At 39.8% G+C, this 57,671-nt stretch carries 53 protein-coding genes (2 of these 53 running past the window's edge); 36 read left to right on the forward strand and 17 right to left on the reverse strand.

The features are described 5' to 3' along the window. A protein-coding gene (locus ACTHN6_RS09830) for a hypothetical protein (RefSeq protein ID WP_440435582.1) crosses the window boundary here: on the reverse strand, window positions 1-906 show its 5' portion. 351 nt of this gene lie to the left of the window's left edge; the window shows 906 of its 1,257 coding nt (coding positions 1-906); the start codon lies at window positions 904-906; its stop codon lies beyond the left edge, outside the window. 113 nt (window positions 907-1,019) lie between these two features. On the opposite strand from ACTHN6_RS09830, the gene ACTHN6_RS09835 reads away from it, so the two are divergent. Continuing rightward, the gene (locus tag ACTHN6_RS09835; protein ID WP_440435583.1) at window positions 1,020-1,961 is read left to right on the forward strand and encodes a helix-turn-helix domain-containing protein; all 942 of its coding nucleotides are present in this window, start codon (window positions 1,020-1,022) and stop codon (window positions 1,959-1,961) included. A 90-nt stretch (window positions 1,962-2,051) separates the two neighbouring features. Then, on the forward strand, window positions 2,052-2,816 hold the full coding sequence (locus ACTHN6_RS09840; protein WP_440435584.1) for an SDR family NAD(P)-dependent oxidoreductase: 765 nt from the start codon (window positions 2,052-2,054) through the stop codon (window positions 2,814-2,816). An 82-nt stretch (window positions 2,817-2,898) separates the two neighbouring features. Here ACTHN6_RS09840 and ACTHN6_RS09845 read toward each other — a convergent pair whose 3' ends face one another. Further along, the gene (locus ACTHN6_RS09845; protein WP_440435585.1) at window positions 2,899-3,687 is read right to left on the reverse strand and encodes an SDR family oxidoreductase; all 789 of its coding nucleotides are present in this window, start codon (window positions 3,685-3,687) and stop codon (window positions 2,899-2,901) included. A gap of 186 nt (window positions 3,688-3,873) precedes the next feature. Here ACTHN6_RS09845 and ACTHN6_RS09850 point away from each other — a divergent pair, with 186 nt between their 5' ends. Beyond that, window positions 3,874-4,347: a YybH family protein gene (locus ACTHN6_RS09850; RefSeq protein WP_440435586.1), complete on the forward strand. Its 474-nt coding sequence runs from the start codon at window positions 3,874-3,876 to the stop codon at window positions 4,345-4,347. 3 nt (window positions 4,348-4,350) lie between these two features. Here the strand turns inward: ACTHN6_RS09850 and ACTHN6_RS09855 are convergent, their stop codons facing one another. Then, window positions 4,351-4,674, reverse strand: coding sequence for a cupin domain-containing protein (locus tag ACTHN6_RS09855; protein WP_440435587.1), 324 nt, complete (start codon window positions 4,672-4,674; stop codon window positions 4,351-4,353). A gap of 165 nt (window positions 4,675-4,839) precedes the next feature. Between ACTHN6_RS09855 and ACTHN6_RS09860 the strand changes: the two genes are divergently transcribed. From ACTHN6_RS09860 to ACTHN6_RS09870, 3 genes are all read left to right on the forward strand, one after another. After that, on the forward strand, window positions 4,840-5,739 hold the full coding sequence (locus ACTHN6_RS09860) for a helix-turn-helix domain-containing protein (protein ID WP_440435588.1): 900 nt from the start codon (window positions 4,840-4,842) through the stop codon (window positions 5,737-5,739). 139 nt (window positions 5,740-5,878) lie between these two features. Then, window positions 5,879-6,883, forward strand: coding sequence for an aldo/keto reductase (locus ACTHN6_RS09865; protein ID WP_440435589.1), 1,005 nt, complete (start codon window positions 5,879-5,881; stop codon window positions 6,881-6,883). Window positions 6,884-7,052: 169 nt separating this feature from the next. Further along, complete coding sequence (locus ACTHN6_RS09870) at window positions 7,053-7,859, forward strand: SDR family oxidoreductase (RefSeq protein WP_440435590.1); 807 nt, start codon at window positions 7,053-7,055, stop codon at window positions 7,857-7,859. Window positions 7,860-7,905: 46 nt separating this feature from the next. Here the strand turns inward: ACTHN6_RS09870 and ACTHN6_RS09875 are convergent, their stop codons facing one another. Further along, a complete protein-coding gene (locus tag ACTHN6_RS09875; protein WP_440435591.1) occupies window positions 7,906-8,481 on the reverse strand; it encodes an adenylate kinase in 576 nt (191 codons plus the stop codon). A 183-nt stretch (window positions 8,482-8,664) separates the two neighbouring features. Here ACTHN6_RS09875 and msrB point away from each other — a divergent pair, with 183 nt between their 5' ends. Next, window positions 8,665-9,156 (forward strand): peptide-methionine (R)-S-oxide reductase MsrB, encoded by a 492-nt coding sequence (gene msrB, locus ACTHN6_RS09880; protein ID WP_440435592.1) that lies wholly within the window; start codon window positions 8,665-8,667, stop codon window positions 9,154-9,156. 3 nt (window positions 9,157-9,159) lie between these two features. Here the strand turns inward: msrB and ACTHN6_RS09885 are convergent, their stop codons facing one another. The 4 genes from ACTHN6_RS09885 to fabG all read right to left on the reverse strand — a co-directional run bounded on the left by ACTHN6_RS09885 (window position 9,160) and on the right by fabG (window position 12,568). Then, window positions 9,160-9,795, reverse strand: a complete 636-nt coding sequence (locus ACTHN6_RS09885) for a carbonic anhydrase (protein ID WP_440435593.1) — start codon at window positions 9,793-9,795, stop codon at window positions 9,160-9,162. 11 nt (window positions 9,796-9,806) lie between these two features. Further along, window positions 9,807-11,372, reverse strand: a complete 1,566-nt coding sequence (locus tag ACTHN6_RS09890; protein WP_440435594.1) for a SulP family inorganic anion transporter — start codon at window positions 11,370-11,372, stop codon at window positions 9,807-9,809. A 75-nt stretch (window positions 11,373-11,447) separates the two neighbouring features. Then, window positions 11,448-11,741, reverse strand: coding sequence for a hypothetical protein (locus tag ACTHN6_RS09895; protein WP_440435595.1), 294 nt, complete (start codon window positions 11,739-11,741; stop codon window positions 11,448-11,450). Window positions 11,742-11,818: 77 nt separating this feature from the next. After that, window positions 11,819-12,568, reverse strand: a complete 750-nt coding sequence (gene fabG, locus ACTHN6_RS09900; RefSeq protein ID WP_440435596.1) for a 3-oxoacyl-[acyl-carrier-protein] reductase — start codon at window positions 12,566-12,568, stop codon at window positions 11,819-11,821. Between the two features lie 201 nt (window positions 12,569-12,769). On the opposite strand from fabG, the gene ACTHN6_RS09905 reads away from it, so the two are divergent. The 4 genes from ACTHN6_RS09905 (at window position 12,770) to ACTHN6_RS09920 (ending at window position 19,775) form a co-directional block, all read left to right on the forward strand. Beyond that, window positions 12,770-13,627 (forward strand): helix-turn-helix domain-containing protein, encoded by an 858-nt coding sequence (locus ACTHN6_RS09905; protein WP_440435597.1) that lies wholly within the window; start codon window positions 12,770-12,772, stop codon window positions 13,625-13,627. A gap of 236 nt (window positions 13,628-13,863) precedes the next feature. Continuing rightward, window positions 13,864-15,057 (forward strand): efflux RND transporter periplasmic adaptor subunit, encoded by a 1,194-nt coding sequence (locus tag ACTHN6_RS09910; RefSeq protein ID WP_440435598.1) that lies wholly within the window; start codon window positions 13,864-13,866, stop codon window positions 15,055-15,057. Window positions 15,058-15,204: 147 nt separating this feature from the next. Beyond that, a complete protein-coding gene (locus tag ACTHN6_RS09915; RefSeq protein ID WP_440435599.1) occupies window positions 15,205-18,351 on the forward strand; it encodes an efflux RND transporter permease subunit in 3,147 nt (1,048 codons plus the stop codon). Window positions 18,352-18,365: 14 nt separating this feature from the next. Further along, a complete protein-coding gene (locus tag ACTHN6_RS09920; RefSeq protein WP_440435600.1) occupies window positions 18,366-19,775 on the forward strand; it encodes an efflux transporter outer membrane subunit in 1,410 nt (469 codons plus the stop codon). 3 nt (window positions 19,776-19,778) lie between these two features. Here the strand turns inward: ACTHN6_RS09920 and ACTHN6_RS09925 are convergent, their stop codons facing one another. Further along, a complete protein-coding gene (locus ACTHN6_RS09925) occupies window positions 19,779-21,305 on the reverse strand; it encodes a GH3 auxin-responsive promoter family protein (RefSeq protein WP_440435601.1) in 1,527 nt (508 codons plus the stop codon). Window positions 21,306-21,422: 117 nt separating this feature from the next. On the opposite strand from ACTHN6_RS09925, the gene ACTHN6_RS09930 reads away from it, so the two are divergent. The 3 genes from ACTHN6_RS09930 to ACTHN6_RS09940 all read left to right on the forward strand — a co-directional run bounded on the left by ACTHN6_RS09930 (window position 21,423) and on the right by ACTHN6_RS09940 (window position 24,561). Continuing rightward, window positions 21,423-23,819 (forward strand): alpha-L-rhamnosidase-related protein, encoded by a 2,397-nt coding sequence (locus ACTHN6_RS09930; protein WP_440435602.1) that lies wholly within the window; start codon window positions 21,423-21,425, stop codon window positions 23,817-23,819. Between the two features lie 65 nt (window positions 23,820-23,884). Then, window positions 23,885-24,142 carry a DUF6364 family protein gene (locus ACTHN6_RS09935; RefSeq protein ID WP_440435603.1) on the forward strand — a complete coding sequence of 86 codons (258 nt, stop codon included), beginning with the start codon at window positions 23,885-23,887 and terminating at the stop codon, window positions 24,140-24,142. After that, window positions 24,139-24,561: a PIN domain-containing protein gene (locus ACTHN6_RS09940; RefSeq protein ID WP_440435604.1), complete on the forward strand. Its 423-nt coding sequence runs from the start codon at window positions 24,139-24,141 to the stop codon at window positions 24,559-24,561. The genes ACTHN6_RS09935 and ACTHN6_RS09940 overlap by 4 nt, the downstream gene beginning before the upstream one ends. Window positions 24,562-24,563: 2 nt before the next feature. Here the strand turns inward: ACTHN6_RS09940 and ACTHN6_RS09945 are convergent, their stop codons facing one another. The 3 genes from ACTHN6_RS09945 to ACTHN6_RS09955 form a co-directional block, all read right to left on the reverse strand. Next, window positions 24,564-25,019, reverse strand: coding sequence for a DUF983 domain-containing protein (locus ACTHN6_RS09945; protein ID WP_440435605.1), 456 nt, complete (start codon window positions 25,017-25,019; stop codon window positions 24,564-24,566). A 29-nt stretch (window positions 25,020-25,048) separates the two neighbouring features. Next, window positions 25,049-26,338, reverse strand: coding sequence for a UDP-N-acetylmuramoyl-tripeptide--D-alanyl-D-alanine ligase (locus ACTHN6_RS09950; RefSeq protein WP_440435606.1), 1,290 nt, complete (start codon window positions 26,336-26,338; stop codon window positions 25,049-25,051). A 75-nt stretch (window positions 26,339-26,413) separates the two neighbouring features. Then, window positions 26,414-26,887 carry a nucleoside deaminase gene (locus tag ACTHN6_RS09955; protein WP_440435607.1) on the reverse strand — a complete coding sequence of 158 codons (474 nt, stop codon included), beginning with the start codon at window positions 26,885-26,887 and terminating at the stop codon, window positions 26,414-26,416. Window positions 26,888-26,966: 79 nt separating this feature from the next. Between ACTHN6_RS09955 and ACTHN6_RS09960 the strand changes: the two genes are divergently transcribed. Next, window positions 26,967-28,181 carry a DNA polymerase III subunit gene (locus ACTHN6_RS09960; protein WP_440435608.1) on the forward strand — a complete coding sequence of 405 codons (1,215 nt, stop codon included), beginning with the start codon at window positions 26,967-26,969 and terminating at the stop codon, window positions 28,179-28,181. A gap of 318 nt (window positions 28,182-28,499) precedes the next feature. Further along, entirely contained in the window at window positions 28,500-29,807 is a 1,308-nt protein-coding gene (ricT, locus tag ACTHN6_RS09965; protein WP_440435609.1) for a regulatory iron-sulfur-containing complex subunit RicT, read from the forward strand. A gap of 38 nt (window positions 29,808-29,845) precedes the next feature. On the opposite strand, the gene ACTHN6_RS09970 is transcribed toward ricT, so the two are convergent. After that, the gene (locus ACTHN6_RS09970) at window positions 29,846-30,832 is read right to left on the reverse strand and encodes a zinc dependent phospholipase C family protein (RefSeq protein ID WP_440435610.1); all 987 of its coding nucleotides are present in this window, start codon (window positions 30,830-30,832) and stop codon (window positions 29,846-29,848) included. 163 nt (window positions 30,833-30,995) lie between these two features. On the opposite strand from ACTHN6_RS09970, the gene gatB reads away from it, so the two are divergent. The 8 genes from gatB (at window position 30,996) to ACTHN6_RS10010 (ending at window position 37,881) form a co-directional block, all read left to right on the forward strand. Next, window positions 30,996-32,441, forward strand: coding sequence for an Asp-tRNA(Asn)/Glu-tRNA(Gln) amidotransferase subunit GatB (gene gatB / locus ACTHN6_RS09975; RefSeq protein WP_440435611.1), 1,446 nt, complete (start codon window positions 30,996-30,998; stop codon window positions 32,439-32,441). Window positions 32,442-32,500: 59 nt separating this feature from the next. Next, window positions 32,501-33,622, forward strand: coding sequence for a redoxin domain-containing protein (locus ACTHN6_RS09980; RefSeq protein WP_440435612.1), 1,122 nt, complete (start codon window positions 32,501-32,503; stop codon window positions 33,620-33,622). A gap of 125 nt (window positions 33,623-33,747) precedes the next feature. Then, window positions 33,748-34,395 carry a hypothetical protein gene (locus tag ACTHN6_RS09985; RefSeq protein ID WP_440435613.1) on the forward strand — a complete coding sequence of 216 codons (648 nt, stop codon included), beginning with the start codon at window positions 33,748-33,750 and terminating at the stop codon, window positions 34,393-34,395. A gap of 11 nt (window positions 34,396-34,406) precedes the next feature. Beyond that, window positions 34,407-34,706, forward strand: coding sequence for a winged helix-turn-helix domain-containing protein (locus tag ACTHN6_RS09990; RefSeq protein ID WP_440435614.1), 300 nt, complete (start codon window positions 34,407-34,409; stop codon window positions 34,704-34,706). A gap of 43 nt (window positions 34,707-34,749) precedes the next feature. Continuing rightward, window positions 34,750-36,546, forward strand: coding sequence for a cell envelope integrity protein CreD (gene creD / locus ACTHN6_RS09995; RefSeq protein WP_440435615.1), 1,797 nt, complete (start codon window positions 34,750-34,752; stop codon window positions 36,544-36,546). A gap of 101 nt (window positions 36,547-36,647) precedes the next feature. After that, window positions 36,648-36,803, forward strand: a complete 156-nt coding sequence (locus ACTHN6_RS10000; RefSeq protein WP_440435616.1) for a hypothetical protein — start codon at window positions 36,648-36,650, stop codon at window positions 36,801-36,803. A gap of 14 nt (window positions 36,804-36,817) precedes the next feature. After that, window positions 36,818-37,210 carry a diacylglycerol kinase family protein gene (locus ACTHN6_RS10005; RefSeq protein ID WP_440435617.1) on the forward strand — a complete coding sequence of 131 codons (393 nt, stop codon included), beginning with the start codon at window positions 36,818-36,820 and terminating at the stop codon, window positions 37,208-37,210. 14 nt (window positions 37,211-37,224) lie between these two features. Then, the gene (locus ACTHN6_RS10010; RefSeq protein ID WP_440435618.1) at window positions 37,225-37,881 is read left to right on the forward strand and encodes a DUF1361 domain-containing protein; all 657 of its coding nucleotides are present in this window, start codon (window positions 37,225-37,227) and stop codon (window positions 37,879-37,881) included. A 16-nt stretch (window positions 37,882-37,897) separates the two neighbouring features. Here ACTHN6_RS10010 and ACTHN6_RS10015 read toward each other — a convergent pair whose 3' ends face one another. Beyond that, window positions 37,898-41,338 (reverse strand): hypothetical protein, encoded by a 3,441-nt coding sequence (locus ACTHN6_RS10015; RefSeq protein ID WP_440435619.1) that lies wholly within the window; start codon window positions 41,336-41,338, stop codon window positions 37,898-37,900. A 57-nt stretch (window positions 41,339-41,395) separates the two neighbouring features. Here ACTHN6_RS10015 and ACTHN6_RS10020 point away from each other — a divergent pair, with 57 nt between their 5' ends. After that, on the forward strand, window positions 41,396-42,037 hold the full coding sequence (locus tag ACTHN6_RS10020) for an MBL fold metallo-hydrolase (protein WP_440435620.1): 642 nt from the start codon (window positions 41,396-41,398) through the stop codon (window positions 42,035-42,037). Here ACTHN6_RS10020 and ACTHN6_RS10025 read toward each other — a convergent pair. Next, window positions 42,015-43,601: a hypothetical protein gene (locus ACTHN6_RS10025; RefSeq protein ID WP_440435621.1), complete on the reverse strand. Its 1,587-nt coding sequence runs from the start codon at window positions 43,599-43,601 to the stop codon at window positions 42,015-42,017. The genes ACTHN6_RS10020 and ACTHN6_RS10025 overlap by 23 nt on opposite strands. A 1,178-nt stretch (window positions 43,602-44,779) precedes the next feature. Here ACTHN6_RS10025 and murA point away from each other — a divergent pair. From murA to ACTHN6_RS10080, 11 genes are all read left to right on the forward strand, one after another. Continuing rightward, window positions 44,780-46,087 carry a UDP-N-acetylglucosamine 1-carboxyvinyltransferase gene (murA, locus tag ACTHN6_RS10030; RefSeq protein ID WP_440435622.1) on the forward strand — a complete coding sequence of 436 codons (1,308 nt, stop codon included), beginning with the start codon at window positions 44,780-44,782 and terminating at the stop codon, window positions 46,085-46,087. Window positions 46,088-46,339: 252 nt separating this feature from the next. After that, window positions 46,340-46,639 carry an RNA recognition motif domain-containing protein gene (locus ACTHN6_RS10035; RefSeq protein WP_440435623.1) on the forward strand — a complete coding sequence of 100 codons (300 nt, stop codon included), beginning with the start codon at window positions 46,340-46,342 and terminating at the stop codon, window positions 46,637-46,639. A gap of 9 nt (window positions 46,640-46,648) precedes the next feature. Beyond that, window positions 46,649-47,029, forward strand: coding sequence for a hypothetical protein (locus tag ACTHN6_RS10040; RefSeq protein WP_440435624.1), 381 nt, complete (start codon window positions 46,649-46,651; stop codon window positions 47,027-47,029). A 63-nt stretch (window positions 47,030-47,092) separates the two neighbouring features. Beyond that, window positions 47,093-48,316, forward strand: a complete 1,224-nt coding sequence (locus tag ACTHN6_RS10045; protein WP_440435625.1) for a DEAD/DEAH box helicase — start codon at window positions 47,093-47,095, stop codon at window positions 48,314-48,316. Between the two features lie 53 nt (window positions 48,317-48,369). Then, entirely contained in the window at window positions 48,370-48,816 is a 447-nt protein-coding gene (locus tag ACTHN6_RS10050; protein ID WP_440435626.1) for a cold-shock protein, read from the forward strand. Between the two features lie 42 nt (window positions 48,817-48,858). After that, on the forward strand, window positions 48,859-49,110 hold the full coding sequence (locus tag ACTHN6_RS10055) for a short-chain dehydrogenase (protein WP_090658081.1): 252 nt from the start codon (window positions 48,859-48,861) through the stop codon (window positions 49,108-49,110). Between the two features lie 39 nt (window positions 49,111-49,149). Next, window positions 49,150-50,211 carry a 3-oxoacyl-ACP synthase III family protein gene (locus ACTHN6_RS10060; RefSeq protein WP_440435627.1) on the forward strand — a complete coding sequence of 354 codons (1,062 nt, stop codon included), beginning with the start codon at window positions 49,150-49,152 and terminating at the stop codon, window positions 50,209-50,211. Window positions 50,212-50,405: 194 nt separating this feature from the next. Further along, window positions 50,406-52,739 carry an ABC transporter permease gene (locus ACTHN6_RS10065; RefSeq protein WP_440435628.1) on the forward strand — a complete coding sequence of 778 codons (2,334 nt, stop codon included), beginning with the start codon at window positions 50,406-50,408 and terminating at the stop codon, window positions 52,737-52,739. A 76-nt stretch (window positions 52,740-52,815) separates the two neighbouring features. Then, the gene (locus ACTHN6_RS10070; protein WP_440435629.1) at window positions 52,816-53,640 is read left to right on the forward strand and encodes an MBL fold metallo-hydrolase; all 825 of its coding nucleotides are present in this window, start codon (window positions 52,816-52,818) and stop codon (window positions 53,638-53,640) included. A gap of 532 nt (window positions 53,641-54,172) precedes the next feature. After that, window positions 54,173-54,790, forward strand: a complete 618-nt coding sequence (locus tag ACTHN6_RS10075) for an START domain-containing protein (RefSeq protein ID WP_440435630.1) — start codon at window positions 54,173-54,175, stop codon at window positions 54,788-54,790. Between the two features lie 324 nt (window positions 54,791-55,114). Then, window positions 55,115-55,582 (forward strand): SufE family protein, encoded by a 468-nt coding sequence (locus tag ACTHN6_RS10080; RefSeq protein WP_440435631.1) that lies wholly within the window; start codon window positions 55,115-55,117, stop codon window positions 55,580-55,582. Between the two features lie 198 nt (window positions 55,583-55,780). Here the strand turns inward: ACTHN6_RS10080 and ACTHN6_RS10085 are convergent, their stop codons facing one another. Further along, entirely contained in the window at window positions 55,781-56,770 is a 990-nt protein-coding gene (locus ACTHN6_RS10085; RefSeq protein WP_440435632.1) for a glycosyltransferase family 2 protein, read from the reverse strand. 19 nt (window positions 56,771-56,789) lie between these two features. Continuing rightward, window positions 56,790-57,671, reverse strand: the final stretch of a protein-coding gene (locus ACTHN6_RS10090) for a glycosyltransferase family 2 protein (protein WP_440435633.1). It continues 1,164 nt past the right edge of the window; the window shows 882 of its 2,046 coding nt (coding positions 1,165-2,046); the start codon falls outside the window, past its right edge; the stop codon is at window positions 56,790-56,792.

Here is a 57,671-nt window from a genome sequence, read left to right on the forward strand (position 1 = left end):
CCATGAAGAATCAATATAGTTACTGTCTGCAAAAAAAGAGGAAGCTGTTATTTCAAAGGGCAACTGCAATTGCAGGTTTTGTGTTGGGCCAATGTATAAAAGCCTTGATACATCAAAACCGTTGAAACGCAATATGCCTTGCGGTGTATTGCCATTGGTTATATAAAAAGGATAGTTCGTTATAGCCCTTGCCAGTTGCGATGTATGAAAAAAACCGCCCGTTGAATCTTTTAAAAATGTTCCATCCGGCTTTCGGATGAGCACCAGCCCTGCATAATCGCGGTTGCTGCGCTGCAGGCTGAAAATAACGGTTTTGCCGGACAGGAAACCGCTGTCGAAAATATCCAGCATTGGTGGTCTCGGTTGTGGCTTGCCGGCATAAATGCGGCTTTTTAATAACTGCATTCCTAAGCTGTTATCATAAGGGAACTTTTGCTTAATTAATGCCGCCACAAGCGATTTCCCATTTACTGAATCAGCCCTTAAAACATATTCTGCGCAGCGTATAAAAATGCTAACAGATTTTGTTTGCTGCATCAGTTGTAATGCCTGCGGTTTGAATTCTGTTTTGTATAAAGAAAAAGTGGTTTCCAGTAAATTTTTTTGAAAATAAGTAGATAGCTGCGCTGCTTTGCTCCACGCAACGCCAAGTTTTTGGCGGGTAAAGTCATCTTTATACTGAAGCAATTCCATTGCCCATAAAGCATCGTTCCATTCGCCTTCATTATCATCATTCAGCGGATCCAGCAAATATTGTTTTATCGCCGTGTCAGCAAGATACCGGTATCGGGCAGCCTTTGCATCTTTTGTTGTAACCCGGCTGAATACCATATCATCCGGCATGGGAGGCTGCGCAGTTACCGCAACAGAAAATAATAATACAGCAATCAAAAAACCATATTTCATGAAAGCGAAACTACAGTACCGCCTTGCAGTAATTTTCTTAAAGTTGTTAACAGGTGTGCGGGTGAGATTATCCTTGCATGTTTTGTATATTTGAATTTTGCAATAATCGTTTTATGGTAAAAAATATAAAAAGCACATCACTTGAAGAGTTTTACAAGGAGGCTGAAAAATTTACCGGCATCCATATCAATAAGCTTTTACCGCCGGGCATTAATAAGGAAATAGGGCACTTTAATATTTTTGATATTGCAGAAACAATTGAATCGGTGAAGCGAAAAGCGGCAATGCCTTATAACCGCAGGGCTTATTATAAGATAAGCCTTATCAGGGGCAAAAGCCGGGCAGAATATGCTGATAAGATTATTGAGATAGAAAAAAATGCATTACTGTTTGCTACACCCAAAGTGCCTTATCACTGGATACCACTTGATAAAAAACTGCATGGGAATTTCTGTATTTTCACCGATGAATTTTTAATAAAAAGCAAAAGTGGTGTAGAGCTTGACGAATTGCCTATTTTCAGCCCGGGAGGGTTTCCCGTATTTCTCTTAAACGATGCAGAAGCAGATGAAATTAACCTGATATTCAACAAAATGAAAAGAGAGATTGCATCTGATTATACGTATAAATATGACCTGCTGCGCAATTATGTACTGGAGCTTATCCATTATGGTCAAAAGCTGCAGCCAGCCGTAACTGCGCAACACAGCTTTAATGCATCTGCCCGCGTAACTTCTTTATTTATTGAATTGCTGGAACGGCAATTCCCTATTGAATCACCTGATCAAAAATTAAAGCTGCGCTCTGCAAAAGATTATGCAGAAAGGCTGGCCGTTCATGTAAACCATCTCAACAAAGCATTGAAGGAAAATACAGGTAAAACCACCACTGCTTTTATAAGCAGCCGCATTATACAGGAAGCAAAGATTTTATTAAAACAAACTGACTGGAATATTTCTGAAATAGCTTATTGCCTGGGTTTTGAAGAAGTGGCCCATTTCTCCAATTTCTTTAAAAAGCAAACCTCTTTTACACCGTTAGCATTTCGTTCCTGAATATTATTTGAATTTTGCAAACCTTGGATTGAAGTGTGCAAACACTGCTTGTACAGCTTAACGTAGCTTTGCTGTATAAATTTTAAACGTATGAGCACCAGAAACAAAATAGCACTGATTACAGGCGGTAGCCGTGGCCTCGGCAAAAACATGGCTATTAAGATTGCCAAAAAAGGTATTGATGTTGTCATTACCTACCACAGCAATAAAGCAGAAGCAGATAAAGTTGTGGCAGAAATCCAGGCACTCGGCCAGAAGGCAGCAGCCTTTCAATTAGATACAAGTAATATAAAATTGTTTGATGGCTTTATTAAAGAGCTTACAGCTTACCTGAATAAAGAAACCGGAAGCCCCAATATCGACTTCCTTGTCAACAATGCGGGCACCGGCTTTTATGGCCCTTTTGCGGAAGCAACAGAAGAGCAGTTTGATGCTGCCATGAATATTCACTTCAAGGGCGTATTTTTTCTTACACAAAAAGCATTGCCTTATATTAATAACGGTGGCCGCATCATTAACATATCATCCGGCTTGGCAAGGTTTTCTCTCCCGGGGTCTTCTGTTTACGGCTCAATGAAAAGCGCTATAGAAACACTTACACGTTACCTGGCAAAAGAGTTAGGCCCGAGGAAAATTGCGGCGAATGTAGTTGCTCCCGGTGCTATTGCCACCGATTTTGGCGGCGGTCGTATACGTGATGATAAAGAAACAAATCAGCGTGTGGCCAGCGTTACAGCCTTAGGCCGCGTGGGTGAAGCGGATGATATTGGCGGCGTTGTTGCTTTTCTTTGCACGGAAGATGCAAGATGGATCAACGCTCAGCGTATTGAAGTATCCGGAGGAATGATGCTGTAAACTGGCCCGCCTTAACCGGCAGTCTGAAGGGAAAATAAAGAAAATCCCCGGGTGTTTTAAATCTTCGGGGATTAATTCATTTCTACAAACAACCTGTTTTTCCTCCATCAACCGGCAGGTTAATACCATTAATGTAAGATGCAGCCGGCGAACATAAAAATGCCACTGCAGCGCCAAATTCAGATGGTTCACCCATTCGGCCTGCAGGAATAGCGGCGGCTGTTTTCCTTATAAAGTCTTCCTTATTAATATGCTGCTCCGTGGCCTGCTTGCTTAAAACGGAATCTAATCGTTGCGTATTGGTAGAACCAGGCAAAACATTGTTGACGGTAATACCAAAACCTGCAATCTCATTGGCCAATGTTTTTGCCCAGTTGGCAACCGCTGCCCGTACAAGATTGGAAATACCCAGGCCATTTATCGGCTGCTTAACAGAGGTGGAAACGATATTAACAATGCGGCCAAAACCTGCTGCCTTCATTCCGGGCACAATAAGCTGCGCCATTATCTGGCTGCTGATAACATGTGTGCGAAAAGCTTTCTCAATTTCAGCAGCATTCGTATCAATCATAGGGCCGGGTGGCGGGCCGCCTGCATTATTCACCAGAATATGAATAGTATTAATTGTTTGAAGAAGACCGGAAACAGCTTGTTTTACTTCTTCTGTATTGGAAAGATCAAGCGCAAGAAAATGATGCTGCTGGCCTCTTGATGTATCAAAACTTTCTATGGTCCGCTGTAGTTTTTCTTTATTGCGGCTTACAGCAATAACATTGGCGCCGAGCAATGCAATCTCAGTGGCGCTGGCAAGGCCAAGGCCCTGTGATGCACCACACACCAGCGCTGTTTTTCCGGTTAGGTCAAGATTCATTTTGTTGCAATTTATTAATCCTGCAAAGGAAGCAAAGATTATTGAACGATAACAAAATACACAAGAGCTTACCTTTTTCATCAACTCATCTCTTCATTTCTTCAATCGATTCAATATCTGTTTTATATGCAAAAAATATCAGATAATCTTTATGCTGTCAACAAATTCTTTATCAAGAAATAACTTATGAATAGTCAAAACAAAACACCTGAACAGGGTATCTGGAAAGCGATTGAAAAATTTAAAACCGCATGGAATATACATAATGCTGCGGCTTTTGCCGGCGTGTTTGCAAAGGATGCAGATTTCACCAATGTTTTTGGCCAGCAGTTCCATGGAAGGGCAGCTATTGAAGCACAGCATGCCACTATTTTTACGTCCATGTTTAATACAAGCAGCATATCCATCCTAAAAATCTATATACGGTTTTTGAATGAAACGTTTGCCGCAGTTGATGTGATCTGGAATATGAGTGGCGCCAGGGATTTTATGGGCAATCCCTGGCCCGACAGGAAAGGTTTAATGAGCCTGGTGATGCAACGGGAAGGCGAAGAATGGTTTATAGTCGTTATGCATAATATGGATCTACCTGCCGTACCTGCGCCTGATCTTAAAAACACAGCTGCAGCAAATGGGTTGCAGGCAAAGGCCTCGCTATAAATGTCAGAATTTATAGTCTTCCCTTTCAGGATAAAAAACATCCAGCAGTTCGCAATAAGTTATAGCGCGGCCACTGTGTTTTACGTTTGGCGGAATTACTGCAGCCTTTCCCGGTTCCAGTAATTCCGTTTTGCCTTCTATCGTTAATTCAAATGTTCCCTTTAACACATGTGCGGTTTGCTCATGCATGTGCGCATGTTCGGGTACGCCGGCGCCTGCATCAATTTTCCAATACATGTACGTGTTGGTGCCGGTATGAATTGCCCTTCCCTTATAACCGGGAAAAACTTCTTTTTCGTTGAGCGAATCAATATCAATAAAAGCCATAATTCTTATTTGCTGTAAATATCCGAAGCATATCACATTGCAGAAGCAATTTTATTTTTCGCATTTTTATATTAAACCAGGAAGTGTTAACCTGCAAGAAGAACAACCCTCTGAAATTATAATCAGCCTAAAATGCACTTTGCTTGATTTTCTTAATTTAGCAGGATGGGCACAGCAGTAATTTCCAGAAATAACCCGAAAGCTAATACTTCAATTACTGACCTGTTGGGCAACAAACAGGCAACATCGTTATTTAATGTATACAGGCGGGAAGATTATTTATGCAGGTCGCATTCCACTTACAGCCGCCGCGATTATTATAAAATATCGCTTATAATTGGTAATGGCATTTTGTACTATGCAGAAAAAGGCATCGAAATAAACAAGCCGGCATTATTATTTTCAAACCCGAATGTTCCATATTCATGGGAAGCGAGCTCCGAAGAGCAAAGCGGCTATTTCTGTTTGTTTAAAGAAGATTTTATACGGCATGAAGAACTGGCCCAGGTGCCCATGTTTAAGATTGGCGGTAAGCCAATATTCTTTATTGATGAATTGCAGCAAAAATTTATAACCAGCCTGTTTGAAAAAATGCTCGCCGAAATAGAAGGCGATTATGCTTTCAAGCATGACCTGCTGCGCAATTATGTGCATTTACTTATTCATGAAGCTATGAAATTGCACCCTGCAGATAATTATTTTAAGCATAGCAATGCCGCTGAGCGCATTACTTCCTTATTTATAGAATTGCTCGAAAGGCAATTCCCCATTGATTCTCCCGTTCATCATTTTAAACTTAAAACGGCCAATGACTTTGCCACGCGGTTATCGGTTCATGTAAACCATTTAAACCGGGCAGTAAAAGAAGTTACCGGCAAAACCACCACGGCACATATAAGCGAACGCATTATTACCGAAGCCAAAGCCTTGCTGCGGCATACAGATTGGAATATTGCCGAAATTGCTTACAGCCTTGGCTTTGATTATCCCGCTTACTTTAATAACTTCTTTAAAAAACAAACCAATACAAACCCCAAAGCATACAGGCAATCGCTGATTGACTGATTTATTTTTTTATCAGGCTGGTTAGCCTTTAAAGATGAGCCAGTTGCGGCAATTGTTTGAATTTCTTAAGTTTTGGTTTGAATGCTGCAATCCTTCCGGTACGGTACTTGTTTAATTTTGCACCATTAAAATATTAACTATGAAATACAGGCAATTATCAAACACCGGAGAAAAACTTTCTGCCATTGGTTTAGGATGCATGGGCATGAGCTTTGCCTACGGCCCAAGGAACGATGAGGAAAGCATTAAGGTATTGGAAAGAGCGCTGGAACTGGGCATTAATTTCTGGGATACAGCCGATATGTATGGCCAGGGACATAATGAAGAACTTATTTCCAAAGTGCTTGCCCCAAACCGCAACAAAATTTTTATAGCCACCAAATTTGGTTTTCGTGTAAAAGAAAATGCAAACGGATTTGCCGGCTCGCCCGGCACTTATTTCGATGGCCGCCCCGAATATGTAAAGGAAGCTGTTGAAAAAAGTTTAAAGCGTTTAAAAATTGATACGATCGATTTGTATTATGCGCACCGCATCGATCCAAATGTTCCTGTTGAAGATATGGTGGGCGCCATGTCCAATCTGGTAAAGGAAGGCAAAGTGCGCTATCTCGGTTTATCAGAAGCCTCGGCAGCATCCATTCGCAAAGCGCATAAAGTGCATCCGATTGCTGCATTGCAGAGCGAATATTCTTTACTCACAAGAGATATTGAAGGAGAAATATTAAACACCATTCGTGAACTTGGAATAACGCTCGTGCCTTATTCTCCGCTGGCAAGGGGATTGGTTACGGCAACCGTTACCGATAAAGCAAAACTGGCCGCGGACGATTTTCGCAGAACTTTGCCGCGTTTTGATGATGCGCATTGGCAAAACAATCAACAACTGGTGGATGAGTTTGCGGAGATAGCCAAAGCAAAGAGCTGCACGCCATCTCAACTGGCTTTGGCCTGGGTTTTGGCACAGGGTGAAGATATTATACCGATTCCCGGAACGAAGCGCATCAAATATCTAGAAGAGAATGCCGGCGCTGTTGATGTAACCTTAACAGCAGATGACCTTGATGCAATAAAAACCGTTTTAGAAAAACATCCCGATACAGGCGCCCGTTACAGCGAAGGCGCCATGAAACTGGTAAATCATTAAAATTAAAATTATCTCAAAAGGAATGACTTGCCACGAAGGAACTAAGGTACCAAGAACAATCTTCAACCAGGCCTTTGGAATTTCGTGGCATATTTTCTAACCCTGACTTTTAAGACAACTTCGTCGTAAAGTTTAATCAACAGCAAAGACAATAAATTATTATTTTATTATGCAAACCATATTTATAACCGGCGCAACAGATGGCATTGGAAAGTTTGCTGCGATTGACCTGGCTGCAAAAAATAAAGAAGCAACAGTTATTATTCATGGAAGAAATAAAACCAAGGTTAATGAAGTTATTGCAGCAATAAAACGGGATAGTGATAACGAACATATGGAAGGCTATGTTGCAGATTTTTCTTCATTGAATGAAGTAAGGCAACTGGCTGATGATGTTTTGTCAAACCACAGTTCTATCAATATCCTTATCAATAATGCAGGCGCAGGTTTTGCAGCGCCGAGATATGGTAAAGATGGTTTTGAAACAAGGTTCACGGTAAATTATCTTGCTCCATTTCTGTTAACAAACCTGTTGCTGCCAGCCATTAAAAAAGCAGCGCCCTCACGCATTGTAAATGTGAGTTCTGCCGGACAGTCGGCTATTAATTTTGATGATGTAATGCTGGAAAAGGACTTTGATGGCGTTACGGCTTATACGCAAAGCAAACTTGCATTAATTATGTTCACTTTTGACCTGGCGGAGCAGTTAAAAAATAATAATGTAACAGTAAATGCGTTACATCCCGGAACTTACCTCGACACCAATATGGTAAATGAAGCAGGCATTAAACCGCTTGGCACAGCACAAAGCGGCGCCGACGCTGAAGTATATCTTGCCACTTCTGAAGACTTAAAAAATGTGACCGGTAAATATTTTAACGTGAAGAAAGAAGCAAAAGCGCATACGCAGGCATATGATGCTGAGGCAAGAAAAAAGCTGAAAGAGCTAACACTAAAGCTTACCGGCCTTAGTTAAGAGATAACTTTTGGAAAGTTTAAACTTTCCAAAAGTTGTTTAAAAGTTATTTGCGTTTGTCAATCTCCGCACAAATAGAATTGAATATTTCATCAATACTGCCTTCGCCTTTTAAATGCACCACTTTGCTGAACTGGTTATAATAATCGGCAACAGCCCTGGTTTTTGTTTCATATTCTTCAATGCGGCTGCGGATAACGGTTTCATTTGTATCATCAGAACGGCCGCTGCTCTCTCCTCGTTTAAGTAAACGTTTTACCAGTTCTTCTTCCGAAACATCTAAAGCCAGCATTACAGCTATGGATGTTTTCTTAAGCTGGAGTAATTTATCCAGCGCTTCTGCCTGTGTGGCCGTGCGGGGAAATCCATCAAATAAAAATCCCGGAACATCAGGATGTGTTTCCAGCGCGGTGCTTATCATTCCAATTACCACTTCATCAGGCACCAACTGGCCTTTATCAATAAAATTTTTTGCTTCAAGGCCAAGCGGCGTTTGCTGTGCAATTTCGCTGCGCAGCAAATCTCCCGTTGAAAGATGTTTTAATCCGTATTTCTCAATCAGCTTTGTACTCTGCGTGCCTTTGCCGCTGCCCGGAGGGCCAAATAAAATTATATTAAACATTTGCTTGCTAAGGTAAGTGGCAAATATAAAGGCTTGTGGTTAAAAATCAGCACCTGCCGTTGCAAAAGCCTTCTGTACAATTAATCAGCAGGACTGACAGTTAATAATGAGCTGCATGATATTTGCGTTGATTTTCATTAGCTGATATTTATAATATCTTGTACAAGCAATTCAAAAATCATTATGAATAATAATACAAATAATCCCGACTATTCACATACAGATACCCATAAAATTGTGGTGAGTAATGATGAATGGAAGAAAAGATTGTCTCCTGACATATATCGTGTTGCAAGGGAGAAAGGCACCGAAAAACCGTGGAGCAGCGAATATGAACTTTCAAAAGAAGCCGGAACATATTACTGCGCTGTTTGTGGTAATGCTTTATTTGAAAGTGATACAAAATTTGAAAGTGGTTGTGGCTGGCCAAGCTTCTATAAACCCATCTCAAAGGGCTCTATTATATATGCACCTGATAACAGTTATGGCATGCAGCGCACAGAAGTAATGTGCGGCAGGTGCGGCTCCCATTTAGGCCATGTGTTTGATGATGGGCCGGCGCCAACAGGCTTGCGTTATTGCATAAACGGCGTTGTGCTGGATTTTGAAAAGGCCAAAGCCGCCGAAGCAAACTTTGACCTTATGCAGCAGGAAAAACAGGGCGATAAAAAATAGTTCCTATAAATCATCATATTTATAAATAGTATCTATATCTGCACCGGGTTGCATATCAAACAACGTTTTAATAATGCCGTCTTTCAATCCATATACCCAGCCATGCAATACGGGGCGGTTGCCATATTTCCATGCCCGCTGAATGATAGATGTTTTAGCAAGCTTCATCACCTGTTCTTTTACATTCAGCTCCACAAGCCTGTCTGTGCGGGCTTCTTCATCTTTTATGCTTTCAAGTTCATCGCGGTATAAACGGTAAACATCTTTAATATTCCTGAGCCACATATTCAGCACCAAATCGTAATTGTGATTGCTCATGGCAGCTTTAACGCCGCCGCAACCATAATGACCACAAACAATTACATGGTTTACTTTAAGATGGTTTACTGCATAATCCAATACGCTCAGCAGGTTTACATCGGTATGGATAACGAGGTTGGAGATATTGCGATGCACAAAAATTTCGCCGGGTTGCGTACCGGTAATTTTATCAGCAGGCACGCGGCTGTCGCTGCAGCCTATCCATAAAAACTCAGGGGTTTGCAACTTTGAAAGGCGGTAAAAATAATCCGGGTCTTCTTCTACCATCTCATGCGCCCAGCCTTTATTTTCCAGTAATAGCTTTTCGTAAGGTGTCATTTTATATTATTTTAATTTAATTGATTGTTTAAATGGCTTTTCAATTTTGCGTGTCTTGTTTTAACCGGACTTTTTTTAACAGATGTCTTAATATTTTTAAGAGGTGCATGTTGTAAGAAGTCATTAATTACTTCTATCACATCTTTATCAATAAAATCGGCTCTTGAAATATCAATCAAAACCGACGAGTTCTCCGGCACTTGTTCCAGCTTGTTTTTAAGCAGAGGCTTATTCAGGAAAGATACATCTTTTCTCAAACGAAACAGGTATTTGCTGTCATCATGCACAACAAAGAAAGATGTTTTAAAATTGCTGCGCAATACAAAGAACAGGCCTACGCCAATACCTATTACTATCCCTATTAAAAGATCGGTGAAAATAATAGCAGTAATGGTAACCACAAAAGGTACAAACTGATCAAAACCGCCACGGTACATTTCTTTAAACAAAGAAGGCTTTGCCAGTTTATAGCCGGTATAAATAAGCACGGCTGCCAAAGCAGACAATGGAATAAGATTTATTAAGAAAGGAATTAAAGCCACTGCAAGCAGCAGCATAATCCCATGCATAATAGTGGATGCTTTTGTTCTGCCGCCGCTATTTATATTAGCTGATGTTCTTACGACAACAGATGTTACAGGCAAACCACCAATTAAGCCACTTACCAGGTTTCCTATGCCCTGCGCTTTTAATTCCCTGTCTTTTGGCGTTACACGTTTATAAGGATCAAGTTCGTCCGAAGCTTCTATATTCAGCATGGTTTCAAGACTTGCAACAATGGCAATGGTAATGCCGGTTATCCATATTTCAGGCATGCCCAAATATTTAAAATCAGGAAGCATAAAGAATGAAAAGAATTCGCCTACACCATCAGCTGAAGGAATATTTACTAACTGGTTTTCACGTAATTGTAATGAACTGCCGTTTGATAAAAACATATTCATAAGCACGCCGGCAATTACCACAACAAGCGGCGCAGGAATAAGCTTGAAAATTTTTCCCTTTTTCACCAATACTTTGTCCCAAAATATCTGTATGCCTAATGCAACAATGCCAATAATTATTGCCAGCGGCGTAATTTTTGAAAGGGCACGCCATATTCCGCTGAAGGTATTTTCTGAATCCTGCTGGGCGAAAGCATAATCGCCTTCAAAATCTGCATCATAACCAAACAAATGTGGAATTTGTTTTAAGATAAGAATAATGCCTATGGCAGAAAGCATTCCTTTAATAACGTTTGTGGGAATATAATCGCCAAATACGCCGGCTTTTATGTAGCCTAAAATAACCTGTATAATACCTGCAATGATTACTGAAAGCAGGAAGGCTTCAAATGCAGGAACCTTTAAAATGCCTGCTGCAACAATAGCCGTTAAGCCTGCAGCCGGACCGCTAACGCTTAATTGCGAGCCACTAAGGCTTCCTACAACAATACCACCAACAATACCCGCAATTAATCCTGAAAACAAGGGCGCCCCTGAACCCAGGGCAATGCCTAAACATAATGGCAATGCCACTAAAAACACAACAACAGATGCTGAAAAATCAGCACCAAAATTTTTGAAAATATTTTTCATTTTTCTTGATTTAGTATAAATAATAACAATACACGGCAATGGCGCCGGCAGCAACAATCGTTATGATGCTTTATACTAAATATTGGGAGGCGGTGTGGGTACTTCTGCAATATGCAGCTTAACCAAGGCTGAGCGGGAATAAATACTAAGGTTGTTGGTAGCAGCAAGCTCTTTTGCGGTTATGTTTAAAACAGGAAAGAAATGATGCGCTTCTTTTTCACCACTAATCCTTTTACTGTAATCTGAACTATGTGTAAGTTCTTCCGTAATCTGGTTATTAAAAAGCATAGCGCCAATCTGGCGTAAGGGTATAACCTGCGTGCAAAGCACGACCAAACATATAACCGCTATGATTTTTCTAACCTTCATTTGGAGCTGCAAATAAAAAACACAATGAGAAAACAACCAAAAAACTGCGCGAAACTTAACAATAAAACACAATACTGCTAAATGCTTAACCCGCCGCATATACTTATAACTTCCCCGGTTATATAAGCGCTCATATCGCTGGCGAGGAAAAGGGCGAGGTTAGCCACTTCATCGGCCTTGCCAAACCTGCCGAGCGGAATATCTTTTAAAAAATTATCAGCAGCAGTACCTTCTTTTAAATAATGTGTCATATCTGTTTCTATAAAACCCGGTGCAATTGCATTGCAGCGGATATTGCGGCTGCCAAGCTCCAGCGCTACAGATTTTGTAAACCCAATAATACCGGCTTTTGAAGCCGCATAGCTTGCCTGCCCAGCATTACCGCGAATACCAATAATGGAACTCATATTTATAATGTTGCCCGACCTTGCTTTTATCATCGGGCGGATAACCTGTTTGGTCATATTATAAACGCTGTTGAGGTTTACGTTTATTACATCATTCCATTGGTCCGGCGCAAGGCGCAACAGTAAATTATCTTTAGAGATACCTGCATTATTTATGCATACATCAATCTTTCCAAAATCTTTCAATACATCATTCACCAAAGTTTCGCATTGTACAAAATCGGCTGCATTGCTTTTATAAGCTTTCACTTTTATGCCGTCTTTACTTAATTCATTTTCCAGGACAGCAGCCCTTTCAGCACTGCTGTCGCTTATATATGTAAAGGCAACCTGGGCGCCGTTTTCAGCTAATTTTTTTACAATGGCTGCGCCAATTCCACGGGCAGCGCCGGTAACAATGCAAACTTTATCCTTCACCATAATATTTTGTTTACTTAAATAAGCTGCAATGTTAGCTACTAACTCTTACAGCCAAAAATTTTATTGTTATATAGACAGCCGTACTAAAATAGAACAATAAATTTTATGTATGATTCTAAAGTTTATATGTTTTACCGCACATATAAATGTTTTCTGTTAGCTAAATTTGTTGGTTTAATTTGTTTCGCTAAAATTTTTGTTATGAGCACAACTTCATCAATTCCCGTATTGAGCTGGAAGGAATGCATGCCTGATGCTGATTTTGTTATTAAGATAATGGATGATAAAAATATTCCTTCGCGCATGAAAGTGCCGCACCGCAACATTGGTTATAAGGTGGCGCTGTTGCTTGAGGGAACATTGAGCGGTAATGTTGATTTCAGAAAATACGAAGTGGAAGCTCCTGCAGTTTTATTCTCATCACCAGAACAGGTTGACCATTTAACTGGCTATAAAGGCATTAAGATGATCCATATTGCTTTTAGCAAGGATTATCTTTTAAATGATGTAAGAACAACGCTCTCCTGCTGGGAATGTATGTTCAGCCAGATAGTGATTCCCGTAGTGAATAATAAAGATTTCCATGAATTGAAAACCTATGCCAGCCTTATACAGCAGGAATTTTCAGAGCTGCGGCATCAAAAAGATTTGGTGATCAGGAATCTCTTAAACGCATTTTTAATTACGGCAGCAAGACTGGGCACGTGTAAAACAAAGCTTGCCATTATGAATGCATCACAAAATAAAATATTGCAACAGTTCAGGACATTGGTGGATGATCATTATTTAAGCAAAACGCAGGTGGCCGAATATGCCGATATGATCTATATTACTCCCGGGCACTTGAATGATACAATTAAAATGGTAACCGGTAAAACAGCCAAGCAGATGATTGACGAAAAAAGAATCACCGAAGCTAAACGTTTGCTGTTTTGGGGAGAGCTTAATGCAAAACAAATTGCAGCCCACCTGAACTTTGAAGACGATGCCTATTTTAACCGCTTCTTTAAAAAGCATACAGGACAAACGCCTTTGTTGTTTCAGAGAAATTCCCTTTAAAAGTGCAATAATTCCCTTGATTAAGTAAATAGCTTTCGCAATAACCTTTTCTACTTTTGCGAAATGGAATTGTTAACCTCATTGCTTAAAGAAAGATGTTGTTGTTGTTAAGCATTGAACCTGAAACACTCGTTGATAACAACGAATAAGCAAAGCAACACCGGTTAAACCAATGCAACATTGTGTTGCACTCTTGCGATTTTCTTACCAATTACAAACAATTAAAATTTAAACGTATGATACGTCTAATAAAGGGTATTGTCCAAAGTCAGCTGCTTATTTTAATAGCAGGCGCAATAATTATTGGCATCACATACAGTTGCAATGAATCTGCAGCAGAAAACAATACAGGCGCTATGCCGCCGCCGCAATTGCCCGTGATAGCTGTAACGGAAGCCTCTGCCACCACTTATCAATTATTCCCTGCTTCAATAGAAGGTAAAGTGAACGTTGAAATAAGGCCACAGGTAGATGGGTATTTGCAAAAAATGTATGTGGATGAAGGCGCTTATGTAAAAGAAGGCCAGCCATTATTTAAAATAAATGATGCGCCATACGTTGAGCAGCTTAATAATGCGAAAGCAAGCTTGCAATCTGCTGAAGCAACATTGCAAAGAACGAAAGTTGAGCTGGATCGTTTAACGCCACTTGTAGATAACAATGTTATTTCTGATGTTCAGTTAAAAACAGCGAGGGCAAATTATGATGCCGCTGTTGCTGCCGTTAGCCAAAACAAAGCAATGGTAAGTGCTGCTCAGATTAATGTGGGTTATACATTAATTAAAGCACCGGTTAGCGGTTACATAGGAAAGATTCCGTATAAAACAGGCGCCCTTGTTGGCAAAACTTCTGCAGAGCCGCTTACCTTATTATCTGATGTAAGTGAAGTATATGCTTATTTTTCTTTGAGCGAAGCTGATTTCATTGCATTTAAAAACCAGTTTGAAGGTAATACAATCGAAGAAAAATTAAAGCATGTTCCGCCGGTGGAACTGCAATTGGCCAACGATAGTTTATATAAAATAAAAGGGAAAATAGAAACAGTAGAAGGCCAGTTTGATGAAACGACAGGTTCAATAAGTTTTCGTGCTACTTTCCCGAATACATCCGGCGTTTTACGTTCCGGCAATACAGGTAAAATAAGAATTCCCAAATTATATACATCAGCATTGGTGGTACCGCAGGAAGCTACTTACGAAATACAGGACAAAGTATTTGTTTATGTAGTAAGCGACAGCAATAAGGTTACCGGAACGCCCATCAATGTTTCCGGTAAAACAGCTAACTATTACTTTGTTGACAGCAGCCTTGCTTCCAACAGTAAAATTGTTTTATCTGGCATCGCTAACCTTCGGGATGGAATGATGATTAATCCACAACCTGTATCAACAGACAGCTTATTTAAAGCAAGGCCAATAAGTAATTTATAAAATTTGAAAGCCGGTGAAATGCAGCATGGATAAAGCTTCAGGCAGGATATAATTTATTCACCGGCTTCAAATTCTTTCAGCAATTATTTAAATAAAATAGACCGGCTGATGAACTTATCTCATCAGCTAATAAAACTTTTATTCCTGATGTTAAAGCGATTTATTGAACGCCCGGTTTTATCAACCGTTGTATCAATCATATTATTGTTATTGGGTTGTATTTCTTTATACACATTACCCGTTACTTTATTTCCCGACATAGCGCCGCCGAGCGTTGTGGTTACGGCATCTTATCCCGGCGCCAATGCCGAAGTGGTTGCACGTTCTGTGGCAACACCGTTAGAGCAGGCTATTAACGGCGTAGAAAACATGACGTACATGACTTCCAATTCAAGCAACGACGGAAGTATGACACTCACTGTTTATTTCAGGCAGGGAACGGATCCCGATATCGCATCTGTGAATGTGCAGAACCGTGTTTCAAAAGCAGTAAGCCAGGTACCGCAGGAAGTAATTCAATCGGGTATTTCAACACAAAAGCAACAGAACAGCATCATCATGTTTGTGGCTTTATCAAGCAAAGACAATACGTATGATGAAACCTTCCTGCAGAATTATATCAAGATAAACCTCATTCCGCAGATACAGCGTATACCCGGTGTTGGTGATGCGCAAATTTTTGGAACAAGGGATTATTCCATGCGTATATGGTTAAAGCCAGACAGGTTAACAGCTAACAATTTAACGCCACAGGATGTTACCAATGCCATACGCGATCAAAACCTTGAAGCAGCGCCGGGACGTTTTGGTGAAAGCAGCACGCAAACATTTGAATACGTACTGAAATATAAAGGCAAGCTGAACAGGAATGAAGATTATGAGAATATTATTATCAAAGCCAATGCAGACGGTTCTTTTATAAGGTTGAGGGATGTGGCGCGTGTTGAATTTGGCTCATTCACTTATTCATCCAGCAGCCGGCTGAATGATGGCCCTACTTCAGGCTTTGCCATATTCCAGACAGCAGGTTCAAATGCCAATGATATTCTTACCGAAGCTGAAAAACAGATAAAAGAATTTTCTTCGCAACTGCCGAAAGGAGTTGAAACAACCATCATGTATAATTCGAAAGAATTTCTTGATGCATCTATTGGTCAGGTGAGGGAAACACTGGTTATTGCTTTCATACTGGTGTTTATAGTGGTGTTTATATTCCTGCAGGATTTTCGCTCCACACTAATTCCAGCTATAGCTGTGCCGGTAGCTGTTATAGGCACATTCTTTTTCATGCAGCTTTTTGGATTTACGATTAACCTGCTTACGTTGTTTGCGCTCGTGCTTGCAATTGGTATTGTGGTGGATGATGCGATTGTGGTAACAGAAGCCGTGCATACAAAAATGGAACAAACCAAATTGCCTGCAAGGGCCGCCACTGTTCAATCGATGAACGAAATATCGGGCGCCATTGTGTCTATTACGCTTGTAATGGCAGCAGTGTTTATTCCTGTTGGATTCATGCAGGGCCCCGCCGGTGTTTTTTACAGGCAGTTTGCCTTTACGCTGGCAATCGCTATTCTTATATCAGCAGTTAATGCGTTAACGCTAAGCCCTGCATTGTGCGCATTGTTTTTAAAGAATGAAGAAGAAGGGAGTGACAATAAAAAGAAGAGTTTTGCCAGCCGGTTCTTCCAGGCCTTCAACGCAGGTTTCTCTGCAATGACAAATCGCTACAAAAGCAGTATATCATTTTTATTAAAAAGAAAATGGGTGGCTGTTGGCGGATTGATTGTAATAACAATTACAACCATATTCCTTATACGGCAAACGCCTACAGGCTTTATACCCACAGAAGACCAGGGCTTTATTTTATATGCAGTAAATGCACCTCCCGGAAGTTCGCTGGACAGGACGCACAGGGCAACAGTAAAGATTGACAGCATTTTAAAACACTACTCATCTGTTTATAAAAAATACACAGTTGATGGTTTAAACTTTATTTCAAATGCCAATGCATCTCCTTATGCAGCAGGCTTTGTAAGATTAAAGCCTTTTAAAGAAAGAGGTGAAGTAAAAAGTATAAATCAGCTTACTAATTCTATGATGATGGATGTAAGCGCTGTAAAAGATGTAAACACTTTCTTCTTTACATTTCCTACCATACAGGGTTTTGGTAATGTAAGCGGGTTTGAATTTATGCTGCAGGACAGGGGCAATCATTCACTTGATGACCTTGGTAAAACCGCGTACGGATTCATTGGCGCTTTAATGCAGCGGCCTGAAATAGCGGCAGCGTTCACTACTTTTTCAGTGGGTAACCCGCAGTTCCAGATTGAAGTTGATAATGAAAAAACAAAACAACTTGGCGTTAATGTAAGCGACCTGTTGCAAACATTGCAGGTGTATTACGGAAGCAGTTTCGTATCAGACTTTAACCGTTTTGGAAAATATTACCGTGTAATGGCGCAGGCTGATGTTCAGTATCGCGAAGACGCATCATCACTCAATAGCATATTTGTAAAGAACAATAATGGCGAGATGGTTCCCGTAAATACACTTGTAAAACTGAAACGTGTGTATGGCCCTGAAACCATAACACGCAATAATCTTTACAACGCTGTAAATATTAATGGTGCGCCTAAACCGGGATACAGCACCGGCGATGCTATTAAAGCAATTGAAGAAACAGCCAAACAATCATTGCCCAAAGGGTATTCTTATGAATGGACGGGCATGACGAGGGAAGAAATAGCAACGGGCAACCAAACTGCCATTGTGTTTTTGCTGAGCATATTGTTTGTTTACTTCATTTTGTCTGCACAATATGAAAGTTATATTCTTCCGCTGGCAGTAATCCTCACCATCCCTGCAGGTATTTTAGGCGTATTTGCTTTTATAAAAATTGCAGGCATTGAAAGCAATATTTATGTACAGGTTGGATTGATAATGCTCGTGGGACTGTTATCTAAAAATGCGATACTTATCGTTGAATATGCCGTGCAGCGGCGAAGACAGGGTGCCTCTATTATTGATTCGGCCCTGCAGGCATCGCAGCTTCGCCTTCGCCCGATATTGATGACCTCTCTTGCTTTTATAGTGGGGTTATTGCCATTGGTTTGGGCAACAGGTGCCTCCGCTTTGGGCAATCGCTCCATCGGCACCGGCGCGGTGGGTGGAATGCTTACCGGTGTTGTATTTGGCGTATTTATCATTCCTGTTTTGTATGTGATATTCCAGTACCTGCAGGAGAAAGTAAGCAGTGCGTCAAAAAAAGCAGCGCCTGCATTAAGTGAATAATTAAAAAAAAAGCAATGCAACGGATAAATTATTTGTATAAACTTCTATTTATAATTTTTATAAGCGGCTGTACTGTAGGAAAAAAATACCAGCACCCAACAGTACAGTTGCCCGCAACTTTCCAGGATAGTGTTGCCGCTTCAGATTCAGGTATAGCAGCAATGGAATGGAGAACCTTTTTTAAAGATCCAACATTAATTGATTTAATTGATACGGCTTTACGCAACAGCTATGACCTGCAGCTTGCAGTGAAGCGCATCGAAGAAACAGAGGCATACGTAAAACAGGCCAGGATGAATTATGTTCCTTCAGTTGATGTTGGCGCAGCTGCATTTACAACCAACCCTTCCAACAACAGCCTGAATGGCAAAAACCTTGAAAGCTTTATCGGGCAGAACCATGTTGAAGATTACAGCTTAAGCGCAACTGTATCATGGGATGTTTATTCCTGGGGAAAAATCAAGTTGCAGAAAGAAGCTGCCCTCGCAGATTATCTTGCTTCTTATGAAGGCGCTAAAACAGTAAGGACAACATTGGTTGCCGAAATTGCAACAGGTTATTATAATCTTTTAATGCTGGATGAACAGCTTGCTATTGCGCAAAAAAATCTTGCATTAACCGATTCCCTTGTGCGGATGATGCAATTGCAAAAAGCTGCGGGGCAGGTAACAGAACTTGCTGTTCAGCAAACAGAGGTGCAAAAGCAAACAGCAGCGCTTTTAATACCGCAGCTTGAACAACAGGTTGCCATACAGGAAAATGCAATTAAAATTCTATCGGGAAAGCTGCCTGCAAAAATTGCGAGGAATGCTGATATCAATTCCATGTATGTGTGGGATGATCTTTCAACAGGGCTGCCTGCTGCATTATTAAGCCGCAGGCCCGATGTGCGGCAAAGCGAAATGGAATTAATGAGAGCTAATGCAAACGTGGGCGTAGCCAAAGCATCTATGTATCCTTCTTTGAACATTACAGCCAGTGGCGGATTGAATGCGTTTAAAACCAATACATGGTTTTCCATACCTGCATCGCTCTTTTTTTCTGCGGGTGCCAGTATTGCACAGCCAGTATTGCAGCACAGAAACCTTAAAACAAAATACGAGGTATCCGCCATACAAAAAGATGAAGCTGTAATAACATTCCGGCAAACAGTTTTAAAAGCCGGTGGAGAAGTGGTAAATGCATTAGTGCAGTTAGATAAGTTAAAAGCGCAGCAGCAAATTTCTTCCAACAGGGTTGATACGCTGCATAAGGCAATCGGTAATGCTACATTATTATTCAGAAGCGGCCTGGCGGATTATTTGGAAGTGCTTACCGCACAGAGTAATTCGCTTTCAGCAGAGCTGACGCTGGCAGATATACAGCGCCAGCGCTTATCGGCCGCAGTAGAATTATATCGGGCATTAGGCGGGGGATGGAAATAGCAGCTACGCCGGTTGTGTATTTGCGTGCATTAACTGTAGTATCTCATCAATATATTTCCGGTCATTGCTTAACCTCGGCACTTTATGCTGGCCGCCTAATTTTCCTTTATGCTTCAGCCATAAATTAAAGACGCCATGTTTTAAACTATGTACAACAGGCAAGCGCAAAGCAATGTTTTTATAACGCTTGGCTTCGTAATCGCTGTTAAGGTTTTTTAATGATGAATCAAGTTCATGCACAAACTGCTCCATATTGGTCGGTTCTTTTTCAAACTCTATCAGCCATTCGTGGGCGCCGTTATTTTCTTCGCTGAAATAAATGGGCGCAGCTGTATAATCATTTACAAGCGCGCCTGTTTTTTTACTGGCGGCAGCAATGGCCGCATCCGTATTTTCAACAATAATTTCTTCGCCAAAAGCATTAATAAAATGCCGGAGCCTGCCGGTAACTTTTATCCTGAAAGGAAATAATGTGGTGAATTGAATGGTATCGCCCACCAGGTAGCGCCATAAACCGCCGTTGGTTGAAATGACAAGCGCATATTGTTTTCCCAATTCCACTTTATTCAATCCTACCGTTTCAGGATTTGGCTTGCCATATTCTTCCACCGGCATAAACTCATAAAAGATACCGTGGTTTAAAAACAGCAGCATGCCTTCTTCATTAAGATTATCCTGCGCGGCAAAAAACCCTTCACTTGCATTATACATTTCCATGTAATGAATGCCATCACCCATCAACCTTTTAAAGTTTTCTTTGTATGGTGTAAACGATACACCGCCATGCATATACAGTTCAAGATTGGGCCATACTTCCCTGGCCGTTTGTTTGCCGGTTATTTCAAGAATGCGTTTTATTAAAACCTGTGTCCAGGTGGGCACACCCGATATAGAGGTTACGTTTTCAAATATGGTTGACTGTGCCAGCGATTCAATTTTTGTTTCCCATTCATCCAGTAATGCAATGGCCAGTTCAGGCGTGCGTATCCATTGGCCCCACATGGGCATATTTTGCATGAGCACAGCGCTTAAATCACCAAAAAATATTTCTTCATTCAACTGGTTTACCTGGTGGCTGCCGCCAATTACCAACCCTTTGCCGGTAAGTAAATTACTTTCAGGATTAAACTGGTAATAAAGCGTCAACACATCTTTGCCGGCCTGGTAATGACAGTCTTCCAGGCTTTCTTCCGTAACCGGAATAAACTTGCTTTTATCGCTTGTGGTGCCACTGCTTTTAGCAAACCAGTTTACCGGCGAACACCACAACTGGTTTTGTTCGCCATTCATTAATTTTTGTATCCAGGGTTTTATATCATCATATTCATGAATGGGAACAGCTTCTTTAAATGCTTTTACAGTAAACAGGTTTTTCATGTTGTACTTCCTGCCAAAATCTGTATGCTGGCCATGTGTAACAAGGTCCTGCAAAATTTCACGCTGCGCCGTTATGGGATGGTTCATCCATTCTTCAATGCTGCTGTAACGAAGGCGTACAAGCTTGGATATGGCAGGAGAAAGCAAATTCATATCAATAGGGCAAATTAAAGAAATGGTTCTTAATAATGTGCAAACAGCTTTACTAAAACAGCACAGCACAGTACAATTCCGTTTTCAATATTAATTATCTTCATTTAAACTTGCTACATGAAGCTTATAATTTTATTGATTGCGCTTGTTTACCCGTTTCAGTATTTTAATGCGCAAAACATCAATCCTGCTATTACTGCAAAGCCCTGGAATGCCAAATGGATTGATGTGCCCGGGACCAATCAGCATGGTTATGGCATTTATCATTTCAGAAAAGAAATTGTATTGAATGAAAAGCCTTCACAATTTATCATTCATGTATCTGCAGATAACCGGTATAAATTATTTGTAAACGGAGAACTTGTTTCTATGGGCCCGGCAAAAGGTGATCTTTTTCACTGGAATTTTGAAACGGTTGATATAGCACCTTATCTTAAAAAAGACAATAACATTATTGCTGCTTTGGTGTGGAATTTTGGCGATGCAAAAGCCGCATGGCAGGCTTCCTTTCAAACAGGTTTTATATTACAGGGCGATACAAAAGCAGAAGAAATTTTAAACACCAATAAAAGCTGGAAGTGTATTGAAGACATAGCTTATTCGCCTTTGCAGCCGCAACTGATATATGTATATTATGCAGCCGGCGCCACAGAAAAAATTGACATGAATAGATATCCTGCCGGGTGGGAAACATCAAATTTTAATGATGAACAATGGCTGAATGCGCATGAATTATTCATTGGCAACCCTAAACCGGCCAATAACTGGAACTCAAGCTGGATGCTGGTTCCAAGGCCCATACCCCTGATGGAACTACAACCACAGCGCCTGCAAAAAATAAGGGCACAAAAAAATATAACTGCCGATGATAATTTTTTAAAGGGCGATCATCCTATAATCATTGCGGCCAACACAACCGCGCATATTTTAGTTGATCAGGAATTTCTTACCAACGCTTTTCCTGTTTTGCAATTCAGCAAAGGAAAAAAAGCAGATATTCAACTTACTTATGCAGAAGCCTTGTATGTTGATGAACCCAATACTGCGGACTGGCGCAGACAAAATCAAAAAGGCAACCGCAATGAAATTGAAGGAAAACATATAGTGGGCGTGAAAGATGAAATTATTTCAAGCGGCAGTGAACATCAGGTTTTTTCTTCTCTTTCTTACAGAACCTATCGTTATGTAGCCATAGATATAACAACAAAAGAGGAAGCCTTAACGCTTAATGATTTCTATGGCATATTTACGGGCTATCCTTTTACATTCAATTCAACTTTTGCAAGCAGCGATCCCTGGCTTAACAAACTGCTCGAAGTTGGCTGGCACACTGCAAGATTAGATGCTTATGAAACTTATATGGATTGCCCTTACTATGAACAATTGCAATACATTGGCGATGCCCGCATACAGGCATTGGTGAGTTTATATAATTCCGGTGATGACAGGCTGATGCGCAACTGCATTCAGCAAATTGCCAATTCTACTTTAGCAGAAGGAATTACAGAAAGCCGTTTCCCGCACAGCATTCACCAGGAAATTCCAACATTTTCTTTGATATGGATAAGCATGTTGCATGATTATTTCATGTATCGCGGCGACAGCAGTTTTGTAAAAGATAAACTGCAGATTTCAAGGCAGGTTTTATCGTTCTTTCATAAACTACAACAGGCTGATGGCAGCCTGCATAATGCACCTTACTGGGAATTTACTGATTGGGTAAATGCACCGGGATGGCAAAGCGGCGTAGGCCCCATTGACAGCAACGGTAATTCTGCTTTGCTCGATCTGCAATTATTAATGGCTTATGAATCTGCCTGTGATCTTGAAAAAAATATTGGAATGAATGATTATGCAGCTATGTATGAAAAGCAAATTGCACAGCTTAAGAAAACCATTCAGCAAAAATACTGGGATGATAAAAGGAAAATATTTGCAGATACAAAAGATAAAAAATACTATTCGCAACATGCAAATGCGCTGGCAATAATAACCGGTATTAGCGAAGGCAGTACTGCACATGCATTAGGCAACCAGTTATTGAATGATACAACACTTGCAACCGCTTCTGTTTATTTCAGGTATTATTTATACCAGGCATTAAATAAAGCTGGTTTTGGAAATAATTATCTTAACTGGCTGGGTATATGGAAACAAAATTTGGCAATGGGTTTAACCACCTGGGCAGAGATGGACGATGTGAACCGTTCCCGTTCCGATTGCCATGCCTGGGGCAGCAGCCCGAATATTGAATTGTACAGGATTGTTTTAGGAATTGACAGTGACGCACCTGGTTTTTCGAAAGTAAAAATCGAACCTCATTTGGGTGCATTAACCAATGCATCGGGAGCAATGCCGCATCCAAAAGGCGATATAAAAGTTGCTTATGTTTTTGCTGATAATAAGTGGAATGTTGATATAGATCTTCCGGCGCCAATTACAGGAAAGTTTATTTGGAAAGGCAAAACATATCTGCTGAAAGCAGGTGAAAATAAATTTACAGTTGAAAAGTAAAATTTACACGTAATAAATATTTTATCTATACGTACAAGTACTTACTTTTGCATAAATATTAGATTATGGATGCAAAAATTACATTGAGCTTTAATGAAGCTGTTGCTGCAAAGGCAAAAAAATATGCCGAGCGAAACAATGTAAGTTTAAGCAGGCTTGTTGAATTTCTTTTAGATAAGGTAACTTCTTCCGGCTATACATCTTTTGAAGAGTTTCCCGTTTCAGACTGGGTGAGGCAGGTGGCCGAAGGCGAAGCTGTTTATCAAACAAAAGCACGTTCGCGCAAGTCATTAAAAAAAGAATATTTCGCTTCCAAAAAATGAAGATTTTTGTTGATGCAAATATCCTGGTTTCGGTATTAAATAAAGAATACCCGCTCTTTACCCACAGTGCCCGCATACTGAGCCTTTCAGGCAATAAAAATTTTGAAATTTATACTTCGCCTATATGTCTTGCCATTGCATTTTATTTTGCAGAAAAGAAACACAAAGCAAAGGCAGCAAGAGAAAAAATTGCTTTATTGTGCCAACATATTTTTATTATCCCCGCCACCGGAAGTGTAGTTGAAAAAACAATCAGCAATAAAAAAATTAATGATTTTGAAGACGGGCTTGAATATTATTCAGCCATGGAAAGTAACTGCAGTTATATTATAACAGAAGATAAAAATGATTTTTATTTTTCTGAAATACCGGTAATGAATTCAAAAACTTTTTTTGAGAAAATTGTTGCGAAAAAATAGCATTACCAGTTCCCCATATGCTCTTTTACAATCCTTTCAGGATCTTCAGGTTTATGGGTTTCCCAGTCCGGGTCATATGTTACAAACCAGCTAAGCCACAGGCTTCGTGAGAAACGCATTAGCGGAGGTTGAAGAATAACCAGTACAACTGCATTGCAGACCAGCCACCAGATAACACGGTTATCACTGGCCGATATGCCAATAAATACCCACCAGGCAATAAAAGTTACAATAGAAAAAAGAACAGTGATTCCATAACTCACATAACCTGTTCCATAATAAAACCCAACTTCGAGATCGGTTGCCTGGCCACACAAAGGACAATGATCATGCATTTTCATGTATTCACTGCCTTTTAAGGCATAGGCGTTTTTTGACTTGAAAATATCTCCGCGCCTGCAGCGGGGGCAACGATTGGTAAGAACGCTTAACAGGTAAGATGGTTTGTCTTTTGCCATCCTTAAAAATTTGCGCGAAGTTAATTTTTTTATGGGTTAAAAGCCGTTAAAACTTTTTCCATCTGCATGCTGCGGCTGCCTTTTATTAAAAAACAGGCATTATGAAAATGTTGTTGCTGTATATAAACCGAAGCTTCATCTGCATTATTAAAATAAACAAATGGCTGATGTGTTGTTTTAAAATTTCCGCCAACCAGAATAACGTTTTCAAAATGGTTTTGCTTAATAAGGCGCACCAGAAGCTCATGCTCATGCACACTTTCTTCACCGAGCTCCATCATGCCGCCTAATATTAAAACTTTATGATCAGCATGAATATTTTTAAAATTTTCAATAGCAGCCTTCATGCTCGAAGGATTAGCATTATAAGCATCAAGGATTATTTTGTTTGAACCAATTTCCATCAATTGCGAACGACTGTTGGAAGGCACATAGCTTTCAATTGCTGATTGTATTTTTTCTTCCGGCACATTAAGGTATTTGCCAAGCGTAACAGCGCATAGAATATTGGGCAGGTTATAACTGCCAACCAGGTTTGTTTGTATGGTTTTGAATGATATGCCTTTGCTAAACGCAACTTTCAAAAATGGTTCGGAGGCCTGCACATGGCCGCAAATAAAACCGCTTTGTGTTCCATACCAGATAACTTTTTCTATGCCCTTGCTCATTTCATGCAGGTAATCATAATCGTCAAAAGCAAACACAACGCCATCATGTGCACGAATAAAATCATACAACTCGCCTTTCCCTTTTTTAACGCCTTCTATTCCGCCAAAACCTTCGAGGTGCGCTTTGCCCACATTGGAGATTATGCCATGCGTTGGCTGCGCAATGTTGCAATAGCTTTCAATTTCTTTTTGATGATTGGCGCCCATTTCAATCACAGCCATTTGCGCATCGGGCTTAATCTTTAAAATCGTAAGCGGCACGCCAATGTGGTTGTTAAGATTACCTTCCGTGGTGTAAGTTTTATAATAAGCCGAAAGCACTGCGTGGATCAATTCTTTTGTTGTGGTTTTACCATTGCTCCCTGTAATTGCAATAAAAGGAATATTGAATTGTTCGCGGTGAAACCTGGCAAGTTGCTGCAGTGTTTCAAGCACGTTAGCAACTTTAATTAAACGCTCATCTGTTGCCTCAACATCTTCATCAATCACGGCATAAGCAGCACCCAATTCAAGTGCTTGCAGGGCAAAAACATTACCATTGAAATTATCGCCTTTCAACGAAAAAAAAATATCGCCTTCTTTTAGTTTTCGCGTATCCGTTTGAACAGATGGAAAATGCTGGTAAATGGTATATAGCTCAGGAATGGTCAATGTAAAACGTTTGCTGCAAGATAGCACAGCAGGTAATAATTGCCAATGTAAATACCGGTTGAAAATTATAACCTATTAATACAGTGAAGTATTGTTTTTATCCTTCCATTCATTAAATACTTTCATCGCTTCTTCTTTATTCAATGCTATCATTGGAATTTTCCGGTTAGCGAAATCGTTGTTCATTTCATGATAAATAAATGAATCGTCAAACCCAATGCCGGCTGCGTCGTAACGGTCGCCGGCATAGTATATAATTTTTATCCGTGCCCAGTAAATAGCGCCCAGGCACATGGGACAGGGCTCACAGGATGCATATATTTCACAATCCGTGAGATGAAAATGATCCAGTTTTTTGCAGGCATCCCTTATGGCCACTATTTCTGCATGTGCCGTGGGATCGTTATCTGCAATAACGCGGTTATTGCCCCTGCCCACAATTACGTCGCCTTTTACAATAACACAGCCAAAAGGCCCGCCTTCACCGTTTTCAATTCCTTTTGCCGCCATATCAATAGCCGCTTTCATGAATTTTTCTTCCCTGGTCATATTCTTCGTTTAATAAAGTAAGTAACAAAGAAACTTCTTTCTTAGCTTAAAACTTGCAACTCAATATTAACTTCGCCCCATGCAATTCGCAGATGTAATTGGCCAGCAGCACACAAAAAAACATTTGCTGGAAATGGTTGAGCAAAACCGCCTGAGCCATGCCTTGCTTTTTCTTGGTAAAGAAGGCAGTGGCACCCTGTCTTTGGCGCTGGCTTTTGCTGAATATATAAGTTTGTTGCCGCCGGTAAAGGAAAGCGCCGGGCCTTCTTTGTTTGGCGAACCCATGGAAGAAATGAAACCGGTTTTTCCAAAAACACCGGAAGAAGCCGACGCTTTCATGCAAAAACAAGCCGGCTTTTCTAAAGCCAATAATTATATTCATCCCGATATTCATTTTTCTTACCCGGTAATTCCTAAAAAATCAGGAGATAAACCCATCAGCACCGATTATGCGGAAGAATGGCGGGAGTTTATACAACAGTTGCCTTATGGCAATGTGTATGACTGGCTGCAGTTTATCGGGGCAGAAAATAAACAGGGAAATATTACGGCGGAAGAATGTAATGATATTATTCGCAAGCTAAACCTGAAAAGCTTTGAAAGCGAGCATAAAGTATTGGTAATGTGGATGCCTGAATACCTTGGCAAAGAAGGCAACAAGCTTTTAAAACTGATTGAAGAACCACCCGCCAATACCCTTTTCATATTGGTTGCCGAAAATGAGGACCTCATTTTGCCAACGATTTTAAGCCGCTGCCAGCTTGTAAAAATAAATGCGCCCGATACCAACGATATCGCAGAAGCTTTGATAAAACGCGGCAATATTGATTCTGCTGCGGCATATCAAACCGCGGCTATTTCGCAGGGAAATTACCGTGAAGCCTTACAGTTACTGCAAAACGCATCGGAAGACTGGCAGAGTTTGCTGCGCGAATGGCTGAATGCTATTTTAAAAAATGGCCCGGCAGCACAGGTAAAATGGATTGACGAAGTTAATAAGCTCGGACGCGAAAAACAGAAACAGTTTTTACTCTATTTTATTCACCTGTTGCATCAGAGCATCCGCATACGTTTTGCCGGCAATAACGCCATTTCCATTGCCGAAACTGAAAGGGATTTTGCAGAGCGCCTTAACAAATTTGCACAGCTAAACCATCAGCAGGCTATCATAGAAGAGCTGAACAAAGCTGTATATTACATTGAGCGCAATGCCAATGCGAAAATGCTTTTTCACGCGCTAACCATTAAATTATATCATGTTATACGAAACAATGCCTTAATTTTAACGCCTTAGGATTGCAAATATTTTTAATATTTGCAATATGTGAAGATGGGTTTTTGTGGAGCCGGCCAATGAACAATGGTCGTCACGGTTGCGTCGCACACTGCGGCTGAGGTATATATTCCGGCTGCAGTTTCAAATGCAAAAAGAGTTTACAAATACAAACGTTATAAATTAATGAAACGTTTTTTAAATATAAACACTGCAGTTCAACAGCATTTATGCAGTTGAAGTGATGCGACGCAACCGTGCCCAATACCTGTTCCGCTGCCGGTAACCCAAAAAATCGTCATTAAAATTATTATTTTACTTGTTTAACTGAACCTATACATGGGATGTGGCAATTGTGGCACGGGTAAACCTAACGGATGTCAGAGCAATGGCAGTTGCAATACCGGCAGTTGTAACCGTATGAATGTGCATGACTGGCTTTGGAACCTGCCAATGAGCGATGCAGATAGCGCCTGCAAAGTTGTGGAAGTGAGTTTTAACCAGGGCAGCCGGAAAGATTATTACCGTAACGCCAGTCTTCAATATTTTGAAAAAGGCGATATGGTTACCGTAGAAGGTGTGAACGGTTTTGATGTGGGCGAAGTGAGCCTTACCGGCGAACTGGTGCGGTTGCAGTTAAAAAAGAAGAACATCAGCGAGTTTGGGGTTGACATGAAAAAGGTGCTGCGCCTGAGCAACGAACGCGACCTGGAACTGTTTGAAAAAAATAAGGCCCGGGAAAAAGAAGCGCTGATGAAAAGCCGCATTATTGCCAAAAACCTGAACCTGGATATGAAACTGATTGAGGTGGAAATTCAGGCTGACGGCAAAAAAGGGACTTTTTTTTATACGGCAGACGACCGCGTTGATTTTCGTGAACTTATAAAACAATATGCCGGCGAGTTTAAGCTGAAGATTGAAATGCGGCAGGTGGGCATTCGCCAGGGCGCAGCCAAAGTGGGTGGTATTGGCAGTTGCGGGCGTGAATTATGCTGCTCTACCTGGCTCACCGATTTTAAAAGCGTTACCACTACCGCAGCGCGTTATCAAAATCTTTCTATTAATCAAACCAAATTAAGCGGCCAGTGCGGCAGGCTTAAATGCTGTTTAAATTACGAACTTGATACTTACCTGGATGCCTTGCAATATTTTCCGGATAATGCCGATGTGCTGGAAACGGCAAAAGGAACAGCCATTCTAATCAAGAAGGATATTTTCAAAAACCTGATGTGGTACATTTTGCAGGGTGGGGCAAAACATTATCCTTTAACCATCCGCCGTGTAAAAGAGATAAAACAACTCAATGCAAAAGGCGTAAAAGTGGATGACCTTCAACCGGTTGAATTAGTGCCGGCTAAAGAAATAGAGCATGGCTTTGTGGATGTGGTAGGGCATTTAACTATTGGCAACCTGGAAAAAACCTCGCAGCGTAATAAGGAAAAGCAAAGACAGCAGCGCAGGGAAGGACAGCCCAAACAACCGCAAAAGGAGCATAGACAGGGGCCTCCGCCGCAAAGGAATATGCCGCCACAGCAAAAAAAGCAATACCAGAAACCAAATAAGCCACGGCCGCCGCAGCAAGAGAAGAACCGGGACCAGACTAACAGGAACAGACCACAGAACGGAAATGATAAAAGAGAAGGCTAATAATGTCTTTACATTTTAGCTAAGATAAAAATGCTTCTTTACTCCTTTTTCGCTCTTAACAAATTATCCTGCAGTAAATCATTTTTCCTGTAATCTCTCAATTCCTTACGCAAGCCTTTTCTTTCACTGCGGTTAAATTGATAAAAATGTTTCAGCTTTGGCTTGCCGGCATCCACCCAGGCAGAATACCAGAAATCAGCCACAAGATTAGCTGAATAATTCAATTGATCATTTACGGTGGTGGTTAAAGCTGCAGCGTATTGTTTAGCGAAAGCATCCGTATAAACTTTTGTTTTACGGCCATAATACATACGTTCCTCATATTTGGAACTGTCAGGAAAACTTTTAGCCACTTCCCTTTCTTTTTCAAACATTTCGGGCAATAAGGCATGCGCCCTTCTCACGGCCGTCCAGATGGTTTCACCTTTGTTTTTTATATAAGCCGCTTTATGTTTTGAATGTAAATTATACCGGCTTAATTCAAGCTCGGGAATAGTGGATTCCCATAAAGCATGCAACCCCTTCTGGCCAGTAAGCTGGCCATCATAATTATTGGTAGTATGCAGCGGCACACAGGCATCTTCAATATAATGTGCCAGGTCAGCCGCATAAAAAACAATGCTGTCTGCATTGTTTCTTTTTAAAGCATTCACCAGCGAATCATATTCAATCAAAACCTGGTAAGGTACAAAGCCATATTTTTTTAACGTATCCCAGGTATATTTTTCAACGGCAGGCTGCACATCCCGCGGCATATACAACACGGCACCGTTGCCATAATTCTCAATATCTATAAAATGTTTTGGGCCTTCGTTCCTGTCAATATAACGGCGTTTATCCGGCCTGATTGATGTAATAGCTACTGTGTCTATATTGGAAAAGAAAAAACGGCGCACACATTTCGGCATTTTATATACGGCAAGTTGCGTAGCAGTTTGATGTGCATAAAAACCCCATGAACAAAGGGAAACGATAACGATTACACAGCAAATAAATATGAAGAAACGATTGAAATAAATTTTCATGATGCAAATGTAATTTGTAAGCGCTTCTGAATTTGGCCTTCATAAAATGTAAACAAAAGTTTACTTTATTCGTTTTATAAAATCCGCAAGGCCTTAGTTTTATTGGGATTTATACATTTCTTTTAATAAACAGTTGTTGACTAAAGGTATATTTTTGCCGGTCATGAGTGAAGCAGCGCAAAAATATGAAGCGGTTATAGGGCTTGAAGTGCACGCAAGGTTATCTACCAAAAGCAAATTGTTTTGCAGCGATGCCAACAGCTATGGCGCTGCTCCCAACGAAAATGTTGGTGTAATTACATTGGCGCATCCGGGCATTTTACCTAAAACAAATAAAAGAGCCATTGAATATGCGGTTATGATGGGCATTGCCTGTAACTGCAGTATCAATCAGAAAAATTATTTCGCCCGTAAGCATTATTTCTATCCCGATTTGCCAAAAGGTTTTCAAACTTCACAACATACCGTTCCTATTTGCGGGCCGGGCTTTGTAACCATAAAAACTTCAACTGGTGAGCGCAATGTAAAGCTGCATCATATTCACCTGGAAGAAGATGCCGGTAAGAGCATTCATGATATGGACGAAGATTACAGTTACATAGACTTAAACCGCGCCGGCACGCCGTTAATTGAAATTGTTACCGAGCCTGATATGCATTCTGCTGAAGAAGCAGGATTATTCGTAACTGAATTAAGAAAACTGGTGCGATGGATAAATGTTTGTGATGGCAATATGGAAGAAGGCAGCATGCGTTGTGATGCGAATGTTTCCATTCGTTTAAAAGGAGAAACAAAGCTGGGCACCAAGGCTGAAGTAAAAAACCTTAACTCCATACGCAACGTAAGAAAAGCAATTGAATTTGAAATTGACCGTATGATTGGTATGCTTGAAAAGGGTGAAAAAATTTACCAGCAAACAAGAAGTTTTGATGCATCGAACGATACCACGTTTGCCATCCGCGAAAAAGAGGAAGCCAATGATTACCGCTATTTTCCCGAGCCAGATTTGCCGCCAATAAGTTTAAGCAATGAATATCTCATCAACATAAAAAATAATTTGCCGGCATTGCCGCAGGTATTGTATAAAAAGTATCAAATTGAATTTGGTTTAAACGAATACGATGCTGCACAGCTTACGCTGGAAAAAGAAATTGCAGATTATTTTGAATCGGTTATTCGGCATACAACTAATTATAAAGCTGCGGCCAACTGGATAAACGGCCCCATTAAACAATTGATAAACGAAGAAGGCATTTCGTTGAATTCCATTGCGGCAAAGAGGCTTGCAGAGATGATTGAAACTGTTGATAAAGGAGAAGTGAGTTTTTCAAATGCAGCATCAAAATTATTGCCTGCTATCATAAATAACAATGCTGAAAGTATTGCAGCGCTTGCATCTCAGCTTAATATCATTCAAACGGGCGATGCAGGCCAACTACAGGAATGGGTGAATACAGTTATCAGTAAAATGCCTGAAAAAGTAGCCGAATATAAAAAAGGTAAAAGGGGTTTGATTGGCTTGTTTGTAGGTGAAGTAAAAAAACTGAGCAAAGGCAGGGCGGATCTGAAATCTGTAACGCAGTTGTTGGAAGATGCATTGAAATCTTAAAGCAGGCATTGAAAGATTGCACATATTTATTTTAAATTTTTGACTTTAATTAAACATAAATGAAATATCTAACCTGGTTTGCAGTTGCGCTGGTAGCGTTTGCAGGATGCAAAAACGATGGCGGTGAAAGCTTTACTGTAAGTGGTAAAATTACAAACCCTCAATCAGACAGTGTTTATCTGGAAGAACTTTCTTACAACACGCCTGAAACAAAAAAACTTGATTCGGCTAAAGTTGATAAAGATGGCAACTATACTTTAAAAGGAAGTTCTTCTCAACAGAATTTATTTATGCTTGGGTTTAAAAATAATCCAACGGTTATTTTGGTAAATGATGCAAAGGATATCAAAATAAATTTTGACCCTAATGGTTTTCACTTTCCTGAGGTAACCGGTTCTGAAGCCACAAAAGAGTTATACACTTTTATAAAAGATTATTTCCAAAAAGATTCCGCACTGGCTGTTACTTACCAGCAATTAAATGCGCTCACAGAAGAAACTGCAAAAGATTCAAATCATGTGCGAAACCTTCAGCAGGATTACACCAATCGCATAACTGCACTTGGCAACCTGTTATCTTCTACCATTAATAATTCTAAAAATCCTGCTGTTGTTTGTTTTGTTTTAGACAGGGCCAGGGGCGCTATGGCACCGGAAGCATTGGCGGGGCTGGCAGAAAGTGCGGCCAAACGCTTTCCGCAACATGCAGGCCTGGAAAATTTTAAAAAGGATCTTGCCAAGCAGGCTAATCCAAATGCTGATTACCCATTGCTAAACCAGCAGGCACCGGATTTAACCATGGCTACGCCGGATGGCAAAAAGATCAGCATCAGTAATTTTAAAGGCAAATATGTGTTGGTTGATTTTTGGGCAAGCTGGTGTGCGCCATGCCGCCAGGAAAACCCGAATGTGGTGGAAGCATACAATAAGTTTAAGAATAAAAACTTCGATATTCTTGGCGTTTCGCTGGATGATGATAAAGCCGCCTGGATAAAAGCCATCCAGGATGACCATCTTGCCTGGACGCATATAAGCGACCTGCAATCTCCAAGCGCAGCAGCTTCATTGTATCATTTTGATGGTATTCCTTTCAATGTTTTAATTGATCCGCAGGGGAAGATCATTGCATCAGGCCTGCGTGGCCCTGCTCTTGAGCAAAAGCTTAATGAAGTTTTGCAGTAACCACAGTAACCGGTTTATAATTTTCTTTTAGCTGCAGATGCACAGAAAAAAATTTTGTGCATCTGCAGCAATTATTTTTGATAAAATAAATTTTACATGTTTACTTTGTTTCTCAAAGTGCTTTTATGAATGAGTCTGAAAAGCTTTCAAGCGATCTGCGTGATATAAAACAAATGATGGAACGCAGCAGCCGTTTTATAAGTTTAAGCGGCCTGAGCGGCATCTCCGCAGGGGTATGTGCTTTAATTGGCGCAACAGTTTCCGCAGATATAATTGAAAGGAATAAACGTGCCGTGCATAATTTAAAGGCTTCATTGGCTGATGCCGATTCTATTCTCTATGGCGATTTCTTGCACAGCCGTTTGTTCCAGGTTGCTATGCTAACATTTCTTGCTGCATTGCTTACTGCTTTTATATTTACGTATCAACGCAGTAAAAAAACAAACACGCCTATTTGGGGCACTACGGCAAAGCGTCTTATTATTAATGTAACAGTGCCCGTTATCACCGGCGGCATATTTTTGCTGGCATTAATTAATAATGGTGTATTCGGTTTTATTGCGCCCGGCTGTTTAATATTTTACGGACTCGGTATGTTAAATGCCAGCAAATACACGCTTCCCGAAACGAGATATCTTGCATACGGCGAAATTTTACTAGGCCTTATAAATTTAGGTTTCATGGGATATGGTTTATATTTCTGGGCGGCAGGTTTTGGGTTACTCCATATCATATATGGTACGTTTATGTGGTGGAAATATGAACGCAACTGAAGAAATAAAGCATGAAGAATCCAATAGAAAACTTAAATAAAACTTTTGACAGCCGCATACGGTTAGGCATAATGAGTGCGCTTATGGTAAATGCATCTATCAACTTTAATGATTTGAAACAGTTGATAAATGTTACGGATGGAAATCTTGCCAGCCACATAAAAGCGCTTGAAGAAAGCGGCTATATAAAAGTGCAGAAAGGATTTATCGGCCGTAAAACCAATACACTTTACTCAGCCACCAAATCGGGTGAAAAAGCTTTTCGTGCGCATTTGGATGCACTGGAGAAAATGATTAAGAATATAGAATAAAAATTTTTTAATTATTTACTTTGAATTTCAAAGTGCTTTTAAAATGAAAAAATTCTCTGCATCTTCAATAGCATTTAAATTATGGATGCATTCTGCATTAATCTTATCTGCCGGTATATTTGTTTGTTCTCTTTTTGCAGAACCATCTTTAACCATTATAGTATTATTTGTTTCATTATTGGCAACAATTGTAGGCGGCGTTCCCGCCTACTTTGCATTACAGGCATTTTTACCGTTCATAAATAAGATACGTTTCTTTTCCACCCGTTGGCTATTGTTCCTTATAATGCTGTTGTTTACAATTGCTGTGGCTTATGCAGTTACCGGCGCTTTTATTACCGATAATCCTTTTGCGGAATATGGCTTCTTTCAATCATTTTTTGCAGCAGCCGGGTTTTATTTTGCCGGCTTGTTTGCTGCAATTCTCATCGCTTTTTTTATCAATCTAAAATGTATAAAAAACTATTTCTCACCAAACAAAAACACACATACCATGTACGAAAATTCAATGCAGGCTGCTGCACAGCCAGGCGCAAATTCATTCGCCAATAAAATATGGATAAAAGCAATTACAACAGCAGGCCTTATCTTGCTAATGCTGATACCAACCGTATTTGTTTCCAATCTTGTTGAAGAAAGGCAGGCGCGGCAGGAAGAAGTAAAAAACGAAGTAAGCGGCAAGTGGGCAGGGCAGCAGAATATCACCTTTCCTTACCTGCATATTCCTTACAATGTTACAACACAAGAAAACGGCAAAACTGTTGTAGAGGAAAGGTCTTTCTTAATTCTTCCTGAAAACCTGAATGTAAATGGATCAGTTACAGCAGAACAGCGAAAACGCTCTATTTACAGCGTACTTTTATACAACAGCGCATTACAGGCAAAAGGCAATTTTAAAATAGGAGTGCCTGAAGGTGTGGATGCATCAACCATTAACTGGACCAATTCAAAAATATGTTTTGGCATTTCAGATTTTAAAGGCATTCAGCAAAAGGTTATTGTGAATGTTAACAATGAATCTTATGATCTTTCCGCCGGATTGCCAACAAATGAAATTGATACAACGGGTTTATCATCGCCCATACATTTGTCAGCAGATAATTTAGGCAAAGAAGTAAGTTTTGAATTCCCATTAAAAATAAAAGGCAGCGGCCAGTTACATTTTGTGCCGCTGGCAGGCAACAGCGAATTCAGTATTACATCAAACTGGAACAGCCCTTCATTCGATGGTAATACTTTACCGGCAGAACGAACACTCGATAATAAAGGTTTTGAAGCAAGCTGGAGTTTTAATAAAGCCAATCTTCCGTTTAATACAATTGCAAAAGATTTCAATTTTAAAAAGAACGATTATGCGTTCGGCGTAAGCCTTTTGCAGCCTACCGATCAATATGCAAAAACCATGCGTTGCGTAAAATATGCATTACTGTTTATCGGCTTAACATTCTCCTTATTTTTTATTGTTGAGATTATGCAAAAGAAACCCTTTCACCCGGTGCAATATGTATTGGTAGGCCTGGCGCTCATTGTTTTTTATACATTATTGTTATCCATAAGCGAGTTCTTGCAATTTGATTTTGCTTATCTGCAGGCATCAATTGCAACAGTTTTATTAATAACGCTGTATGCAAAGGGCCATTTCAAAAACTGGAAAGTGGCAAGTGTTTTTGCAGGTGCTATTGGCTCCATTTACGGGTTCATATTTGTGCTGATAAGGCTTGAAGATACGGCGCTGCTTGTAGGAAGCATTGGCCTCTTCTGTATTCTTGCCTTAGCCATGTATGCGAGCCGTAAAATTAACTGGTATGGTGCTAGCGTACCGGCAAATGCAACCATATAAAAATTAAGTGATATAAAAAGGTTTTGTTAATAAACTTTGAAATACAAAGTACTTTTTAAACTCTTATTACTTTTGATATTCGAAACACAAAACAAACAGTTATGTTACCAATTAAAGTAGCGCTTCGCTCCATGCTTTCCCTGCCGGTTTTAAGAGAAGCCGATCTTGCGTTCACGATTACGCTGGGCATCATCGCCTATATTGGAATTATATGGATAGTGCTGAAAACTTTCCAATACAACAAAACAAGACATTAAGGAATAAAAGAATAATGATGGATAATTCCCAAACTGTTGTTTACAGGCAGGCTTTGAATAAAACCTTCGCAGCAGCCTTTAGCGGTATTGGTTACTTTTTTAAAACAGAACGCAATGGCAAAATACAGGCCGCAGCAGCATTAATGGCTATAGTAGCAGCCTTTTGGCTGCATATTTCTGCTGTTGAGTGGATACTGATCTTGTTTTGTATTGCTGCGGTAATTACGCTGGAAATGGTAAACACCGCACTGGAACATTTATGCAATCACGTTCATGAAGATTATCATCCTTCCATTAAAATCATTAAAGATGTTGCTGCCGGCGCCGTGCTGTTTGCATCCATCCTAAGTATAATTACGGGGCTGATCATTTTCGTTCCTAAAATATTGCCGCTTTTAAAGAGCTAATTGAAAAAATTTATATGAAACTGAAAAAATTAAGCGACACAAAGAAGCTTGTTCTTATTTCACTGGGTTTTACCTTATCGCTGCTCTTTGCCCGTGCATTTTATACAGGTGAGCTTGCTTATTTCTTTTATCCCTGGAATTTGTTTCTTGCAACAGTTCCGCTTTTCTTCAGCAGCTTATTAAAAAGACAGGCAACAATCAATTATAAAAGCATTTTCTATTTTATTCTATGGCTTTTGTTTTTGCCTAACGCCCCGTACCTCGTAACAGATATTTTTCATTTTGAACACAGGTCGCCTGTACCAATATGGTTCGACCTGATGCTGGTGGTTTCCGGTGCCTGGAATGGTATTTTACTTTGTATGCTTTCATTATTCAGTGTTGAAAAATTTATAAGAAAAGTGTGTAATAAAAAATATGTGAACGGCATTATGCTTTCCATACTGGTGGCATGTGGTTATGGCATTTATATCGGGCGTTTTCTGCGTTTCAATAGCTGGGATGTTGTAACAGATCCTACAGCGCTTTTAAAAGCTTCAACACATCACCTTCATCATCCTGTGCAAAGCATTAATGTTTGGCTGTTTACTTTTTTGTTCGCATCATTTCTCAGCATAGTTTATTTCACCATAAAAAAACTGCCGCAGGCGTTACCACCGCGGCAGTTTTAAAAATTATTTATCTGTTCTAAAAATCAAATCCCAAAGAGAAGTAAAACATAGGGCTTCCCCTGAAGATGCCACGCATTTCCCAGGCTACATCAGCCCTTAAGAAATAACCCAGCAAAGTGCTTCTCGCACCAAAACCATAACCACCTGCAAACGGCCCGATGCCGCCGGCACGTACCCTTACAGAAAGAGGATTGGGACCGCCAAAATCGCCGCTTGGGCCAGGGTAAATTACAGTGGGACGCTTTATATTGCTGAGCGGGCCGCTCCAGGCTGTGCCCAGGTCAATGAATTGTACCAACTGAAAGTTTCTTATAAACGCATTGTTGATGGGGCTGTTAAAAAATGTTGAGAAAACGGGCAGCCTCAGTTCACTGTTCAATACAAGGTTATTACTGCCGTTGGCAACATTTTGCTCAAATCCCCTGAGATTTAAAGCCAATGTTTGAAATGCATACCGCACCGTTGGGTCTGCTGTATTCCTTTCATTGAATTTTGGAAAAACCCATCCATCGGTGCCGCCGAGATAATAAATAAGTTTTGACTGGCCTAAAGAAAAATCGCCGGCACCCCTAACGGCCCATATAAAGTTCCTGTAAATCTTTAGATAATTGCGTGCATCAAAGCCAACGTTCATGAGTGTTTTCATAGTCTCTGAACTCTTGTTGGCAGGCAAAAAGAATTCAGTATAAATTTTCCAGCGCAGGCCATTCCATATGTTTTCCGTTGGATTAATGGAATTATCATACACATATTCCAGTCTTGCCAGCCCTGTATTGGAAACAGAATCCTTCTCTTTCAAGGCTGCCGGGTTAGGATAACTGCCAAGGTATAACGGACGCAAAACACCAATGTCTTTTCGCAGGCCAACCGTCATGGTTATGCGTTTTGTTTCATCAAATGGATAGGAAACATTTGCCTGATAAATATTGGTTATTACCATGTTATCTATAAAGTTCCTGTCATTTCCCATTGAGTCAGTTCCCCTGAAAAAACCATTATAATTGGTTATGTTGCTTCTGTAATATGTCAAGCCCCAGTCAATCCGCTTCCTGTAATTCTGGTAAGAAACAAATACATCCTTGTCCGTTAAGGAAGTGCCCAGCCTGAAGCCGCCTATGAGCTTCACATCTTCCATGATATCGCTTACACCCACGCGGAAAGTGAAACTTACCGCATCACTGTTGTTTAAATAAATAGGACCGGTTTGATCGTAACCGCCAAAAGGCTGGTACCGGTTAATTAATATATTATTGGTAACGCCCGCCAATACATAGTCTGCTTCAAATTTTTTCTTGTAGTCAAATAACCTGGATCTGCTTAAGTAATTTATGCGCGGTGACAGGGACGGCGATGATTGATCGTTGGCAGGCTGCTCAATTCCTGAATTTGCAGAAGAATCCTTTTTCTCGTCTTCAAATTCATTCTGGAACTGGCTTTTATTTTCAGGCTGCGTTTCTTCTTCCACCTGCACGTTAGCGCCGCTTGCCAGCTTTTCGGCCGTTATCATCCTGCGCACATAATCGGTGGGCCTTGCGTTTATATTGCGTTTGCGCAGCGTCATAGAATCAACACGCAGCTTATATAAAAATTTATATTCGCCTTCCTGCCGCACTTCGCTCACCTGGTCGTTATTACCGGCTACCCTTGTTTCCTGCAAACTGCTTTGATAATTGGTTATAGGAAAAGTATAAGTGCTGTCCTGGTAAATTTTAAAATAGCTTATGCTATCCGGTTCGGCTTTTTGCCAGGCAAGTAATGTTGAATCCATTTCTTTGGGGGCGGGATTGCGCAATACTTCATCTCCTATATAATATAAAGTATCGAGCCCGCCGGTTTGTGTTGTAAAAAATCCGGCCCAGCGGTTATTGATGCCGTTTTCATTGCTCACAAAAGTAAAATGGTTTTGATTGTATTGCATGGGATAACGTGCATCGCCATATTTCATGCTGGTGAGCTGGGTTATTTGCCTGAACTCACTGTTGTTATTTATATCGGCAAGAAAAATATTGAAATGATTACGGCTTGGCAATACAGTATCTGCGTTGGAAGCATTTACGCCTGGCCTGTTAGAAGCGAAAATCACACCCAGCCTTCCCGGGAAGGAAACAAAAGTGGGATCAAGATCATCATACACATCATTTGTTATTTGCTTAATGGCGCCATTATCAATCCTGTATGTGTAAATATCGCTGTGGCCATTATTTACAGCGCTTAACAAAAGCGTGTTGGCATTAAAAATAAAACCGGCATCGAGCACCTGGTCAAAACCTTCAATTTCCTGCTGAAAACGTTTAATGTTGGCAATTACATCATACACAAACATGTAGGTTTTACCTTCTTTGGTATAGATGCATAAAAGACGGGAACCTTTTCCATCCCATGCAAGAATTGGCATGTTTGGGTTCATATCGCCAACAATGGTGCGCACCCCATAATCTAGTAATGTTTTTTCTTCATAAAAATTATCAAAGTATTTAACCCTGTATTTGCCTTTTGTAAACTGCACTACAGCATAAGAATTGTTTTTAGGGTTGGGATTAGCCGCAAAATGATAATAATCGCTTTTATATAAATCTTCTACTACCGCCAGCTTGCCACGGGGAGCGTTACGGCGTTGCTTAATGTCGTTAACATAGCGCTGCTGTTCTTCTTCCATAAAATCGGCAAGCACATATTTAAACTTCTTTTTGGCAATGCGCATTGAGGCGGTGTTTAAACTTTTATACAGCCTTGCGAGGTATAAAAAATAGGTTACATTTTCTGGCTTATATTTCCTGGCTATGTAGTACCAGAAGGCGTGGCCTGCGAGTATTGGCTTGTCAAAAGCAAACTGGTAAAAATTATTATAATCGCCGCTTAGAATAACATTTTTTAATTCATCATCTCTTTCAATATTCCAGTGTTCGGCCACATAATCCACGTACCCATCAGTAAGCCATTTAGGCAAATCGAGCAATGCCTGGTTACTGGCAAATTCACCCACAGAGGCGCCAAATAAAATATTGTCGGTAAGCACCTTGGCAATGCCCTGTCTTACTTTAAGGCGAAATGTATTATGGTTTCCGTCAAAATAGAGAGGGATTTTATTATTTACAAGTGTGGTTAAACCGCCGGCATTCTGCCAATCAATGCCAAGGCCGATATTGCTGGTTTTATAGTCCTCATAATTATTATAAATTACAATGGTTGCACGGCGCTGTAAAGAATAATCAACTTCATTTTCAACAGAATCCAATTCTTCTTCTGCAAGCTGCACCACAAATTTGGCTAGCTCCAGGCCGCCTTCATTATAGTAAACATTAAAATTGGGGCTTTGATAGAATTTCCAGGAAAATTTTTTGTATTGAACCCTGTTTTTTCCAAACTCAACCGTATTAACCTGTGCTGAAAGAAAAATTGGCAAAAGCAGCAGCGATACACTTAACGCGAATCCGTTTCTTAAACCTTTATTTTGCATATCTATCTTTGAAATCTTAAAATTAGCATAATTACTTGTAAAGCATTTGCAAACAACATGATAAAAGTAGAGCATTTTACATTCAATCCGCTTGCTGAAAACACCTACGTTTTGAGCAACGAAAAAGATGAAGCACTTATTATTGATCCCGGCTGTTATTTTACAGAGGAAGAGAAGATGCTTCAAAATTATATAACAACAAAAAGATTAAAACCGTTGCTATTGCTGAATACACATTGTCACCTGGATCATGTTTTTGGCAATAACTGGGTGCACAAAACTTATGGACTTGAACTGCATCTCCATCAAGGAGAAGTGGTGGTGCTGGAAACGGCGCCGGCATCGGGCAATTTATATGGGCTTGGCTTTACAAATTACAAAGGACCGCTACATTTTTTAAAGGAGGGTGATGAAATTATTTTCGGCGATAATAAATTAAAAGTTTTGTTTACGCCGGGCCACTCGCCGGCCAGCGTTTGCTTCTACTGCAAAGCGCAGCATTTTATTATTGGCGGCGATGTTTTATTTCACGAAAGTATAGGCCGGTTCGATTTACCCGGCGGCAACGAAGAACTTCTCTACAAGAGCATACGGGAAACCCTATATGTGTTGCCTGATGAAACCATCGTTTACCCGGGCCACGGTGAGCCAACTACTATTGGCCACGAGAAAAAGTTTAATCCATTTGTACGGCCTTAGCGGGCTTTGCATGATGACGATGTTTACTTTCCAGGTATTTGGCATGAATGATTTCGCTCATAGGCTTTTCATAAACCTTGCTTTCAATCCATGATATTACATCGAGATAAGAGAATGCCCTCGTTTCAAAACGGTTTTTTTCCAGGTGTTTAACCCTTAATAAGAATATCTCCAACTGGGGTTTCATCTGCCTTGTTGAAATCTTTAAAGAGTTTCTTATAAACTTGAATATTTCTTCCTCAACCACAGAGAGATTTTTCATCTTGGCCATGAAGCGGTAAACAGACCTTGTAAGCGATTCGATAATTGTATCATTACCCAATTCATAATGTGCCATTAAATGCAGCAGCCGGGCGTAACATTGCAGGTCTATACGGAGGTTACTATGATCATTAATAACCCGCTGCAGATAATCGATGCAGGTATTATAATCACCGCTGCCAAAGTATAATACAGCAAATTTATAATTGAATATAAGTATCCGGTGCAGATCAACATACGCAGCATATTCCTGCAGGCCGGCTTCTATGCGTGGCACCAATTCCAGTCCTTTGGAGAAGGTACCCGTTATTAAATGCCAGTTTATTTCTGCAGCGCTTATATAGATGAAAGTGTGTACACGAAAATTATCATGCGTGCTGGAAGATGGGGTGGTAGCAAACCTTTCAAAACGCTTCAATATTTGCTGAAACATTTCATAGTGACGGAGATTAAACAAAGCATTCAGCAGCGTATGCATTCCTTTTATATAATGACCTGTTTCAACGGTGATCATTTCAGGCTCTTCATAAAAAAGATCAACCCATTTTTTGCTGTAACGGTAATACATTAAAAAGTCCTGCCGTATAAAAGCATACCAGCAATAACTTTGATAAAGATACAGGCGCTCATAAAAATCGGTAATACGCTCAATATCGGGTGGCAGCATTTGTTTGAAGAAAGACCGAACACCCTTTTCATCTTCAATATTTCTTGCATAACCATTTTGCACATACCAGCGATATAAAAGTAACGCAAGGTTCGACAGCTTAATAACGTTGTTAATATGCTCCCCTATGTCCAGTGCCTCGTTGGCAAGCAATTGCGTTTTTTCAAGCGTACTTCTTGTAATGTGCAGCGTCTCAATTTTCTTCTCAAGCGATATTACCTGTGCAAGGAAATTATATTTATGGTTTGCCTTTGCTATCTCTTTTGCCTTTTCAAGCATTTTAAAGCTCTGCAGCTTAAGCCCTTTATAATACAGCACCCGCGCATTATCAAGCAATTCGCTTAACTGGAGATCAATATTCACAGCCGTTTTCAGCAGCCTCAGGCTTGCCAGCAACTGTTTGTACAAATGCGCTTTTAAATTAGCCAGTTGGGGTTTGGTAACGGGCTTTAACCGCTTCATCAAAATCTTTTCATCATAATCTTCCATTTTATCAAGCGCATCAAAAAGATGTACGATTTTGAGGTTCTCATTAGAAGAACTCCGTTTTATATATAGTTTGAAATGCCTTTTTTCAGCCTTTTCCAGGCTTTTAATCAGTTGAAAAAGTGCATCTGTAAATCTGTTGGACATCATAACGAAAACTCTTTTAAAACCCTTTACCAATAAGGGTTACAGCTTTTTTTTAACACTGTTGGCGTAATCAAATTACGTCAAATTTGGTTTTATCCGGAATAACCGGTGAATTACTTTTACACCAGTTTAGTATTTCAGAGGCAGACAATCGTTAGAGAAGCAACCGGAAGAGGCCTGAATTCTAAATCAAAAAAGAAATTATTCGAACTTTTTCATATGGCAAGCAATCGTTAGAGGCCAGTCCGTTTCCACGGAAGGGCCATTTTTTTTAGACGGCGGCTAAGTTAGTATATAATTTCAATTTTTTATTCTTCCTGCACTTTTTCCCGCTATCTTTTTTCAAACCACAAATTTATAAGTAAAAGACACTATAAATTGTGTTGGGCATCATAGTACAACCAATCCTGTAATCCTTTGCCAGTAAGCGTTTTTGCATTTTTCTGCATCTTTTGCCGTAATCAAATTACACACATCTTTGTTTTTACAGGAGAAAGTCGCGGCTTAATTTTACACCAGTTTAGAAATTCAAAGGCAGGCAATCGTTAGAGAAGCAACCGGAAGAGGCCGAATTCTAAACTACAACAAACGAATTTTTGAACTTTTTCATATGGCAAGCAATCGTTAGAGGCCAGTCCGTTTCCACGGAAGGGCCATTTTTTTTGGCGGTAGCTAAATTAACAGCTAATCTCATTCCTCCAAATCTTTTTTAATATTTTTTTTCTTGGCCCGCAAAAACCTGGTTTTGAAACTCCCGGAAATACGTTGGGCATCATAATACAACAGATCCTGTAATCCTTTGCCAGTAAGGGTTTTTGCGTTTTTCTGCATCCTTTGCCGTAATCAAATCACACACATCTTTGTTTTTACAGGAAAACCCCGCGGCTTACTTTTACATCAGTTTAGAAATTCAAAGGCAGGCAATCGTTAGAGAAGCAACCGGAAGAGGCCCGAATTCTAAACTACAACAAACGAATTTTTGAACTTTTTCATATGGCAAGCAATCGTTAGAGGCCAGTCCGTTTCCACGGAAGGGCCATTTTTTTTGGCGGAGCTAAATTAACTGTTAATTTAAACTTTCCAACTTTATTCCGTTTTTTTTCTTGTCCATCTCAAATTCTTCTAAAACAGCATTGCCGAATTGGGGTAATTCACACTATCTTTCGCCTTCAACTATAACTATGTCAGCATTTGAAGTTATTGGCGGAAAAAGATTAAAAGGAAACATTACACCCCAGGGCGCAAAAAACGAAGCCCTTCAAATTATTTCTGCCGTTTTACTTACAGCAGATAAAGTAACGGTAAACAATGTTCCGGATATACTTGATGTAAACCGGCTAATTGAATTGCTGCAGTTGCTAAATGTAAAAGTGGAACGCCTTTCCAAGAATAGCTACGCTTTCCAGGCAGATGATGTAAATCCCGATTATTTTGGAACCAGCGATTTTAGGGATAAAAGCAGCAAAATGCGCGGTTCTGTTATGGTGGCAGGGCCCATGCTTGCCCGGTTTAAAAAAGCTTACATACCAAAGCCGGGCGGCGATAAAATTGGCCGGAGAAGGCTTGATACGCATATTATAGGGTTTGAAAAGCTGGGTGCAAAATTTGAGTATGATGAAAAGCTGAATGAATTCGTATTAAAAGCACCGGAGCTTAGGGGCACATATATGCTGCTGGATGAGCCCTCTGTAACAGGAACGGCCAATATTGTAATGGCTGCTGTTATGGCAAAAGGCACCACCACCATTTATCATGCAGCCTGTGAGCCATACCTGCAGCAGTTATGCAAAATGCTCAACAGCATGGGCGCAAGAATAAAAGGCATTGGCAGTAATTTGCTGGAAATTGAGGGCGTAGAAGAATTGCACGGAACTGAACATACCATGCTGCCGGATATGATAGAAGTGGGAAGCTTTATAGGACTGGCAGCCATGACGCAAAGTGAGATCACCATTAAAAATGCTGGTATCAAACACCTCGGTATCATACCTGATAAATTTCAGCAGCTCGGTATAAAAATGACTTTTCGCGGAGACGATATTCATATTCCCCAGCAGGATTTATATGAAGTACAACGTTATTTTGATGGCAGCACCGTTAGTTTTTCCGATCATCCCTGGCCAGGCCTTACACCTGATTTATTAAGCATTATACTCGTTACGGCCATCCATGCAAAAGGCAGTGTATTAATACACCAGAAAATGTTTGAAAGCCGGTTATTCTTTGTTGATAAGCTGATTGACATGGGCGCACAAATAATTCTCTGCGATCCGCACAGGGCGGTGGTTTTAGGTCTGGAAAGAAAGCAGCAATTACGTGGTGTGGTTATGTCAAGCCCCGATATCCGTGCAGGGGTTTCGCTGTTGTTTACGGCTTTAAGTGCACGCGGCAAAAGCATTATTCAAAATATTGAGCAAATACACCGTGGTTATCAGGATATTGAAGAACGCTTAAGAGGTCTTGGTGCCGATATTAAAACACTCCATTAGGTTATTTTTCCAGCGTCTTCCGGTCGGGCGCCAATTAGTGTTTCAGCCTTTACTCACCTGAAACCCAATCACATTGGCTGCTTTAACAAACAATAATTATATTAATCGCGCCCAAAAGCTTACCTTCGTTAGAATTGAGTCGTAAAAGCATACTTAAGACAATCGTATTTTTTACTTCGTTAAGAGTAAATCTTATCCTTCTCGCACTTTGTTTGTACTTACCTCAAGCATTATTAATTAAAAAATGTTTTTATGAACATCTATGTTTCTAATTTGAGTTTTCACACAAGTGAAGAAGACCTGAAAGATTTATTTTCAAAGTATGGCAGCGTTGCTTCTGCAAAAATTATTATGGACAGAATGACGAACCGCTCCCGTGGTTTTGCTTTTGTGGAGATGCCCTCTGAGGAAGAAGGCAATGAAGCGCTTAAAGGCCTGAACGGCAAAGAGGTGGAAGGACGTGCCCTTTCGGTTTCAGTAGCACGTGAAAGGGAAGAAAGAAGCGGTAGCAGAAACTCTTTTTCACGTTCCGGCAACAAACGTTCTTTTTAAAATTATTGCATGAATAATAAACAAATTGCATTTGCGGGCGTATGGAACAAGTACTTGCCCGCAATACGCATATTAGTTAAGAAAGCAGCAGCAGCAGAACAGGTTATTACTTTAAACCAGTCTGATATGGAGCGGGCTGTTGGCATTAAAAAGTCAGGGTACAGGTTTTCAATTGATTTTGTTAATGGCAGGCCTGACCTGCTGTACAGCAATAATGAAATTGCCCAGGCTTTAATAAGCGTATTAACCGAAGATGAAGTAATAAGAGAATATTTGTCAGGTAATAATTATACATTTTCATTTAATAATAAATATCAGCTTCAAATAAAAATAAACCTCACACAAAAAGAGGCAATGTCGCCGGATGCACAGGAAAGTGCTGCACGGTGAATCAGTTCACAGCATGCTGTTATTGGTAATTACACTATCAGCATAAAATAAATTAATCAGATTTTGGAATTTAAAGATTTAAAATTAGTTGCTCCTTTATTAAAAGCTTTGCAACAACAAGAGTACAAACACCCTACCCCCGTTCAGCAACAAGCTATACCAGTTGCATTATCCAACAAAGATTTACTGGCCTGCGCACAAACAGGTACGGGCAAAACAGCTGCTTTCGCGTTACCCATTTTACAAATGCTTTTTAATGATAAGAAAGAAAGTAATGCTTCAAACCATATAAGCGCTTTAATTCTCACTCCCACAAGGGAGCTGGCCATACAAATCGAGGAAAGCTTTAAAAGCTATGGCGCTTATACAGGGCTGAAAAGCTTTGCCGTTTATGGAGGTGTAAGCCAGTTTCACCAGGTAAAAAAATTGCGTCAGGGGGTTGATATTTTAATAGCAACGCCGGGCCGCCTGCTCGATCTTGCCACGCAGCGCCTCATTGCATTACAGCATATAAAAACGCTGGTGCTGGATGAGGCAGACCGCATGCTGGATATGGGTTTTATAAACGATGTACGCAAAATATTAGCACGGTTACCGCAGCAAAAACAAACCCTGTTTTTTTCTGCCACCATGCCGCCGGATATCATTCATTTATCGCAAAGCATTTTAAATAACCCGGTAAGCATAAATATAACGCCCGCTTCCACCACCGCAGAAACCGTTGAACAGGCTGTGTATTTTGTAGAAAAAAGTGATAAAAGATCGCTGCTTATTCACTTGCTAAAAAATGACAGTATTGATACAGCGCTTGTATTTACGGAAACAAAATTCGGAGCGGATAAATTATGCGCTGCATTGCGCAGGGAAAATATACGGGTGCAGGCCATTCATGGCGATAAAACACAGGCAGAACGCCAAAAAGCATTAAACAATTTTAAGAACAAACATATCAGCGTATTAATAGCAACGGATATTGCAGCAAGGGGAATAGACATTGAAAGCCTGCCATACGTAATCAACTATGAGTTGCCCAATATACCGGAAACGTATGTGCACCGTATTGGCCGCACAGGCCGGGCGGGCATTAACGGTAAAGCCATTTCATTTTGCGGGATGGAGGAAAAAATGTTGCTGCGCGATATTCATAAGCTTATTGACCGGTCAATTCCGGTAATGAAAGACCATCCCTTTCAAATGGCGGAAGCCGATACTTCCATGCAACCAAAAACGGCTATGCCTTTCCGGTCGTTGAGCAGAAAGAGAGATAAATCTTTCAGACAGCGATAACTAAACCAGGCGCTGTTACACGAAAGCATTAAGTTATTAAAGGAAAATATACCATGTCAAAATCAAAAGAAACATTCAACAAAAAAGAAAAGGAGAAAAAAAGATTAAAGAAGAAACAGGAAAAACAGGAAAAAATGCAGGAGCGCAAAGCCAATGCAGAAAAGGGCAAATCGCTTGATGCAATGATGGCCTATGTAGATGAAAACGGTAATCTTTCTTCCACTCCGCCCGATCCTAAAAAAAGAAAGGTATTTAATCATGAAGATATGAATACAGGGGTGCCCGTGCGTATTGAAGAAGATATAGAAAGGCAGGGAGTGGTTGATTTTTTTAATGATGCAAAGGGCTTTGGCTTTATTAAAGACGCTGTAACCAAGCAAAGTGTTTTCGTGCACATAAACCAGTTATCAGAGCCCATAAAAGAAAATGACAGGGTAAGTTTTCAAATGGAGCGCGGGCCCAAGGGCATGAATGCCGTGCAGGTAAAGAAATTACATTAAATCCCAATTCATCCTATTTATTCACTATATTAAAATCTCATTATGACAACAGAACAGATAGAAAAATTTTTCTCGGCAAATAATCATCCGGAAGTGCCGGTTAAAATAAGTTTCAAAACAAGAAATAATGTAACGGGCATTTTTATAAAAACACCCGATTTTGATGAGCTGAAAGCGAAGAACTTTTACCGCATTGTTTCTGAAGCCAATTTTGAACAATGGAAAAAATCGAAAGATTATAATTTATGCCGCATGTTTAATGGCTCCGAGTTTACAAAGCTGGCTATAGCCTAATTAAATTGCTGGCAGATTTTTTGTTTCCAATTTTTATAAGTGCACACAATTATAACCGGCTCCGGAAGTTTTATTCCGGCAAATATTATAAAGAACAATAGTTTTGAAAACTGCCTTTTTTATGATGAAAAAGGCAGTCTTATTCAACGCCAGCAGGCTGAAATAATTTCAAAGTTTCAGCAGATAACCGGCATTGAAGAAAGGCGTTATGCCGATGCCGGCACGAGTTCATCCTGCATGGCTGCAGAGGCCGGTGCTAAGGCCATTGCTGATGCCGGTATAAATGCCGAAACTATTGACCAGTTAATTGTTGCCCACAATTTTGGTGAGATAGGCAATGACGACATGCGATCAGAAATGGTTCCTTCCATCGCTTCCAGGGTTAAGCATAAACTCGGTATAAAAAATCCTTCCTGTGTAGCGTATGATATTTTATTCGGCTGTCCTGGCTGGCTCCAGGCACTTATACAGGCTGATGCTTTTACAAAAAGCGGCTTGGCTAAAACATGCCTTGTTATAGGCACCGAAACTTTAAGCCGTGTAATTGACCCGCACGACAGGGACAGCATGATCTACAGTGATGGCGCCGGCGCCGTAATAACTGAAGCATGCAATGATAACGACAGAGGTATTGTAGGCGTAAAAGCAGTAAGCTTTACCGGTGACGAAGCAGATTACATATGCATGGGTAGATCAAACAATGCAGGCATTGATGAGAGCAAACATTTTTTAAAAATGAAAGGCCGTAAAGTTTATGAATTTGCCCTTAAAGAAGTTCCGGCCGCTATTAAGTCCTGCCTTGATGAATGTAACATAGCTATACAGGAAGTGAAGAAGATCTTTATTCACCAGGCTAATGAAAAAATGGATGAGGCCATTGTTGAACGATTGTTTGGATTATACGGCAAACAAGTCCCCAAACATATAATGCCCATGAATATTAAATGGCTCGGCAACAGTTCTGTTGCTACCATTCCCACCTTATTTGATATGGTTGTAAAAGGCGCATTTAAAGACCACAGTATAAACAAGAATGATATTATTGTTTTTGCATCAGTAGGTGCGGGCATGAATATTAATGCCGTTTGCTACCGCATATAAGCATTTTCTTTTTACACATTTTTATTCCCAGAGCAGCAAGTCTTACGCTTTGATTATACATAATTTTTATAGTAAAATATCTTTCAAACTAAAAAAATAGTTTTTAAACTAATTATTTAGTTATATGTTTGAAAATGCTTCTTCGCTATTTCAAAGCATCTTTACATTATATACGGCATCAAAAAAAATTTTCGTTGCTTAATATAGCAGGGCTCGCAACAGGGCTTTGTGTTTTTTATTTTGCTTTTTTATATGTGCATTTCGAATTAAGCTATGATTGTTTCAATAAAAATGAAGCGAATATATACCGCCTGGTTACCGATGTGCAAACACAAACCGGCACTGAATACCAAAGTACTTCTGCACCTGTGGCGCCTGCCCTGGAAGCAGCTTTTCCACAAATAAAAACGGCTGCAAGAATATTTATCGACAACCTGATAATAGAAAAAGATGAAAACAATTTCAGTGAAGAAATTATTGCTTATGCAGATGCTTCCTTATTTAAGGTTTTTACATTGCCGTTGTTAAGTGGCGATGCTTCCGCAGTTTTAGAAGCACCTTATACAATTGTTCTATCTCAGACAGCGGCGAAAAAATATTTTGGCAATGAAAGTGCTATAGGCAAAACATTATTACTGGATGGAAAGTTTCCAGCAGCGGTGACCGGTGTTATGAAAGACATGCCGCATAATTCTCATTTCCGTGTAGATGTGCTTGTGTCGATGTCAACCTTGTTGAAAGAATGGAATACAAGCATGGCCTTGAACTGGGAACGCTTTGGATTTTACACTTATCTCTTACTGCAAAGCCAGCGCGATGCAACTGATCTCGAAACGCACCTGCCTGGTTTTATTAAAAAACATTTCCCTTCCTCATCTTCCAAATACACATTACATCTTGAACCTTTAAAATTTGTATATCTGTATGGCAAACCAAGAGGCTCAAGAACAGGCACTTCAGCACATGGAAACATAAGCAACGTTTATATTTTTTCGCTTTCTGCAATATTTATTTTGGTGCTTGCATCCATTAATTTTATCAATCTTTCTACAGCAATATCATTAAAGCGTGCAAAAGAAACAGGCATCCGCAAAGTGCTGGGTGCATCAGGCAAACAACTTGCATTACAATTTCTTTTTGATGCCTTGCTCATAAGTATTATAGCCCTGCTGCTTGCCCTTATGCTTTGTATGATGTTGCTTCCGTTATTCAATAACATCACAGGCAAAATAATTGAAACACATATATTCAATCATCCGTTGTATATATGCATGTTGCTTACCATAGCATTGATTACAGGTTTTCTTTCCGGTATATATCCGGCTATTTCACTAAGCCATATTAATGCGGTAAAAAGTTTAAAAACGCCATTCAATTCAGGTACAAAAGGGTTTACACTCAGAAAAATTTTTGTGGCTATCCAGTTTACCATTTCTATCGTTTTGATAATTGCAACACTCGTGATTTATAACCAGCTCAATTATATGCGCAACACAAATGCAGGTTTCAAAAAAGATCATTTGCTGGTGATAGATTTTCATTTTGATGAAAGAATTCTTACTCATACAGAAACTGTAAAGCAGCAGCTAAAAGAAGTAAAAGGCGTAACATTTGCCAGCATTGGTTCAGCAGTTATCGGCAGGGCAAACAGGATGCTTTCAATTGATATAGAAAACAGCAACGGCCATATAGTAAATGCCATGTGGAATATGTATGCTGTTGATAAAGATTTTATTCCACAATATCATTTGCAGCTTGCTGCAGGCCGAAATTTTTCTGCAACTATTCCTTCAGATACCAACGAAGCCGTTATTATTAATGAAGCCGCAGTGCGGGCTTTAGGCTACCCGGATGCCAAAGATGCCATAGGAAAAAGATTTGCATTTAAAGACAAGAAAGGCTTAATAACAGGAGTGGTGAAAGATTTTCATTTTAGTTCTTACGCAGATGAAATTGAACCGTTGATTATTAAAATGTCACCTTGGTTTTTCACGTTTATCGCATTAAATATTTCATCGCCGGACATAATGCAAACGGTAAATGATCTTCAGCAAAAATGGAAAACAATCGCACCGGGCCTTCCCTTTATTTACAGCTTTTCAGACGAAACATACGATGCACAATATAAAGATGAAGCACGGTTTGGCAGGCTGTTCACCTGTTTTGCAGCGATAGCTATTTTTATCTCCTGTCTTGGTTTATATGGCTTATCTGTTTTTAGCGTAACCCAAAAAACAAAAGAGATCGGGATAAGAAAAGTGTTGGGCGCTTCGCCGCTATCTATCATCAGCAATTTATCTTCTGACTTTTTTAAACCTGTATGTATTGCCATACTTATTGCATCACCCTTGGCATGGTTGCTTATGCAAAGATGGTTGCTCAATAATTACGCTTACCGCATATCAATTAGTATAGGGATATTTTTTGCAGCAGCGGCTATTGCACTTTTGATTGCTTTTCTTACTATTTGTTATCATAGCATAAAAGCCGCTTTTGTTAACCCTGTTAAAACTTTGCGGAGCGAATAGCAAATAATTTTTTACAGGCTGCTGCCGGTAATCACTTGCCTGTCTTCTCTTTTCTGCTAATTCCTATATTTATTGCATGGAAAAATTGAATATAAAAGGAAAGGAATACAATAATATTTGCCTTACCTGTGGCACACGTTATAAAGAAACAGCGCCGGCAGCATGTGCTATTTGTGAAGATGAACGCCAGTATGTTCCCATGACCGGCCAGCAATGGACGAGTTATGCCGCGCTTGCTGAAAACAAAACGATCCGCATCAATCAACGATCTGAAAATTTATTTGACCTGAAGATAATACCTGCGTTTGCTATTGGCCAGAAAGCTTATCTTATTACGTCACCCGAAGGCAATCTTTTATGGGATTGTATTCCATATCTTGATGAAGCAACTGTGAACTTTATCAATTCCAAAGGCGGACTGAAAGGTATTGCCATTTCGCATCCGCATTATTATAGTTTGATGACAGCATGGGCTGCAACATTCAATTGCCCGGTTTATATTCATGAAGCAGATAAAGAATGGATAATGGATGATGCCATCAATATAAAGCTATGGAATGCGGAAGAATTTAATTTATGGAATAACATGAAGATCGTGCATACAGGCGGACATTTTGCAGGCAGCACCGTTTTACATGCACCTAATATAGGTGACGAGGGAAGCCTGCTGGTGGGTGATACACTGCAGATTGCACCAAGCCTGCAATTCATCAGCATGATGTACAGCTACCCTAACATTATACCCTTACCGCTAAAAGAAATATTACATATTTACAACAGGCTTGCGCCTCTACAGTACGATACGATGTATGGCGCTTTTGAATGGCAAACAATTGCCGCAGGCGCCAGGCAGCTTTTTCAAAGATCGGTTGATGTGTATCGTGATTTGGTTAGCTTTTAAAGCAGGTAAATATGGAAAAGAATTCTATGTTGACAATAAAATCATTGCTTTTATAGAAGAAGCTTAAATATTTATTGCCTTAACTGCTAACGGAATTAAAATTTTATGATGTGATGCTCCAGTGCGCAAAGATGAAACTCAGCCAACGGTTTAATATTGAATTATACATTTCAAGCAATTTATCCTGCAATTCAACCTGTTTCTAAAAAAATCATTTCTTCCTTTTATAGATTTTGGTTTGCTGTAACCATTTTAATAATGTTTATAAAACTGTAATTTTTTTAAACAGTGTAACATTTACAATGCATATCGTTTAATATAATAGCTGCAGCATATTATATGGATGAATGCCATTGATAAAACGCAGGATTAATTTTTAAAAGAGCTGTTAACCTATGCTGATATTGTTCTTTTTGAGGTTGCTGGCTTACCGGTTAAAACTCATCAGGAAAAATAAAAAACAGGATTGAATAATTCCTTTAAAAAAGCCGAATCTCAGCAGGTCTCATCTTATATTACTAAACGATAAACCATGAAATTTTTACTGTTCACCATTGCAGGTTTGCTGGCTGTTAAAAATAATTCATCTATACAGGAAGAAACAACCTACGTTTTGGTTAAAACAAAAAATAATATTGCACTGTATGAACATTGGATTAGCGGCGCTTTCAACACAAGCATAAGAGAATTAAAAGTTGAATTTGCCACCTCTGCCGGCCATGAAAAAATTATCGCTTTGCTAAAGAATGCTTCGCGTGGTAAGGATTGGAACAAAAATGCGGTTGCATTTAATACCATAGTACAATCAGACAATAGTTGGATAACGTATATACGCTACCGCATTCCGTGGCCTTTTGATGACCAGGATGTTTGTATGCAGTATCACGTGATACCTGGCAATAAAACAGCACATGAAGTGCATTTTCAAAGCGTAACAAGTGAACACTTTCCTGTCAATAAAAATGTGACAAGAGTTGCAGGCGCCAAAGGCAAATGGGTGTTTAAAAAAAGCAGCGATGGCAAAACAGAAATAGTTTATACTATTGCCACAGAAAAAAGTTCCCAGGTGCCGAGATGGGTATCTGACCCGCTGGTACACAATAATCTTTTAGATGCCATGGATGCTTTAAGAAAAATTGTTGAAGATTAATAAAAAGCGCTAAACAAAACACGGCAACTACCCTAAATGGTTACAAACAAAACTATTGATGCACAACACTATAATTCACCCGTAATTTTATTTACGCAATTACAAAAAAAGACGATATTTTTGGAGTTGTGCCACTTTAATCAATAAGCACGGCAACTATTTGAAGTTTACAATTCTGACAGGGCTTTAATTAATAAAACCCTGCACATACAGCAACTCTTTATTCCAATGTTTGGCAACGTGGTTTATTCTTATTGAATATAACGGAAGCTGAAATTAACATCGCGCATTAAACAATATTTGTAACGCTTAAAATCTGTTATTATGCATTTAAACAAAGTACAAGACAAGATCATTGAAGAATTTGAATCTATCATTGATCAGGTTAAAGGCAAATTCAGGTATTTCAGGCATTTTGCAAATTTAGGCAGATCGCTGCCCAACACAACCACAGTAGAAAGAACAGAAGATAAAATGATTAAGCTCACCAGGTCTAAAATATGGCTGGATGCAGCATATAAAGATGGCAAGGTTTATTATGCAGGAGACAGCGACAGCAGCATTATTAAAGGCATTTTAATGTTGTATATTAAAGTTTTTTCAGGAAGAACTCCCAAAGAAATTATAGATTCAGATGTTTATTTCACGCACGAAATAAACCTGCATAATTATTTGCCACTTAACAGGCGGAATGAATTATCATCTGTGCTGCAGCGCATGCGTGCCTTTGCAACCAGGTTTAAAATCTCCAATTTAAACGCAGACGATTCCAACATTTCATTGGCAGTATAATACCTGTAGCCTTAATATTGTTTAGATTTTGTTTCTCCTGAAAATTTCGGCATCTTTCCCGCTGTCTTCATTGTCTTGTATGGAGAGATGGCGGGAATTGTAAATTATTTCCTTTTAAAGTTCTTATGCTGTTCAATGCACAGGTAACCAGCATAGAGCGGGAAAATCAGATTCTGTGCAAAAAGCTCATCTCAATTATTATAATTTATAACGAACTAATCGCTTTATATACATTTTAAAAAGGAAGAAAAAGGTTATAGGGTTTTTATGCATCTTATAAGCAAGCTTCGCCTGTTGGATTGCCTGCTTTGAATTGTGGTATCTATGATATACCATATCAGATGTTCTGGCATAATAAACAGACCAGTTTCTTTCAGCATTTTTTTTCAGCATTTCTTTTTTTTGTGCGGGCAAATAATTTTGAATGGTATTAATTGTCTTTGCAATATCCTTTATATGCTGGCCGTTTTTAAAATATTTTGATGTAATATTTTCATTATCATGAACGCGGTAGTTAGCAAACTTCAATGGCGTGAAAGCGAAAGGATAATGCGCTGCAATGCGCACCCACATTTCCCAATCTTCGCTGTAATGCACGCCAAAAAAACCACCCAGCTTTTCATAAACTTCCCGCTTGACAACAACAGATGGCGGTTGCAGCTTTTGTCCCTGTGCAATTGTGTCTAACCAATCGGTTAAAATGCCACGCTCATCACTAATTTTTTCATTCGGGTAAAGAAACCCGCCTGCTTCATCCACATGCCAGAAGGCGCAGCAGGCTGCACCTGCCTGCGGAAAATCTTTAAATAATCCCTCCATTGCTTTATAAAATCCGTCATCAACAAAATCATCTCCATGCAATAAGTGAATATAATATCCTTTGGCGCGGTTAATACAGGTTTCAAAATTGCGGAGACTGCCCATATTTTTTTCCTGCCTGAAATAATCAACCCTTCCATTTCCGATCCGCTGAACAAGCGCCTTAACATCTGCATCGGTGCTGCAATCATCAACCACTTCAATCTGCATTTGACGCGCCCCTTCATCCTGCTGCAGCACATTCTCCAAACAACGCTGTAAAAACTGCGAACAGTTATATACAGGAATCATTACAGACCATAGTGGCCTTTCAATACCGGGGTCAATTGGCTTGATAACAGGGGGAGATTCGGGGATTCGATAATTCATAATAATCAATATACATTAGTCAAGAATAGTAGCTAATCCAATTCTGAATGCCTGTTTTGTAAGCTATTCTTTCTTCCTTATTCAATAAAAAATTTTCTTGTTTTTTTAGCACTGATAATGCAGCTTTAAGCATAAATGTTTTATTCTTCGACATGTTTGATGAATGCATCCTATAAACGGCTATTTTATTTTGATGATGAATAGCCGGCAGCTTCCTGCTGATACGCAGGTTAAGATCATAATCCTCGCAACTGTGCAATTGCGTATCAAAATAAAAATAAAAAAATAAATCCCGGCGATACATCACAGTTGCTTCCATACCAATGTAATTGCCCTGTAATAATGAAAGATAAATCAAATCTTTTTTTGCTTCGGCAAGCGTAACGTTTAAATAATTCCCTTCTTCATCAATTTTATCAAAGGTACCAGATACAAATGCCGCATGTTTATAGGTATTAAAAAAATAGAGGTTTAACTCAACAGCGCCGGGATATAAAAAATCATCGGCATCAAGAAAAACAATATAATCACCTGTAGAAAACTGAACGCCGATATTTCTCGCTGCCGATAAACCAACTCTTTCAACACGCACATAACTGATGCCCGGAAACGCATCACAAACATTTTTTGTTTTGTCTGTTGACCCGTCATCTACTACCACAATTTCTATATTATTATATGTTTGGCGGATGGCGCTGTTAATGGCTTCTTCTAAATAATGTGCCTGGTTATAACAAGGAATAATTATAGAAACAAGCGGTTGTTCTTTACCCGTTATTTCGCTTAATAATTCCTGCGGAAAACTTAAAGTGTTTTCCTGCATTTCGTTTTTATGCTTATTATAAAATCTTTTACCTGCTTTATATCCTTTTATCTCTGTTAACAGCGAAGAAAATTTACC

It is taken from the genome of Parafilimonas sp. (genome assembly GCF_051953455.1).
Taxonomy (GTDB): domain Bacteria; phylum Bacteroidota; class Bacteroidia; order Chitinophagales; family Chitinophagaceae; genus Parafilimonas.

Bases quoted from the DNA above. Each gene is read 5' to 3' on its own strand.
- ACTHN6_RS09970 (WP_440435610.1), bottom strand. From the start codon at position 30,832: ATGAAAATTTATTTCAATCGTTTCTTCATATTTATTTGCTGTGTAATC.
- ACTHN6_RS10075 (WP_440435630.1), top strand. From the start codon at position 54,173: ATGAAATTTTTACTGTTCACCATTGCAGGTTTGCTGGCTGTTAAAAAT.
- ricT (WP_440435609.1), top strand. From the start codon at position 28,500: ATGGGATGTGGCAATTGTGGCACGGGTAAACCTAACGGATGTCAGAGC.
- ACTHN6_RS09890 (WP_440435594.1), bottom strand. From the start codon at position 11,372: ATGAAAAATATTTTCAAAAATTTTGGTGCTGATTTTTCAGCATCTGTT.
- ACTHN6_RS09895 (WP_440435595.1), bottom strand. From the start codon at position 11,741: ATGAAGGTTAGAAAAATCATAGCGGTTATATGTTTGGTCGTGCTTTGC.
- ACTHN6_RS10055 (WP_090658081.1), top strand. From the start codon at position 48,859: ATGACAACAGAACAGATAGAAAAATTTTTCTCGGCAAATAATCATCCG.
- ACTHN6_RS09875 (WP_440435591.1), bottom strand. From the start codon at position 8,481: ATGTTTAATATAATTTTATTTGGCCCTCCGGGCAGCGGCAAAGGCACG.
- ACTHN6_RS09860 (WP_440435588.1), top strand. From the start codon at position 4,840: ATGGGCACAGCAGTAATTTCCAGAAATAACCCGAAAGCTAATACTTCA.
- ACTHN6_RS09840 (WP_440435584.1), top strand. From the start codon at position 2,052: ATGAGCACCAGAAACAAAATAGCACTGATTACAGGCGGTAGCCGTGGC.
- ACTHN6_RS09985 (WP_440435613.1), top strand. From the start codon at position 33,748: ATGAATGAGTCTGAAAAGCTTTCAAGCGATCTGCGTGATATAAAACAA.
- ACTHN6_RS09910 (WP_440435598.1), top strand. From the start codon at position 13,864: ATGATACGTCTAATAAAGGGTATTGTCCAAAGTCAGCTGCTTATTTTA.
- creD (WP_440435615.1), top strand. From the start codon at position 34,750: ATGAAAAAATTCTCTGCATCTTCAATAGCATTTAAATTATGGATGCAT.
- ACTHN6_RS10005 (WP_440435617.1), top strand. From the start codon at position 36,818: ATGATGGATAATTCCCAAACTGTTGTTTACAGGCAGGCTTTGAATAAA.
- ACTHN6_RS09930 (WP_440435602.1), top strand. From the start codon at position 21,423: ATGAAGCTTATAATTTTATTGATTGCGCTTGTTTACCCGTTTCAGTAT.
- ACTHN6_RS09955 (WP_440435607.1), bottom strand. From the start codon at position 26,887: ATGACCAGGGAAGAAAAATTCATGAAAGCGGCTATTGATATGGCGGCA.
- ACTHN6_RS09940 (WP_440435604.1), top strand. From the start codon at position 24,139: ATGAAGATTTTTGTTGATGCAAATATCCTGGTTTCGGTATTAAATAAA.
- ACTHN6_RS09945 (WP_440435605.1), bottom strand. From the start codon at position 25,019: ATGGCAAAAGACAAACCATCTTACCTGTTAAGCGTTCTTACCAATCGT.
- murA (WP_440435622.1), top strand. From the start codon at position 44,780: ATGTCAGCATTTGAAGTTATTGGCGGAAAAAGATTAAAAGGAAACATT.
- ACTHN6_RS09905 (WP_440435597.1), top strand. From the start codon at position 12,770: ATGAGCACAACTTCATCAATTCCCGTATTGAGCTGGAAGGAATGCATG.
- ACTHN6_RS09990 (WP_440435614.1), top strand. From the start codon at position 34,407: ATGAAGAATCCAATAGAAAACTTAAATAAAACTTTTGACAGCCGCATA.
- ACTHN6_RS09845 (WP_440435585.1), bottom strand. From the start codon at position 3,687: ATGAATCTTGACCTAACCGGAAAAACAGCGCTGGTGTGTGGTGCATCA.
- ACTHN6_RS09885 (WP_440435593.1), bottom strand. From the start codon at position 9,795: ATGACACCTTACGAAAAGCTATTACTGGAAAATAAAGGCTGGGCGCAT.
- ACTHN6_RS10025 (WP_440435621.1), bottom strand. From the start codon at position 43,601: ATGATGTCCAACAGATTTACAGATGCACTTTTTCAACTGATTAAAAGC.
- ACTHN6_RS10015 (WP_440435619.1), bottom strand. From the start codon at position 41,338: ATGCAAAATAAAGGTTTAAGAAACGGATTCGCGTTAAGTGTATCGCTG.
- ACTHN6_RS10085 (WP_440435632.1), bottom strand. From the start codon at position 56,770: ATGAATTATCGAATCCCCGAATCTCCCCCTGTTATCAAGCCAATTGAC.
- ACTHN6_RS09980 (WP_440435612.1), top strand. From the start codon at position 32,501: ATGAAATATCTAACCTGGTTTGCAGTTGCGCTGGTAGCGTTTGCAGGA.
- ACTHN6_RS09865 (WP_440435589.1), top strand. From the start codon at position 5,879: ATGAAATACAGGCAATTATCAAACACCGGAGAAAAACTTTCTGCCATT.
- ACTHN6_RS10020 (WP_440435620.1), top strand. From the start codon at position 41,396: ATGATAAAAGTAGAGCATTTTACATTCAATCCGCTTGCTGAAAACACC.
- ACTHN6_RS09960 (WP_440435608.1), top strand. From the start codon at position 26,967: ATGCAATTCGCAGATGTAATTGGCCAGCAGCACACAAAAAAACATTTG.
- fabG (WP_440435596.1), bottom strand. From the start codon at position 12,568: ATGGTGAAGGATAAAGTTTGCATTGTTACCGGCGCTGCCCGTGGAATT.
- ACTHN6_RS10080 (WP_440435631.1), top strand. From the start codon at position 55,115: ATGCATTTAAACAAAGTACAAGACAAGATCATTGAAGAATTTGAATCT.
- ACTHN6_RS09935 (WP_440435603.1), top strand. From the start codon at position 23,885: ATGGATGCAAAAATTACATTGAGCTTTAATGAAGCTGTTGCTGCAAAG.
- ACTHN6_RS10035 (WP_440435623.1), top strand. From the start codon at position 46,340: ATGAACATCTATGTTTCTAATTTGAGTTTTCACACAAGTGAAGAAGAC.
- ACTHN6_RS10070 (WP_440435629.1), top strand. From the start codon at position 52,816: ATGGAAAAATTGAATATAAAAGGAAAGGAATACAATAATATTTGCCTT.
- ACTHN6_RS09870 (WP_440435590.1), top strand. From the start codon at position 7,053: ATGCAAACCATATTTATAACCGGCGCAACAGATGGCATTGGAAAGTTT.
- ACTHN6_RS10010 (WP_440435618.1), top strand. From the start codon at position 37,225: ATGAAACTGAAAAAATTAAGCGACACAAAGAAGCTTGTTCTTATTTCA.
- ACTHN6_RS09925 (WP_440435601.1), bottom strand. From the start codon at position 21,305: ATGAATTTGCTTTCTCCTGCCATATCCAAGCTTGTACGCCTTCGTTAC.
- ACTHN6_RS09835 (WP_440435583.1), top strand. From the start codon at position 1,020: ATGGTAAAAAATATAAAAAGCACATCACTTGAAGAGTTTTACAAGGAG.
- gatB (WP_440435611.1), top strand. From the start codon at position 30,996: ATGAGTGAAGCAGCGCAAAAATATGAAGCGGTTATAGGGCTTGAAGTG.
- ACTHN6_RS10050 (WP_440435626.1), top strand. From the start codon at position 48,370: ATGTCAAAATCAAAAGAAACATTCAACAAAAAAGAAAAGGAGAAAAAA.
- ACTHN6_RS09855 (WP_440435587.1), bottom strand. From the start codon at position 4,674: ATGGCTTTTATTGATATTGATTCGCTCAACGAAAAAGAAGTTTTTCCC.
- ACTHN6_RS09920 (WP_440435600.1), top strand. From the start codon at position 18,366: ATGCAACGGATAAATTATTTGTATAAACTTCTATTTATAATTTTTATA.
- ACTHN6_RS09915 (WP_440435599.1), top strand. From the start codon at position 15,205: ATGTTAAAGCGATTTATTGAACGCCCGGTTTTATCAACCGTTGTATCA.
- ACTHN6_RS10040 (WP_440435624.1), top strand. From the start codon at position 46,649: ATGAATAATAAACAAATTGCATTTGCGGGCGTATGGAACAAGTACTTG.
- ACTHN6_RS09850 (WP_440435586.1), top strand. From the start codon at position 3,874: ATGAATAGTCAAAACAAAACACCTGAACAGGGTATCTGGAAAGCGATT.
- ACTHN6_RS10000 (WP_440435616.1), top strand. From the start codon at position 36,648: ATGTTACCAATTAAAGTAGCGCTTCGCTCCATGCTTTCCCTGCCGGTT.
- msrB (WP_440435592.1), top strand. From the start codon at position 8,665: ATGAATAATAATACAAATAATCCCGACTATTCACATACAGATACCCAT.